The sequence below is a fragment of the Bradyrhizobium sp. F1.4.3 genome (genome assembly GCF_040548375.1).
Classification (GTDB): Bacteria; Pseudomonadota; Alphaproteobacteria; order Rhizobiales; family Xanthobacteraceae; genus Bradyrhizobium.
Window position 1 is genome coordinate 1 of the sequence record NZ_JBEPRN010000024.1, and the last position, 52922, is coordinate 52922.

Below are 52922 nucleotides of genomic sequence, written 5' to 3' on the forward strand. Positions count from 1 at the left end.
AAACGAGAGCTCATCGACGAACTCAGACCCGCCATTTACCGCGACAAGCAGCCCCACTCCGCTCCGAACGAGCAAAAGCGTCACAAGCTCTCAGGGTGACGGTTCGACAGCTTTGCGACAGGCAAAACCGTAAAGGTGTTTTGCCCGACGACACAAGCGATTTTCAATTTCGCGAAAACAACCCCATGCACAGTAGAACGGTCGTTGATTTCAAACACGAAATCGAAAGGGGGGCAAAACGGAGCACGCCCACCTCTTATGCAATCCCGACGAAGACGGTGGGCACGGCGCGTCGCGCCTTCGTCCACCCTTGTACAAGATCAACCCAACCTACGTGTCCGCGCGCACCGCCCTCATCTTGAGGAGACTGCGGAGCAGGCGTCTCGAAGGATGGCCGCCCGTTCGAGCAGGGCCTTCATGGTTCTAGACGCGCTTCGCGCTCCTCACCATGAGGATTTAGCTGCCTACTCCGCCGCGATCTGGCGCGGTGCGGGCGGTGGGCTGGCGAGGTCGGCGGCGAGCTGGGCGTAGCGGGCCTTGGCATCCGCGACCGCCTTCTCCTTCACCGGGCCGTAGCCGCGGATGCGGTCGGGCAGCGACAGCAATTCGACCGCGGTGTCGATCGTGAGCGGCGACAGCAGGCCGAGCACGGTGGCGACGTCCTTCTCGTAGCCGACGATCAGGTCGCGCTCGAGCTTGCGATCGGCGCTGCGGCCGAAGATGTCGAGCGGCGTGCCGCGCAGGAACTTGAATTTCGCCAGCACACGGAACGCCTTCAGCATCCACGGCCCGAAGGTGCGCTTCTTCGGGCGGCCGAGCGCATCGACGCCGCGGCTCAGGATCGGCGGGGCGAGATTGAAGTTGAACTTGAAGTCCCCCTCGAACTGGTCGCGGAGCTGCTGCTCGAAGGCGCCGTCGGTGAAGAGCCGCGCAACCTCGTACTCGTCCTTGTACGCAAGCAGTTTTGCGTAGTTGATCGCGACCGCGCGCGTGAGCGCCTCGTCATAACCGCCCTGCTTGGCGACGTCGCTGACCTGATCGACCAGCTTGCGATAGCGTTTTGCCAGGCGCCCGTTCTGATAGGCGGTGAGATGCTTGGCGCGATGCGCGATGACTTCGTCCAGCGTCATCGCGTCCAAGGTCTTGGGCGCAACCACTTCGTCCGTCCCCTTCAGCATGTCGGCGAGGCGGTTGGGATCGGCGACCGCGAGGCGGCCGAGGCGGAAGGCTTCCTTGTTCATCTTGATCGAGACGCCGTTGACCTCGATCGCCTGCTCGATCGCTTCCGCCGACAGGGGCAAAAGACCCTTCTGATACGCAAAACCCATCATCATCATGTTGGTGGCGATGCTGTCGCCGAGGAGCTGCTCGGCCGGCTTGGTGAAGTCGAAAAACACCGAGTCCTTGTGCAGCGCCGTCTCCAGCAACCCGTTCAGCTTGCGGGTCTGGAAGTTGAAGTCGCGGTTGAGGATGAAATCGGCGGTGGGAATGACGTGACTGTTGATGACACCGTGGGTGCGGCTGGAGTCGCAGAGCGTGATGGTGTCCTTGGCGACGGCGACCACCTCGTCGGCGGCAAGCACCAGATCCGCCGTGCCGGTGACGATGCGCGAGCAGGTCACCTCGGCGGGATGATCCGAGAGGCGGACGTGACTCAGCACCGCCCCGCCCTTTTGCGCGAGGCCTGACATGTCGAGGATCATCGACGCCTTGCCCTCGATATGCGCGGCCATGCCGAGCAGCGCGCCGATGGTGAGCACGCCGGTGCCGCCGACGCCGCCGACCGCGATGTTGTAGGGTTTTTCAAGTGTCGGCCGCGAAGCGGGCTCGGAAATAGCACCGATGTCACCGAGATCGGCCGGCGCGCGATGGCGCGGCTTGCCGCCGTCCACGGTGACGAAGGACGGGCAAAAACCCTTCACGCAGGAATAGTCCTTGTTGCAGGACGACTGGTTGATGGCACGCTTGCGGCCGAACTCGGTCTCCAGCGGTTCGACCGAGATGCAGTTCGACTGCACCGAGCAGTCGCCGCAGCCCTCGCAGACCGCGGGGTTGATCATGACGCGGCGCGCCGGGTCCTCCATCAGGCCGCGCTTGCGGCGGCGGCGCTTTTCGGCCGCGCAGGTCTGCACGAAGACGATGGCGGACGTGCCCTTGTACTCGCGGCACATCTTCATGACATTGTCGAGTTCGTCGCGGTGATACTTCTTCACGCCGGGCGCGATGGTGTCGGCCGGATAGGTGTCGGGGGCCTCCGAGACCAGGTAGATCTCGCGGATGCCCTCGGCGTGGAGCTGGAAGGTGATCTGCTGCGGCGAGAGATCGCCGTCATGGCGCTGGCCGCCGGTCATGGCCACCGCGTCGTTGTAGAGGATCTTGTAGGTGATGTTGGTTTTGGAGGCGACCGCCTGCCGGATCGCCAGAAGACCGGAGTGGAAGTAAGTGCCGTCGCCGAGATTGGCGAAGATGTGGTTCTCATTGGTGAAGGGCGCGATCCCGACCCACGGCACGCCCTCGCCGCCCATATGCGTGAATGTTTCGGTCGAGCGGTCCATCCACAGCGCCATGAAGTGACAGCCGATGCCGGCAAGCGCGCGGCTGCCTTCGGGGACTTTTGTGGATGTGTTGTGGGGACAGCCGGAGCAGAAATATGGGGTTCGGGAGACAGGCGCTGTCGCCTGCATTTGCGTGGCCTGGCGGCCGTTGAACCAGTCGGCCTTGACGCGGAGCATCTCCGCGATCTCGGGGTTGAGATTAAGTCGGAGAAGTCGCTCGGTGAGCGAGGTCGCCAGCGAGGCGACACTGAGCTCGGCGGAGAAGGTCAGGAAGCGCTTGTCGTGCTCGTCCATCTTGCCGACGATGCGCGGGCGAACGTCGTCGCGCCAGTTGAACAGCTCCTGCTTGACCTGGTTCTCGACGATCTCGCGACGTTCCTCGACGATGAATATCTCTTCGAGGCCGACCGCGAACTGACGCACGCCTTCCGGCTCCAACGGCCAGGGCATGCCGATCTTGTAAAGGCGGAGACCGATCTTGGCGGCCACCTCCTCGGTAACTCCGAGCTCGCGTAGCGCCTGGCGGACGTCCTCATAGCTCTTGCCCGACGCCATGATGCCGAAGCGTGCGTTCGGCGAATCCATGGTGATGCGGTTGACCTTGTTGGCGCGGGCAAAGGCGATCGCGGCAAAGCCCTTGTAGTCCTGGAGGCGGCGGTCCTGCTCAAAGCGGTCGTCGGGCCAGCGTAAATTGAGCCCGCCGGGCGGCAGCTCGAAATCGGTCGGGATGATGAAGGGCTTCATCTCGTCGGTCAGGTCGATCTCGGCGGTGGTCTCCACCGTCTCCGTGATCACCTTCATGCCGACCCAGCAGCCCGAGTAGCGCGACATCGCGATGCCGAGTAGGCCCATCTCGATCATTTCATGGATGCTGGACGGATAGAGATAGGGCATCAGCGCGGAGATGAAGGCGTGGTCGGACTGATGCGGAACGGTCGAGGATTTTGCGCCGTGGTCGTCGCCGGCCAGACACAGCACGCCGCCGTTCTTGGCGGAGCCGGCTGCATTGCCGTGGCGGAACACGTCGCCGCAGCGGTCGACGCCGGGGCCCTTGCCGTACCAGATGCCGACCACACCGTCGTATTTGGCGCCGGGCGAGAGGTTGAGCTGCTGCGAGCCCCAGACGGCGGTCGCCGCCAAATCCTCGTTCACGCCGGGCTGGAACTTGATGTTGTATTGCTCGAGATGCTTTCGGGCGGCGAAAAGCTGCTGGTCGTAGCCGCCGAGCGGCGAGCCGCGGTAGCCGGAGATGAAGCCCGCGGTGTTCAGCCCCGCGGCACGGTCGCGGCGAATCTGGGCCATGGGCAGGCGGACCAGCGCCTGAATGCCGGTCGTGAAAATATGGCCGGTGTCCTGGGTGTATTTTTGATCGAGACTGATCGGACCCTGGTTGATGCCCATTATGTCCTCTTCCGCCCTTTTGAGCGTTTGGCTGCTTAAGCCGTTGCCTGCCCGTTGTTTTTAGCTAGGGCGCGCCGACCATCTCCGCCACTCTATGTCGGATAATTAACGCTCCGCATCACAAATCTGGGCCTTCCACGGCGACGGGAAAAAAACGCAACTTCGTGGCCGGAAAGGCATCGAGCATTTTCAATTTGTGTCACTTTACCCCCGCTGTCGCGAAACGACGTGACGCCGCTATAATCCGGCTGTCGATCATTGGTCGCAGGAGCAGGCTCTCGATGCGGACGATTCTGGCTGTGGTGCTCTTGTGCAGTGCGGTTGCGGGTGCCGCCATGGCCGCCGAGCCGTCGCCGGAGCTGATCGCCTACGGCAAGTCGCTGGTCGAGGCTGGCGACTGCGCCGGCTGCCACACCGCCGATCCTGCAAAGCCGTTCGCGGGCGGAAAGCGCATCGACACGCCGTTCGGCGCGATCTATGCGCCGAATCTGACGCCGGACCGCGACACCGGCATCGGCGCCTGGACCGACGCCGATTTCACCCGCGCCGTGCGCTACGGCACCGCGCCGGACGGCTCGCTCTATTATCCGGCGTTCCCCTACCCCTACTTCACCCGAATGACCAAGGACGACACGCTGGCGATCCGCGCCTATCTCGGCACGGTCGCGCCGGTCGTGAGCCGCAACAAGCCGCCGGAGCTGCGCTGGCCGCTCGGCTATCGCGGCCTGATGCGGGCCTGGAACTATCTGTTCTTCAAACCCGGCCTGTTCGAGCCGGACCAGGGCAAGAGCGCGGCGTGGAATCGCGGCGGTTATCTCGTCACCGGGCTCGGACATTGCGGCGCCTGCCACACGCCGAAGAACTATTTTGGTGCGGACAAGACCGCGCAGGCGTTCTCCGGCAACGAGATCGGCGGCTGGTTCGCGCCGCGGCTCGATGGCGCCACACGGAGCGGCCTGCAGACGTGGAGCGTCGACGACATCGCCGAGTATCTGCAAAGCGGCCGCAACGCCAAGAGCCACGCCGGCGGGCCGATGGCCGAAATGATCGTCAATTCGACGTCGAAGATGAGCGATGCCGATGTACGCGCCATCGCGGCGTATCTGAAAAACCTGCCGCCGGTGCGGCGCGAGCCGAAGGTGACCCCGCCTGACGATGCCGAAATGAAAGCCGGCCAGGCCGTCTACGCGAAACTCTGCATCGCCTGCCATGAAGCCGACGGCTCCGGTGCACCGCGCATCTATCCACCATTGCCAGCGAACGCGCTGCTGCAATCGATCAACCCATCCTCCACCCTGCGGATCATCCTCGACGGCGCCCACACCGTGACGACGCCGCGCGCGCCCAACACCGGCGAGATGCCGGCCTATGCCAGGCAATTGTCGGACGAGCAGGTCGCGGCGGTGACGAACTACATCCGCAACTCCTGGGGCAATGCAGCGCCCTTGGTGACGCCGGCGCAGGTGGCGAAGGCGCGGAAGCAAGGATCCTAGCTCGGGGGCCCCGGGCGCTCATCGCCGGTGAAGTCGAATTTTGGCATTTCCCATTTGTAGTGTACCGCGAGCAGGCGAAGGCTGATACCGAGCACGAAGGTCAAAATGGTCCAGACTTGGGCGTTGATCTGAAGGCCGAACGCGGTCGCATAGAACAGGCCGGTCACAACCGAGACGGTGGCGTAGAGCTCTGAACGAAACAGCAGCGGCACAACGTTGCAGAGCACGTCACGCAAGACACCCCCGGCGCAGCCCGTCACCATGCCAGAGACGATGACGATCGGCAGCGAGGCATCCATCTGCCAGGCGACGTCGCAGCCCGTCATCGTGAACACGACAAGGCCGATCGCGTCGAGAACGATGAACGCGACCCTGAGCCGGTACACGAGGCGCGCGAAGATGATGGTGAGAAACGCCGCTCCGCCGCTCAGCACGAGGTAGATCGGCTTCTCAACCCAGACCAGCGGATAGTGCCCGAGCAGGAGGTCGCGCAGCGTGCCGCCGCCGAGCGCGGTGATGCAGCCGAGGAAGCAGACGCCGAGCCAGTCCATGTTGCGCCGGCCCGCGGCAAGGGCCGCCGACATCCCCTGCGCTGCAAGCGCAATGAGAGAGAGGTAATACAGCGCGCTATCGCTCGGCAGACTCCACATCGGCTTGGTTCCGTTCGTCCGCCAGCGGAACCTACGCCCGCAGTTCCCCGCTGAACAGGTTCCCGATTCCCGGCGCGAGGGCAACATGCGACGAAAGCATAAAGGAGGCGGAACAGAATCTCGCATCTCCGGGTTGTCTCATCGCAATAATCGAGGAGATCAAATCGATGGCAGACGACCGTTTTCCGAACGATCCGTATCGCCCGAATCTCGCCGACGATGAGTACCTTCGCGCGGCGCGGCGGGATGCCGACCTTCAGGCCGATCCCGAGCTTGGCGAGGGCCCGGCCTCCAGCGGCAAAATCGCGCTGTTTGCCGTGGCCGTCGCCCTGGTGCTGGGCGCCGTGTTCTATGGCTTGAACAATACGAGTACCAGTAACCAGGCGAGCAACGCGCCGGCAAATCAGACCGCACAGCAGACGCCGCCAACCAACCCGGCCGCGCCTCCCGGCATGCGTGACGTGACCCCGCGCAACAACACCGGGCCCGGCGTGACCACGGGTGCGGCGCCGAGCAAGCCGGCCCCGGATACGCAGGCACCGTCTGACGGCGCCAAGTAACAGCAATCAACGATACGCGAGAGCGGCGGGATATTTGTCTCGCCGCTTTTCGTATGCTCCTATTGTTTGAGCACGATCCTTCCGGAAAACCGCTGCACAGTTTTCCGGATCATGCTTTAGCTGAACATCTTGTTGAGTTCGCCACCGGGATAGCCGGTCGCGAGCTCGGCAAACGTCCCCTTCTCCGCCATCTCTTTCGCGGCGCGCATAAAGCCTCCCCATGCTGCGCGCGCGAGCGAGCCGCCGACGCTGATCCGGCGCACGCCGAGATCGGCGGCTTCCTGCAACGACAGCCCGGAACCACCGATCAGAAGATTGAACGATTTTGGATGCACCGCCTTCACCACCGCCGCGATGTCCTCGCGTGTCTTCAGGCCCGGCGCGTAAAGACAATCAGCGCCAGCGTCCGCGTAGGCCGTGAGGCGGTCGATGACGAGCTTGAGATCGGTCACGCCCCACAAAAACGCCTCGCAGCGGCCGACCAGCAGCGTGCCGCTGTCGCCGATCGCCTTGCGCGAGGCCTTGATGCGCTCGACCGCGAGCGCGCGGTCGTAGATCGGCTTGTCCTTGTCGCCGGTGGAATCCTCGATCGAGAGGCCGGCGACGCCTGTGCGCACGCCACGCTCGACATTTTCCGCGACCTTGTCCGGCTCGACGGCAAAACCACCCTCGAAATCGGCGTTCACGGGAATGTCGACGGCCGAGCTCAATGCTGCCAGATGCTGACAGACGTCGTCGACCGTGACGCGGTTGTCGGCCTTGCCGATGGTCCAGGCAAAGCCGGCACTGGATGACGCAAGTGCCTTGAAACCGAGATGCTGCAACGCCTTGGCGCTGCCGATGTCGACCGGATTGGGCAAGATGAAGCAGCCGCTCTCGTGCATCTTCTTGAAGGTCGCGCGCTTGTCCGCGGTGGTGACCTGCATGTTTCTCTCCCTGATGTTGGTGGCGCAGACATAGGCACGCTCCTGGGGCAGCGCCAGTGCGCGCCCGAGCGCGCTAGCGCGCGTCGTGCACGGCGCGGCTGTCCTTCGGTGCCTGCTCGCGATCGTTCATGCCGTAGTCGCGGATGACGCTGGCAATGCGCAGATGGTAGTCGGCAAAAATGTTGGCCCGGCCCTTGGCCTGGGTGTGCCGGTGCTCCATCGTGTTGCGCCAGGCCGCAACGGCCGCCTCGTCGCGCCAGAAGGACAACGACAACACCTTGCCCTTCTCGGTCAGGCTTTCAAAGCGCTCGACCGAGATGAAGCCGTCGATGGTTTGCAGGATCGGCCTCAGATCGGCCGCGAGGTCGAAATAATCCTGGCGGTGTTCCGGCTTGGGCCAGACCTCGAAGATCACGGCGATCATGGGCGTCTCCTGGAGTTGGTGGCCTACAATATCACCTTGCGCAGAAACGTGCGCTCCTCCGCGAGGATGAACTTGTTGTCCTCGGCAAAATGGAAGTTCGCCATTCCTTCCGTATCCTGGCGCAGCCGCGTGCGATAGGCCTCGTAGGCAGCGAGGCTCTCGAAGGTGATCAGCGCAAACGCGATGTTGTTGGTGCCCTCATGCGGCATGAAATAGCCGATCAGGTCGCCGCCGCATTTCGGGATGATGGTGAGCCAGCGTTTCGAATATTCCTCGAACTGCGCGCGCTTGAACGGATCGAGCTGGTAGCGGATGAAGACGGTGACGGACATGATGGGCTCCTGATTTTTCTCGCTGCGACAAGCGAAGCAACACCGTCGCCGCGGAAGCACTCTGGATTGCTTCGCTTCGCTCGCAATGACGTGTTTGTGGCAAGAGCCTACACGCTTGCCCGGCCGCAATGCTTCGGCTATCATCGAAGCATGAAATCAGGACCCGACATCGCCATGATCGCTTCGCTGGTCGGCGACCCCGCCCGCGCCAACATGCTCACGGCACTGATGAACGGCCGCGCGCTCACCGCAAGTGAGCTCGCGCAGGAGGCCGGCATCACGCCGCAGACCGCGAGCTCGCATCTCTCCAAGCTCGAGGCCGGCGGACTGGTCGAGCCGGAGAAGCAGGGCCGCCACCGCTACTACCGCCTCACCGACGATGACGTCGCCGGTGTTCTCGAAGGCCTTGCGGGCCTCGCAGCGCGCACCGGCCACATGCGCGTGCGCACCGGGCCGAAGGATCCGGCGCTGCGGCGCGCGCGGATCTGCTACGACCATCTCGCCGGCGATCTCGGTGTGCAGATGCTCGATAGCTTGCGCGAACGGCGCCTGGTCAAGCAGAAGAAGCAGGAAATCGAGCTGACGCCGGAGGGCGAGCGTTTTCTTGCCAAGCATTTGCAGATTTCGTCGGACATGCTCGCCCATCCGCGCCGCCCCGTTTGCAAGGCGTGCCTCGACTGGAGCGAGCGGCGCCACCATCTCGCCGGCACGCTGGGTGCAGCCATGATGCAACGCTTTGCCGAGCTCAAATGGGCCGCGCGCGACGCCACCCCCGGCAGCCGCGTGGTGAATTTTACCCGCACCGGCGAAAAGCAGTTTGCCGCGCTGTTCGGCAACGGGCAGGACTAAACACAACTGCGTGTGAATGACGACACTGGTCATGGCCGGGCTTGACCCGGCCATCCACGTCTTTAATGCGGCTCGCACGTGGATGCCCGGGACATCTGCGCGAAGACGCGCTTCGCGCTTTTGCCCGGGCATGACGGAGATGGAGATTGTGTCTCCCGATATCACTCCAACGAGAGCCTTCAATGATCCGCATCTTCCCGGCAATGCTTGCTGCCGCCCTCCTCGCCGCCCCGCTCACCTCTACCCGCGCCGCCGAGACCGCGCCGCGCGAACCCTACGGCATCGCGCTCGAAGGCTTTGCCTATCCCTATCCCGTACACCTGCTGCCGGTCGTCAATGACGGCGAGCAGCTCAGCATGGCCTATATGGACGTGGCACCAGTTCAGCCGAACGGCCGCACCGTGGTGCTGCTGCACGGGCGCAATTTCCCGTCGAGCTACTGGGCGCCGGTGATCAAGATGCTGAGCGAAGCCGGTTTTCGCGTCGTGGTGCCGGACCAGATCGGCTTCGGCAAATCCTCCAAGCCGACTGGCGAATTGCACTTCGACACGCTGGCGCGCAACACCGTCGCGCTGCTCGATCACTTAGAGATCAACAAGGCCGAGATCGTCGCGCATTCGCTCGGCGGCATGTTGGGGGTGCGCATTGCCCGCGCCTATCCGGATCGCGTCGCCCATCTCGTGCTGACCGCGCCGATCGGGCTCGAGGACTACCGCCTCTATGTGCCGCCGACGCCGACCGAGAAGATCATCGAGACCGAGGACAAGCTGACGGCCGACGGCTACCGCAAGCAGCTCCAGACCAACTACGCGATCAAGCTGCCGCCGGATCAGATCACGCCGTTCATCGATGCCCGCTTCAACATCAAGGGCAGCCCGGACTATCCGCGCTGGCTGCGCGCCTTCGTCAGCTCCGGCCAGATGATCTACCGCGAGCCGGTGGCGCACGAGGTTGTGCTGATCACCGAGCCGACGCTGTTCATCATGGGTGCCGACGACCACAACGCGCCGGGCCGGCCGAACGCGCCGGAAGCTCTGCGCGCAAAAATGGGGCAGAACGCCGAGCTCGCGAAGCAGCTTGCCGCGAAGATGCCGAATGCGCGGGCGGAGGTTATTCCGGACACCGGGCACCTCGTCTTCCTGGAGGCGCCGGCGAAGTACAGGGAGCTGGTGCTGGGCTTTCTCGGCCGCTAGCGCCATCGCTGTCGCCTGAAGCCGGATGCAGGCAGCGTTCATGCCGTATTCAGGTCATGATTGGCAGGTTTGGGTCGCGACGTGTCGGCACGTGTCTTCCCCAAATTTAACGTGTCGAATCGTGTCTTTTGATTCATTGTGCGCCGCAAGCGCCCTGCCCCGAAGACCTGCCCCCAAGACCTGCCCCCAAGGACGAGAAGGAAGACCATAATGAAATATCTGTTCGCAGCTGTCGTGCTCGCCAGCACGGTCGTCGGCTTCAGCGAGATGGCCAGCGCCGCTGGCGGCTGTGGCCCCGGCTGGTACCGCGGCCCGTATGGCGGCTGCCGCCGCGGCGCCGTCGTCGTGGCCCCCGGCCCGGTCGTGGTTGCCCCGGCGCCGGTCGTCGTCGTGCCGCGCGCCCGTGTTTGCCCGTATGGCTTCCGCTGGTGGGGTGGCCGCTGCCGCCCGGTCTGATCTTTTTGCACTGCAAAGTGGCCGCGCAGCATCAGCCTGCGCGGCCATTTTCTTTCTCGGCGTGAGACGGCAAAAAAAGGGGATCGCAATTGCGATCCCCTTTTTCGTTGCGAACGCTGTTACCAGCGGCGCCAGTGCCGGCGGTGCCAATGCCGATGGTGCCAGCCCCAATGGCGGTGATGCCAGCCGCGGTGCCAGCGGACTTGTTCCGGCTTCATCGCGGCGATTTCCTCGCTGCTGGCGACCGCCGGACGGATATCGGCGTTGACGCCGGGCACACCATCGATCGGCTGCGGCGATAGCGGCGCGGCCTGCGCGGCGGCGGTGAACGCGGCCGCGCCGGCTGCGGCACCGATGGCGAGTCTCAGAAAATTGCGGCGTTCCATGACATCTTCCTCTTGGGCAGGCATTGCATGATGCGGAGCGAAGTGTCGCGGTCACGACATGAACTGCGGCTGAATCGCACGTTCAGGTTCATTGCAACGGTGACAGGGAGAGCGCGTAGCCCGGCTACTTGGCAAATTCCTGCGCCAGCACCAGCGTCTCGCGCGTGCGCTTCACCTCGGGCCAGTCGCGGTTGAAATCGGCGACGAGCTGCTTCAGTGCATCGCCCTTCAGCATCGCCGCGAGCTTGGCCTCGTCATCAAACTGATACATCGCCTGATGCAGCGAGGGATCGTCCTGGCTCCAGAACCGCCAGGCTTTGCTCACGCCGAACGCCTTCACCGCGTCGGGCACGTGTTCGGTCTCGTACCATTTGTCGAAGGCGGCGCGCTTGCCGGGATCTGACACGGTGGCGCGGACGACGAAGAAGGCAGCGGGCATTGGGTGTCCTCCTGTTGTTTGGCGCCAACATAGCCGGTTATAGTGCCGGCAACAAAAACCAGCGCGACGGAACATCCGGATCGCGAGAGATCAGGGAAGGAACGGCCATGCGCAGGATCATCACGGGCCTCATTGCGATCGCCTCGCTGTGGCCCCTCGCCTTGCGCGCCGAGATCGTCCGCTTCGACATTCTGGAGCGCGTGCCGGCCTTCGCCGGCCGCAGCTTTGGCAATGTCGGCAGCTATGAGCGCATCACCGCGCGCGCGACTATCGCGCTCAACCCGTCCGACGACCGCAACGCCGTCATCACCGATCTCGCGCTCGCGCCGCGCAACGCCGATGGCAAGGTCGAGGCCACCGCCGACGTCGTGATCCTGCGACCCACCGATCCCAGTCACGGCAACGGCACGTTGCTGCTGGAGGTGCCCAATCGCGGCAGAAAACTCGCGCCGCAACTGTTCGACGATTCCGCCCAGCCCGGCGCCAACAATGCGCAGACAGCCGAGGACGCCGGCATCGGTTTCCTGCACCGCCAGGGTTTTACGATGGCGTGGGTCGGCTGGCAGGGCGACATCCCCTCCAAGCCGGGACAGCTCGCGATGACGGCGCCGGTGCTGAAGGGCGTCACTGGACCGGCGCGCGAAGAATTCGTCTTTGACAACACCACAAACCCCGCGCGCGCGACGCTGAGCTGGCCCGCTGCGGACGCCGCCAATCTCAACATCACCGTGCGCGCCGCCTGGGCCGATGCGCGGCAGACGCCGTCCGGCCTCTCGGCAAAACTCGTCGATCCCACGACGGTGGAGATCACCCGGCCCGACGGCCTTGACGCCGGCGCGCTCTACGAGATCACCTACACCGCGCGCGATCCGGTGCCGCTGGGCATGGGCTATGCGGCCGTGCGCGATGTCGTCAGCTTCCTCCGCCACGATGAGACGCAAGCGAACCCGTTGCTCAGCGGCCTGCATCCACAGGTCAGCCGCGCCATCGGCTTCGGCGTCTCGCAATCCGGCCGCTTCCTGCGCGACTACCTCTATCTCGGCTTCAACGAAGACCTCTCGGGCCGCATGGTGTTCGACGGCCTGATGCCGCATGTCGCCGGCACGCGTCGGATGGCGACCAATGTCCGCTTCGGTCAGCCCGGCCGCAACCCGCGCCATCCGCAGGATCCGGCGTGGCAGGCCGATCTTTTCCCCTTCACCTATGCAACGCTCAGCGATCCCTTCTCCGGCAAGACCGACGGCCTGTTGCGGCGCTGTTCGCTCTCGGTCACCTGCCCCAAGGTGATGCAGACCGATAGCGAGCACGAATGGTGGGCCTCGCACGCCTCACTGCTGGTGACCGATCTTGCCGGCAACCATCTCGACCTCCCCGATAACGTCCGTGCCTACATGATCGCGGGCACGCCGCATTTCGCGGAAGCCGCCGACGTCATGCGCAAGGGCGTGCCCGCGATGTCGCTGCCGCAGAACCCGATGCATGCCGGCGGGCCTATGCGCGCGCTGCTCACCGACCTCAACGCCTGGATCAGCGACGGCACAAAGCCACCCGCAAGCCGCGTCCCCATGCGTGCCCACGGCACGCTGGTCGCAGCACAAGGTGCCGTGCCGACCGATATCCCCGGCCTGCCCTACGCCGGCATCCACACGCTCGCCGCCTTCTCCGACCAGAGCATACTGCCGCCCAAGGAGATCGGCCGCTATCCCGTGTTCGTGCCGAAGGCGGACGACGACGGCATGGCCATTGCGGGCATTCGCCAGCTCGCGCTCGCCGTGCCGCGCGCAACGTACACGGCATGGAATCCCCGCGCACAGGGATTTGGGCCGACGGCGCTCTATCCGCTGCAAGGCGCGGTGGTGCCATTCGCCCCGACTGAGGCCGCGCGGAAGGAAGTGCACGACCCGCGGCTGTCGATCGCGGAGCGATATGCGGACGATGGAGCGTATGTGGCCGCGGTGCGGCGTGAGGCGGCGCGGCAGGTGGCGGAGCGGATTTTGCTGCCGGAGGATGCGGAGCGCGCGGTTGAGGCGGCGAAGCAAGGCAAGCTTGCAAAACTGGGACAGTGACGAAAAACTTCTCTGCACTGTCGGAACGCGCGCCCTTCGCTCGTCCTTTGCTCTGGACAGAGACATGGAGAGACCGGATGGGCGACCTCACGCTGACCACCTTCGATTGGGTTCCCGAGATGCCGCGAGGTTTCGTCCGCGACCTTCGCGTGCGCTGGGCCCTCGAAGAGGCCGCCCTGCCCTATCGCGTCGCGAGCGCGCCGTTCGGCGAGCGCGGCGCCGCACATTTCGCGCACCAGCCGTTTGGACAGGTGCCGTGGCTAACCGACGGCGACATCTCGATCTTCGAGAGCGGCGCGATCCTGCTTCATCTCGGCGAACGCAGCGATAGACTGATGCCGTCCGATCCGCGCGGCCGCAGCGAGGCGACGGAGTGGGTGTTCGCCGCGCTCAATTCGGTGGAGATGCCCGCCTTGCCCTGGACGATGTTCAAGTTCACCGGCAGTGACGATGGCTCACCTGCCGCGAAGTTCGTCAACGATTTCCTCAAGCTCCGCCTCAAGCACATGGAGACGGTGCTGGCGGCGCGCGAATGGCTGGCGGGATCCTTTTCCGTCGCCGACATCCTGATGTCGGACGTGCTGCGCGTCGTCGATCGCTTCGACGGGCTGTCGGACAGTCCGGCCTGCCGCGCCTATGTCGCGCGCGCCACGGCCCGCCCGGCCTTCGTCAAGGCCCGCGCGGACCAGATGGCGCATTTCGCTGCGGCGGACCGGGCGCGCTGACGCGGCCTCGGCGCAGGGCGTGAACAGCCGCACATAATCAACGTGGTGATCGCCATAGGGTCACCGCCATAGGAACGAAGCAATTTGCGTCAAATCATCCCGGCGGAAGGTGGCACATGGCCCGCATCGCATATCTCAGAGAGCAGCTAGCCCGCGCCGTGCGGCTGGCGAAGGCAATCCTAGATCAGCAAACTGCGCAGCGACTTCAAGCCTTCGCAACTGAATGCCGCACGGAGTTGCAGGTCCTGACGCAAAAGGCTGCGGCGTGAGGTGTCTCGGCGCCCACCACGCGGTGCGTCAGACCAGCTTCATCGGCGCATCCGCGACCACGCGAAGCTCGATCCTGCTGATCAGTTGAGCCCGAAGCGCCTCCGCAGCGCCGATGGCGCTTTCGGTTTGCCGCAACGTACTGACATTCGAGCCGAGCGACACGATCCCACCGAGCACCAGGGCAATTGAACCGAGCGCGGCGGTCTGACCGATCCCGAACAGGCCGAGGATCGTAATCAACAGCAGCGCGGCACCCGTGCCTATGGCGATCTTGGACGCCAGGATGTACTTCCGGCATCGCTCGGCGATCTCGGCCAGCGCCTCGATCCGGGCTTCGATGTCTGAAATCTCGTCGGTCGGATCGTCTTCGGTCATTGGATTCTAGATTGGCGGTTCTTGCTCACGAACGAAACCTAGCGTCGGGACGACTGTAGGGCGCAACCAACCTAGCGTATAGCAAACCAAGCTGAATGCATTGCCTCCAGAAAAGCCATCGTAATCTGCACGCCGGAGGCGTCTCCAATCACGCTGTCGATTCCGCAGTTGGGGCAGAGGGCTGTAGAGTCCTCATCAACCCATTCGACAATCTGATCCGAACCAAACGTCGTTCTGCAATAGAGGCAACCGCAAAGCTGACTGCGCTCGATGTCTGCGCGGTGCTGCACTTCTTGTGTGCAACACGCAGCGGATGGTCCTCGGACAAGTCGAAAACACTCGTCGTGTGAGGCTCGTCTTCGGCTGCCTGGTTCCCTTGCATTTGGCGGGTTACGCTTCGCCTACCCGCCCTACGCTTCATTCACAACGGCAAATTGTCGTGCTTCTTCGCCGGCGTCTCCACCTTCTTGTCCTTCAGCATCGACAGCGCCCGCGCGATCCGCTTGCGGGTCGAGTGCGGCATGATGACGTCGTCGATGTAGCCGCGTTCGGCGGCAATGAACGGCGACAGGAAGCGATCTTCGTATTCCTTGGTTCTTGCTGCGATCTTGTCGGGGTCGCCGATGTCACTGCGGAAGATGATCTCGACCGCGCCCTTGGCGCCCATCACGGCGATCTGGGCGGTCGGCCAGGCGTAGTTCATGTCGGCGCCGATCTCCTTGGAGGCCATGACGTCGAAGGCTCCGCCATAGGCCTTGCGGGTGATGATGGTCACCAGCGGCACGGTGCATTGCGAGTAAGCAAACAGCAGCTTGGCGCCGTGCTTGATCAGGCCGCCATATTCCTGCGCCGTGCCCGGCAGGAAGCCCGGCACGTCGACGAAGGTGACGATCGGAATGTTGAAGGCGTCGCAGAAACGAACGAAGCGCGCGGCCTTGCGCGAGGCGTCAGAGTCGAGCACGCCGGCCAGCACCATCGGCTGGTTGGCGACGAAGCCGACGGTGCGGCCCGCGATACGGCCGAAGCCGGTGACGATGTTCTTGGCAAAAGAGTCCGAGATCTCGAAGAAGTCGCCCTCGTCCACGACCTTCAGGATCAGTTCCTTCATGTCGTAGGGCTTGTTCGGATTGTCGGGGATCAGCGTGTCGAGCGACATGTCGACGCGGCCGATGTCGTCGAAGCTCGGCCATTCCGGCACGCCGTCAGTGTTGTTGGACGGCAGGAAGTCGATCAGGCGCCGCATCTGGAGCAGCGTCTCGACGTCGTTCTCGAAGGCGCCATCGGCGATCGAGGAGCGCGTCGCGTGCACGGAGGCGCCGCCGAGCTCTTCGGCGGTGACGACCTCGTTGGTGACAGTCTTCACCACGTCGGGGCCGGTGACGAACATGTAGCTGGTGTTCTTCACCATGAAGATGAAGTCGGTCATGGCCGGCGAGTAGACGTCGCCGCCGGCGCAGGGGCCCATGATGACGGAGATCTGCGGGATCACGCCCGAGGCGAGCACGTTGCGGCGGAACACGTAGGAGTAGCCGGCCAAGGCAGCTACGCCTTCCTGGATGCGCGCGCCACCCGCGTCATAGAGGCCGATGATGGGCGCCCTCGCCTTCATCGCCATGTCCTGGAGCTTGGTGATCTTCAGCGCGTGGGTCTCGGACAGCGAGCCGCCGAACACGGTGAAGTCCTTGGCGAACACAAAAGTCTTGCGGCCGTTGACGGTGCCCCAGCCGGTGACGACGCCGTCGCCGGGGATCTTGTTCTTCTCCATGCCGAACTCGGTGGAGCGGTGCTCGACGAACATGTCGAATTCCTCGAACGATCCCTTGTCGAGCAGCAGCTCGATGCGCTCGCGCGCGGTCAGCTTGCCGCGGGCGTGCTGCGCCACGATGCGCTTCTCCCCGCCGCCGAGCTTTGCGCCGGCACGACGGTCTTCAAGGGCGTCCAGGATATTCTTCATTTGCTCCCGCCAGTTCTTAAGCCTTAAGTGCTGGGCGTTCTAACATGGCATTTTGCGGGCCGGGAAGCGCCTTTCGGCCTCGCAGGGCTGCCCTGCCCGCGCGGAAAACCGTGAGGGATTACAAAGTTTTGCCTGGGAGGCGGATCATGAATGAGGCCAGGGACGAGACGGGTGCTGCGACCGGCGGCGTCAAGCTCCTGCTCCGGCTGGAGGGGCTGACCCTGTTCATCGGCATGACGATGCTCTACGCGGCCTGGGGCGGCTCGTGGACGGTCTATCTCCTGCTCTTCCTGGTCCCCGATCTGAGCTTTCTGGCCTATCTGTCGGACGCACGGTTCGGGGCGATCGTCTACAACACCGCCCACAGCTACATGGCACCGGTGACGCTGATGACGCTGGGCTTCGGCTTCGCCTCGCCCTTGACCTTGTCCATCGCCTTGATCTGGCTCGCCCATATCGGCATCGACCGGGCGCTCGGCTATGGCCTGAAATATTCGGCGGGCTTCGGCTTCACCCATCTCGGGCGGATCGGGCGGCAGACGGACGGCTGAGCCTTGCGCGCTTTGGCGGCGGGATGGCGGCCATTTTGTCGGCTCTCGCCGGTTGACCGGGCCAGCCGATTCAGGCTTGCTTCCCTCTCGATCTGGCGCCGAATGTTGCGTGAGCTCAGTCGGTACGGCGGCGGTCATCACGTCTGGCTGCAAGCATCACACATGTCCGCCACGGTCGTCCCCCTGCCGCCGAACTCATCGTCCGAGACCACCGACTTCCTGCGGCGCATGGCCAGCATGGTGTCGGGGCGCAACGGCGAGATGCTGCTGCGTGCAGCAAGCCTGATCGTGTCGCTGACACAGCGGGCGATGACGGCCGAGCGGCTCTATCATCAGCAGCAGGAAGAGAACACGCGCCATGTCGCGCTGCGCGAGGCTGCCAAGCTCGCCTCCGACGCCATGGTCAGCCAGATCGAGGCGCTGCGGGCGCAGCTTGCGGACGTGACCGCGGCCGCCGTAGCCGAGCGCGCAGCATTCGACACCGAACGCAGCAAGCTGCTCGGCCTCATGCGGGATGCGGAAAGCCATATCGGCAAGCTCACCACCGAGCTCGAGACGCTGCGCGCCTCCGTCGACAGTTTTAACGAGACCGCGGCTCGGTGCCGATCGAAGTGCTGCGGCTGGCGCGGACGCAGTTCGACTATCTCGCGAATGGCTTTGCGGGGAAAGGCGACGTGATCTCGCAGGCGATGAGCGAGATCGGCGGCTTTGCGATCGACCAGGCGATGACGGCGAAGAAGGCGGCCGACAAGGCCTGAGGCGCCCTATGGTTCGCCGGGCTTGAACGGCTCCTGCTTGTCCGGCGGCGTGGTCTCCTCGGCCATGGCGAGCAGCATCGCGACCATGACGTAGTTGCCAGAGACCGCCGTGAGATCGACGATCTGCTGATCGCTGAACACCTTCTTGGCGCGCGCGTAGGTCTCGTCCGAAACCTTCTTGGTCGTGGTCAACTCGGTGACGAAGTCGTAGACCACGGCCTCGTCCTCGGCCATGTTCGACGGCCGCTTGTTGGCCTTGAGCTCTGCGATGATGTCAGGCGACAGGCCGGCCTTCGCCGCGAGCGGCGCATGGGCGAACCATTCCACCTGCGAGCGCCACTGCCGCCCGATGATCAGAATCGCGAATTCGTTGAGCTTGGTTGGAACGGACGTTTCCCAGCGCAGATAGTAGAACAGATCAAACAGGCGCTGGCCGAGCACGGGACTGCGGATCATCGGATTATAGGGTCCGCCGATGCCGACGCTCGACACTTTCATGATCTGCTCGCCGAGCGGCTTCTGCTTGGCATCGAGCTGATCCATGGTGAGCTGCGGAAAGCGCGGCTCCTTGCTGGTGGCTGGTGCTGCAAACACCGTCGCGACGAGCCAGCCGCCCGCGGCGGCAAGCGTGAGCGACGACAGCCAGAGCGGCGTTGAATTCATTGCTTCCTCCCGACCTTTTTTCTTGCTTGGTCGGGACGATGCTAGTCGAGCGGCGACGCGCGCGCCAGCATGGTTGGGTCAGATCGCGCCGATATCGCCAAGGCAGGCTTGCGTCAGCGGCATGCGCTCGCCGACGAGGCGCGGCTCGCTGCAGTCCATGTTGAGCGCAAACACCGTGTGCGCCTCACCCTTCTCGGCCCAGCCGACCATCCAGCCGAGCGACGGCGCGCCGCGCTCGGCGCCCAGCAGCCCGGACTTGGCGCGGATGATGCTATCGCCGACCTTGGTCACCGGCAGGATGTCGGCCACGAGATCCTGGCTGCGCCTGGAAATCGGCAGCGCGCGGCGGCGCAGCCGGTCGACGAAATCGATCTGCTCGATCGGATCGATGCGCAAGGCGCCGGTGAGCCAGAACTGGTCGATGCCGCCGCCGATGTCGCGATTGCCGTAGTCGAACAGGTCGACGAACTTTTGCATGCGCTCTTGGCCGATCCGGCGCGCAATCTCCTGATAGACCGGCACCGCGCTCACGAGAATCGCACTGCGCAGCGTGTGGTCCTTGTTCCAGGCCTCGAGGGGGCGCTTCACCCCGTCCCAGGGAAATACATCCTTGTCAGGATCGGAGACCACGCCGGTCTCCAGCGCAATCAGCGAGTTCGGGATCTTGAACGTCGAGGCCGGAAGCTTGCCCTCGCCGGAGCGATCCCTGTCGCTCGCGACGATCAAATAATCCTCGACCTTGTAGCCGACGAATGTACCGGCCGTTCCAAGATCGGTGAAGCGCTTCGCCAGGCTGTCGCGGATTTCATTGCGCGGCGGCGCGACATTGGCGAGCGCGCGCTGTGGCAGAGCGGCGGCTGCGGCAAGAAGGCCGAGGGTGGAACGGCGGGTTAACAAGAGCGGCATCCGTTGGGGATTGGAGACGGCGCGACCATGCAGCCGCTATCGTGGTGAAACGATGACAGTGCGCGCTAGCGCACTCGGCCCGACAGTCGCAGCACGAACACCAGCACTTCGGCGACGGCCTTGTAGAGATCCGGCGGGATCTCCTCGCCGAGCTCGATCTTGGAGAGCGCGCCGGCCAACACCTCGTTCTCCTCGATCGGGATGTCGTGGGCCTGGGCGATCTCGACAATCTTTGCGCCGATCGTGCCCTTGCCCTTGGCGACCACTACGGGAGCGCCGCTGCCCTTCTCGTAATGCAGCGCGATCGCGAGCTTGGACTCGTCGCTCATGTGGCGCGATCCAGGAAATGTCCGGCACGGGCCGGTGCGGGCTGCGGCGGGGTGCCGTCGCGGACCACGATGTCGCCGGGCTTGAGCTCAGCCCTGGTCAGGGCCTGGCTGAGCTCGCCGATGCCGGCGCGGAGCTGTTGCGCCGTCGTCGGCCGCTCGGCCCACATCCGCACAAAGGTCTTGTCGCCGTTGAGCGTGATCAGCGCATGCACGGGTCCGGTCGGCTCGACATTGAGCGAGAAGCGCGCGCGCCAGGCGCGCTTGGCGGGATCGGCGGACTCGCCAGCGCCATCGCGCGAGATCTCGAACTGCGCCATCGCGGTGCCCTGCGGGGTCGCGAACGGAATTTCGAAATTCCACTGCGGCACGGTCGGGTCGATGCGGTGGCCGCTGGCGTCGACGCGGTCAGGGAGCGAAGCGACCTGCAACAGGGTCTGCCGCGCGATCGCGGCATTGGTGTCGTCGAGCAGGCGATGCACGGCCGCAGCCAGCGGCGTATCTGGCGCAAGCGATGGCGAGGCGACGGATTGCGGCGACGGCAGCGCGCCGCGGAACGGCGGTGGCGTTGTCGTGCGCGCCGCCGCGTCGAAGACGTGGCCATCCGGCACGGCCTTGTTGGAGCCCGGTACGTTGCCCATCATGCGCGGCAGGTTTTGCGTGACTTCTTGCAACAGGCCGGCGGCAAGGCCTGCGGTCATCGTCCGCGGGATCACCGCCTGTGGGGCGTCGCCTGCCAGGTCGGCCAACACCGCGGCTGCAACGGTTGCTCCGCGCAACAGCTGCGGCGATTGGGTTCCGTCGGCTTCGGCCAACGGCAGTGCTGTCTGGGCGGCCTCACCCGCAACCTGAGCCAGCGAAGCTGTGGCCTGTGGTGGAGTTGTGGCGCTTGTTGAAAGCGTGGCGCCTTGCGTCGGCGCTTGCGGCGCGCCGATCTCGAGCGTGCCGGTGGTCGCCGCCAGCGTCTGGCGCAGCACGAGCAATGCTGCCTTCAGGTCCGGCACCGCGCCCGACGACGGCGTCGCACCAGCGGCCAGCGAGGCTTCGAGAAACAGCCCGGATTTCTGGAAGGCGGATTCGATGTCGGCGCCGTCGAGCCCGGTGTTGAGCGGCGTCTGCTGCGCCAGCACGTTCAGCACCGCCTGCTTTAGTCCGGCCGGCAGGTCGCTGCCGGTCACGACCGAGGCCAGATTGGCGAACAGCGGCGCTTGGCTGCCTTGCCTGGTCACGGCTTCGGCCGAGGCGACAGTGACGGCGATCTGCTCCGCGGGCGTCAGTGGGTTGCGTGCCGTGGGCGCGGACGGCACAAGCGGCGGGCTGTCCACCAGCGAGGCAGCAGCCGGAGTCAGCGTGATCTGATCGGACGTCGCCTCGCCTGCCCCGTTGACGACAGCAAGCCGGATGGTGCCATCGTTCTGCGACACAGCAAGCTGAAGATTCTGCCCCGGCGACAGCGCTACCTCCGACATCACGTCCATCGAAAGATTGGCGATCGCGATCCGCACCAGATTGTCGGCGAGCACGCTGACCACTTTGGCATCGACGACGCTGCCGGCCTGAAGCACGAGATCAGGCGTCGCTGCATCAGCTACAGAGCTGGCAGCACTGACGGGAACAATCGAGCTTATCGGCGTTGGCATCGCGGGGCCCAGGAAGCGCGGACCACCCTAACGCCTGCGTCGTAAACCTCTCCTTAAGGACCTTTGGCCGCGGGCGGCTTTACCGCCGCCAGAACCGTAACGGCGGCCTGAAAATCCCTCAGGCGGGCGGCGCGGCGGCCGGCCGCCTCCTCGTCCACGCCCCATTTACCGGCATTCCAGTCCTCATCGACGTAGGCTGCCGCCCAGACCTGGTTGGCATCGCGGACGCCATGGGACAGGGCCAGCGCCAATAGGGCCGAGCCGGTCATCGTCGTGATGACGTGAAGCGCCGCGACCGACCACGGATCGTTCGGCAGCGCCGCGCGCGCGGCCTGAATGGCCTCGTCCGGCTGCTTCACATACATGATGCCCTCGGACAGGATGAAATGCGCCCCCAGCGTCTCCGCGGCCCAGAACAGCACGGGATCCCAATGCGCGGCCTCGCGGGCGACCAGCCCCTCGGGGTGACCGGCGCGATAGAACAGCAGGTCGGACTGGAAGTATTTTGCGAGGTCGTCGCTGACGAGCTCGACACGGTCGACGACGCCCTCGACCACGCTGTTGGCGATCCGAGTCAGCGGCATGCCCAGGGGGTTGATCGTCTCCCGTTGCGCCGCCCATTCCGCGGCCACCACATCGGCCAACGCGCGCGAAGGGATCACCACCTGGCGGCCCGACGGCGTGCGGATCGGCTTGCCGTCGAGCGTGATGGCAAAACCACCCTCGGCCTCGGCCACGCCCGCCTCCTTGTAGAAGCGCTTGCGCTGCGGCGTGCGCGCCGCCTGGCGGACCGCCTCTTGCGGATCGAGCGGGGACTTCCCCGCCATCTCGTCGAACAATTCGCGCATCTTGAGTTTTCGGTCTCCGCCGCTGAATGCTAGGCTTTTAGAATAAGACCGGCGGCCGATAAAGCGAGCAGCGGGCATGAGGGAACTTGCGGGCATTGTGGCCCTGTTCGCCGGGCTTTGGCTGGCCGCGGCGCAGGCCGGCTTCCGCACCCCGGAATCGCTGGTGCGCAACATCTACGCCTATTACGGCGAGGGCGCGCCCGAGCTGTCCAAAGGCCTGCCGCGGGACGCCGCAACCGCCCGGCAGTTCTTCGACCCCAGCCTGCGCAAGGTGTGGTCCGCGCCGCGGGCCGAACCCTATGATTTCCTGGTGCAGAGCCCGAGCTGGAAGCTCGGTCCGGTCGCGATCGCCGTGGTACGCAAGCAATACGACAAGACCTATGTCGCGGCGAATTTCGACAATCGCGGCCGGCGGGTGACGCTGAACTTCATCCTGGTCAATGGACCGGAGGGCTGGCTGATCACCGACGTCGAAAGCCCGCACGACAGCTTGCGGATGTTTCTGGAGCAGTTTCGGAATTGAGGGGGATTGTAGGCCCAACTGCCGACCAAATATCTGGTGTCGTCCTCGCGAAGGCCAGGACCCATACCGCGTGATCTCTCGAGAGAACACCGCGGTTGGTACCGACCAGCTCACCCAATCCAGGGGTAATGGGTCCTGGCTTTCGCCAGGACGACATCGGGGAAGCCGCCTGTTGCGGCTCAACTACTCCTCAGGCGCGTTCTCGATCGGATCAAATCGGCTTGCATCCAGCCCAAGCAGATTCCACGACTGCTGCATGTGTTGCGGCAAGGGCGCGGTGGCATCGATCACGCCGCCACGCGGATGCGGGATCACGATGCGGCGTGCGAGTAGATGCAGCCGGTTTTGCAGGCCGCCCGGCAGTTGCCAATTCTCGATGTTGAAATATTTGGGATCACCGACGATGGGATGGCCGATATGCTCCATGTGCGCGCGGAGCTGGTGGGTACGGCCCGTCACCGGTTTCAACGACACCCAGGTCAGCTTGTTGCCGGCAGTCTCGACCACCGCGTAATAGGTCACCGCGTGGCTGGCGCCCTCGTCGCCATGCGCGGCGATGCGCATGATGGTGTCGTCCTCGCTCTCCTCTTTTGCGAGGAACGTCGAGATACGGCCCTGCTTCGGCTTCGGCAGGCCCGGCACCAGCGCCCAATAGGTTTTTCGCGCCGACCGCGAGCGGAACGCGCCGGTCAGATGGCTTGCGGCGAAGCGCGTCTTGGCGACCAGGAGGCAACCCGACGTCTCCCTGTCGATCCGGTGCACCAGGCGAGGCTTCTGTCCCTTGGCGTCGCGCATCACCTCGAGCATCTGGTCGATGTGGCGTGTCATGCCCGAGCCACCCTGCACGGCAAGGCCGGCGGGCTTGTTCAGGACGAGGACGTCGTCGTCCTCGTAGATCGTCATCTCCTTCAGCGCGGCAAGCGTCTTCTGGGCGGCCTCCGACGGGGAGCCGACCGCCGCCTTCGGGGCGTCCAGCTTCAGCGGCGGAATGCGGACGCTCTGCCCCTCCTCCAGGCGATCCTTGCTGTCGACGCGCTTGCCGTCGACACGCAGCTCGCCTTTGCGCACGACGCGCTGGATATGGGAGAACGACAGGCCGGGAAAACGCGCTTCGAGGAAGCGATCGACGCGCATGTTGTTCTCGTCCGCCGTCACGGTGACGGTCTGCACCTTGGTCGGCAGCAGCGCCTCGACGGGCTTTGCCGGCGCGGGCGTTTCTAGCGGAGGTTTAGGCGCGCGCCGCTCGGTGCGCTCTGAGGCAAACCGCGGCGGCTTCGCGCCAGGCTTGCCGCCCGGCCGGGGCCCAGCCTTCGCGCTACGCGCCTTGAACGGACGCGAATCGTCGCGCTCGTCACGCGAACGGGGCTTGGGATTCATTCTCTTGATGCGGCGGCTCATGGCTGCCTGCCTAGCCCAAAAGTGGCCTCGCGTCACGGCGAAATGGCGATTCTAGCCTTAGCCGCCCCGCTCCTTCCGCAGCTTCGCCCAATAATCCAGCCGCTTCCGGATTTCTCGCTCAAAACCGCGCTCGGGCGGGTCGTAGAAGGTCTGGCGGCCCAGGGCTTCCGGAAAATAGTCCTGCCCCGAAAAGGCGTCGGGCGTGTCGTGGTCGTATTCGTAAGCTGCGCCGTAGCCTTCGGACTTCATCAGCTTGGTCGGCGAGTTGAGGATATGCTTCGGCGGCAGCAGCGAGCCGGCCTGCTTCGCGGTCTGCATCGCCGCACCGAAGGCGGTGTAGACGGCGTTCGATTTCGGCGCGGTGGCGAGATAGACCACCGCTTGCGCGATGGCGAGCTCGCCTTCGGGCGACCCCAGAAAATCGAAGGCGTCCTTGGCCGCGTTGGCGATGACGAGCGCCTGCGGATCGGCAAGGCCGATGTCCTCGACCGCCATGCGCACGACGCGGCGGGCCAGGAACAGCGGATCCTCCCCGGCATCGAGCATGCGCGCGAGATAATACAGTGCCGCATCAGGATCAGAGCCGCGCACGGATTTATGCAGGGCCGAGATCAGGTTGTAGTGGCCGTCGGCGGATTTGTCGTAGATCGGCGCGCGGCGTTGCAGGATGTCCTGCAATTGCGCAGCATTGAAAATCTCGTCCTTGCGGGCAGCGCGCCAAACCTCTTCGACGAGCGTGAGCGAGGCACGGCCATCGCCGTCGGCCATGCGCACCAGCACTGCGCGCGCCTCGGCATCGAGCGGCAGCTTCCGGCCCTCCACCGCTTCGGCATGCACGAACAGCTTCTCGATGGCAGCGGCGTCGAGCGAATGAAACACCAGCACACGCGCGCGCGACAGAAGCGCCGCGTTGAGCTCGAAGGACGGGTTTTCGGTGGTGGCACCGACCATCACCACCGTGCCGTCTTCCATCACCGGCAGAAACGAGTCCTGCTGGGCGCGATTGAAACGATGCACCTCGTCGACGAACAGCAGCGTGCCCTTGCCCATCTCGCGACGGGCGCGCGCGGCTTCAAAGGCCTTCTTGAGGTCGGCGACACCGGAGAACACCGCCGAGATCTGCTCGAAATGCAGGTCGGTCGCGTCAGCCAGCAGCCGCGCCACCGTGGTCTTGCCGGTGCCGGGTGGGCCCCAGAACACCAGCGAGCCAAGCGTGCGGGTCTCCAGCATGCGCGTCAGCGCGCCGTCGGGGCCGAGGATGTGGTCCTGGCCGACGACCTCCGACAATGCGCGCGGCCGCAGGCGATCCGGCAGCGGATGCGGAGCCTCGTGATCGAGCCCCGCCGCGGCAAAGAGAGTTGGCGTCTCCTGTGGTCGCTTCGGACTCATCCGCCGAGCGTGACGTTGATCTGCTGGCCGCCGCGCACCAGCGTGATGCGCCAGAGCCGCTGACGATCGCCTGCCGCCTTCTCCAGGTCGCCGGTCTTGCCGATCTTCTGGTTGTTGACGGCGAGGATGATGTCGCCTTTCTGGAAGCCGACATTGGCGGCCGGCGAGTCGTCGCCAAGCTCGGTGATGACAACGCCCTCGGTGTCGGCATCGAGATGCAACTCGTCGGCGACCGCCGGGGTGATGGTCGAGATCTTCGCGCCCTGGAACGGTGAGCGCGCGGTGATGACGAGCTCGTTGCGGCCCGAATCCGGCGCGGTCTCCAGCGCCACCGTCAGCTTCACCGGCTTGCCGCCGCGCTGTACGTCGATCTGCGCCGTGCCGCCGAGCGGCCGGGTGGCAAAGCGATAGTCGAAGGCGTTGGGGTCGTCGACGGCTTGGCCGTCGATCGCAACGATCAGGTCGGAGGATTTCAGGCCGGCCTTGGCGGCTGGTCCGCTCGGAACGACGCTTGCGACCAGCGCGCCGGACGGCGAGCGCAGGCCGAGACTTTCGGCGATCTCGGGCGTCACCGCCTGCAACTTTGCGCCGAGCCATGGCCGCTTCACCGCCTTGCCGCCGCCCTTGGCGGAGGCCACGACGACGCGCACCATGTTGGCAGGAATCGCAAAGCCGATGCCTTGCGAGCCGCCCGACCGCGAATAGATCGCGGTGTTGATGCCGGCGAGCTTGCCACTCATGTCGACCAGCGCACCGCCGGAATTGCCGGGATTGATCGCCGCGTCGGTCTGGATGAAGAATTGATAGTCGGTGATGCCGACCTGCGTGCGCGCGAGCGCCGAAATGATGCCGTGGGTCACGGTCTGGCCGACGCCGAAGGGATTGCCGATCGCGAGCACGACGTCGCCGACCATCAGCTCATCCGAATTGGTGAAGTCGAGCGTCGGAAACTTCTCCTTGGTGTCCTTCAGGCGCAGCACGGCGAGATCGCTGCGGGGATCCTTCAGGACGATATCGGCCTCGAACTCCCGCTTGTCCGACAGCGACACCTTGACCTGATCGGCACCCTCGATGACGTGGACGTTGGTCACGACCAGACCGGACGCATCGACGATGACGCCGGAGCCGAGCGAGCGCTGCATCTGCTCGGGCTGCTGGCCCGGAACGCCGAAGAAGCGGCGGAAGATCGGGTCGTCCAGGAGCGGGTTGCGGTTCTGCACCATCTTGGCCGCATAGACGTTGACGACCGCCGGCTGCACCCGCTGCACGATCGGGGCATAGGACAGCCGTAGCTCGGCCGCAGACGACGGGACGCGGCGGTCCTGCGCCGAGGCCGGATTGAAGTGGGCCGAAAAGGCTATGCACAATGCGATGAAGACGGCGGCACGGATCGGTCGAAACATTCCTACCTCACGGAAAAGACGTCGGAATATAGGCGCGTTCGCCCCTCAATAGAAGGGCGCCGGGCGGCAATATTCAGCCCCCTTCCGGTGTCTCCCAAATGCAAGCCCAGCGTGCGAAATGGTAATTTGCCTGGGGCGGTGGATTGGCATGATGCGCGTCATCTTGCATTCTGGGTGATGGCGGATTCGGTTGCGGCGAATTTACATCAGTAGGAACCGCGCAACCGGAGCGCGCCGTCGCGGGACGGTCATCGATCATTCTTAGGCTCTCCCGTTGCGACTTGGGGAAGTTGGTCTAACCGATGGAGTGGTGACGTGAGCAGGACAAGAATTGCAGCCGCGGCGATTGGTCTCGCCGGCGCGCTGGCGGCCTCGCAAGCCCAGGCACAATCAGCAAGCAATAGTGATCAGGAGATCGCACTGCTGAAACAGCAGTTGAAGATGTTGGAGCAGAAGCTCGACAAGCTCCAAAGCCAGACCGCGGCAAACACGGCGGCGACAGCGAAGACCAAGGCCGAAGCGAAGGCCGAAGCGCGCTCGGAGGCGAAGGCGGTCGTCGCCAATGCCAACGCGGCCATTCCGGTCAAGGGACCGGTCGCGCCGTCCGGCGTCGTGGTGACGATGCCGAACAACCGGCCGACGATCTGCACCGCGGACGAGCAGAACTGCGTCGCCATCACGAGCCGCGTACACTGGGATGTCGGCGGTTACAATTATCGTCCCAACACGGCCGCGACGACGCCGCAACAGCTCGACAGCGGCGAGAACGTCCGCCGTGCGCGTATCGGCATCGTCGGCAAGTTCTTCGGCGACTGGAATTACTCCCTGATCTACGACTTCGGCGGCACCTCTGACGGCTTCGGCGGCACCGGCGCGGCCGGCGCCACCGCTGTCGGCTTCCTGCCGGGCGGGGGGACGTCGGGCATCGAAAATGCCTATCTCAGCTACACCGGTCTCAAGCCGTTCGGCGGCAAGATGGCGATCGAAGCCGGCGTCATGGACATCCCCTGGACGCTCGACGAGTCCACCAGCTCCAACGACATCATGTTCATGGAGCGCGCCTCGGCCGGCATCATCGCGCAGAACATCGCGGCCGGCGACTTCCGTTCGGCCATCGGCACTCGTTGGTGGAATGACCAGCTCTGGATGGGCGCCTATGTCACCGGACCGACCACGGGCCAGATCCACTCTGCGTCCAGCGTCTCTCCGCCCGGCACCAGCGAGCAATATGGCGCGGTCGTTCGCGTCGCCGGTAACCCGATCAACGGCAACGGCTACTCGGTGCATATCGGTGCCGATGCGGAGTGGCTGATCCAGCCGCCGCGTAATCTGGTGACGCAAGCGCAGACGCTCACGCTTAGTGACCGGCCCGAGCTGCGGATCGATCCGACGACGCTGATCTCGACCGGTGGGATCGCCAACGTATCAGGGGCACAGGTCTACGGCGTCGAGGCGGCTGCGACCTATGGCTCGTTCATCGCGCAGGGCGAGTACTATTGGTTCAATGTCGACCGCACTGCCAATACAGGCCTGCCGCCGCTCGGCGCGTCGAGCCTGAAATTCGATGGCGGCTACGCGCAGGTCGGCTACGTGCTGACCGGCGAGACGCGTGCCTACAATGCGGCGAGCGCCTCGTACGGCGGTGTCAAGCCCGCGAATCCCTTCTCAATCGCCGGCGGCGGCTGGGGCGCCTGGGAAATCGCCGGACGCGTGAGCACGATGAACCTGAACGATCAGCTCGCGACCGCAGCCGGCATCGCGGGTGGACGACAAACCATCTACACCGCCGCGCTGAACTGGTACGTGAACAACAACGTCCGCTTCATGCTGGACTATTTGCATGGCGACGTCTCGAAGCAGGCGAGCTCCATCTCTGCGGTGAATACGGGCTCGAAGTTCGATGCGGTCGCCATGCGCACTCAGGTTGCTTTCTGACCTGAAGTCGCGTTCAGTCAAAGAGGCTCAAGAGCCGGGAGCAGCGCGCCGCTCCCGGATTCACGCTGCGCGCTTCGGTTTCCTGACCGGCTCAGCCTTGGGCGCCGGCGCACAGGACAGCCCCTGTTGATGGCTCTGGCCCCAGGCCTTGAGAATATCGATCACCGGCCGCAGACTCTCGCCGAGCTCGGACAAGCAATACTCGACGCGCGGCGGCACCTCGGCATAGACCTTGCGGATGATGAGCCTGTCTTCCTCCAGCGCGCGAAGCTGCTTGGTCAGCATGCGCTGGGTGATGCCCGGCATCAGGCGGCGCAATTCGCCGAAGCGCTGGGTACCGCTCTGAAGGTGGTAGAGGATCACGCCCTTCCACTTGCCGTCGATCAGGTCCAGCGTCGCTTCGACCGCGCAGCCGGGCCGGTGGGCAAAATTGCGTCGTTTCATGCGCGTTTTCCCAATAGTATCCAAACAGGGACTATATCCCCGAATTTACAGTACTTGCAAAATGGAAGCTACCCCGACAGGTAACAAGTCAGGCGATCAAGCCATCTGATGGAGACAACAGGCATGAAGGCCGTCGGCTATAAAAAATCGCTTCCGATCGAGGATGCGGATTCACTGATCGATTTCGAGACCGCAAAACCCGAGCCAAAAGGGCGCGACGTCCGCGTCACGGTGAAGGCGATCTCGGCCAATCCGGTCGACTACAAGGTGCGCAAACGCGCCGCCCCGCCCGAGGGCGAGGTGAAGATTCTCGGCTATGACGCGGCCGGCGTGGTCGATGCCGTCGGGCCCGAGGTGACGCTGTTCAAGCCGGGCGACGAGGTGTTCTACGCGGGCTCGATCCTGCGGCAGGGTACCAACTCCGAATTTCATCTGGTTGACGAACGCATCGTCGGCAACAAACCCAAGTCGCTCTCGTTTGCGCAGGCAGCCGCCCTACCCCTCACCTCGATCACAGCGTGGGAGCTGCTGTTCGACCGGCTCGGTGCGGTGCCGGGCAAGAGCGTCGATCCGCGCACGCTCTTGATCACCGGTGGCGCCGGTGGTGTCGGTTCGATCCTGATCCAGCTTGCGCGCCGCCTCACCGGCTTGACGGTGCTGACCACCGCGACGCGGCCGGAGTCGCAAAAATGGTGCCTCGAACTTGGCGCGCATGCGGTGATCGACCACGGCAAGCCAATGAAAGAGCAGATCGAGAAATTGAAGCTGCCGCCGGTCGCGCTGGTGGCGAGCCTCACCTTCACCGACCAACACTACAAGGCGATCGCCGAATTCATGGCGCCGCAGGGTAAGTTCGGCCTGATCGACGATCCCCCGGAATTCACCATGAGCGCGTTTAAGGGCAAGGCGATTTCGGTGCATTGGGAGTCGATGTTCACGCGCTCCTCGTTCCAGACGCCGGACATGATCGCGCAGCATCATCTGCTGGGCGACGTCTCCGACCTCATCGACAAGGGTGTGCTTCGCACCACGCTCGACCAGACGTTTGGCACGATCAATGCAGCCAACCTCAAGCGCGCCCATGCGTTGCTCGAGAGCGGCAAGTCGCGCGGCAAGATCGTGCTGGAAGGGTGGTAAGCTTCAGTGCGAGGCGGGCGGCGGCTTCGCCTCAGGTGCAACCGTCGCCCGCTCGACAAAACCCTTGGCGAGCGCGTGGTAGATGCCTTCCTCGCAGATCAGGCGCGAGGTCGCGTGCGCGACCAGCGCGGCAGCCATCAAAGGCACGACCATGCCGTGATTGTCGGTCATCTCGGTCACGATCACGAACGCTGTGATCGGCGCCTGCACCACACCGGCAAAATAGGAGACCATGCCGAGCAGCATGATCGCGCCGAGCGGCGCGTCGTGGAAGAGAGATGCGATATTGCTGCCGAGGCCGGCGCCGACGGCAAGCGACGGCGAAAAGATGCCGCCCGGTATGCCGCTGATCGCCGCAAAGGTGGTGGCGAGAAGCTTGAGGATGCCGAAATCCTGAGGCAGCGGCGCGCCATGCTCAAGGGCCGTCTTCACCTGATCATACCCCGTGCCGTAGATCGTATCGCCGGAGACAAGGCCGCAGACCGCGACTGCCAATCCGCACGCGAGCGCGAACCACAGAGGATAGCGCTTGACTGCGCGCCCGAGCGGATGGGCGAAGCCGCGCGCCATGGCGATGACGATACGGCTGAAGATGCCGCCGGCCAGGCCGCCGACGACGCCGCAAACCGGAACCGCCAGCCAGTCGGTGCCGCGGGCAAGCGACGCCGCGCTGCTGCCGAAATACGCATAATTGCCCATCAACGCGAGCGAGGTCAGGCCGGCCGCTATCACCGCCCCGATGATGAGGCTGCTGGTGCGGGTTTCGAAGGCGCGGCTCATCTCCTCGATGCCGAAGACGATGCCCGCAAGCGGCGTGTTGAAGGCCGCCGCGACCCCTGCGGCCGCGCCGGCCAGGATCAATCCGGGCTGACGGCGCGGCGAGACCCGCCCGAGCGCGAACATGATGGACGCGCCGACCTGAACGGTCGGCCCTTCCCGGCCCACGGAGCCGCCGCACAACAGGCCGAACAGGGTGAGGATGATCTTGCCGATCGCGATCCGGATCGAGACCAGACGTTCCCGCGCCGTCTGATCAGTCAAATGGCGCGCGGCGATCGCCTGCGGAATGCCGCTCCCCTGCGCGTTCGGAAACAGGCGAATGGTCAGATAGGCCGACAGCATGAAGCCCAGCGGGGTCACGGCCAGGACCGCATAGCGCGACTTTGTCAACAGCAGCGCAAAGGCATGCTGCGCCAGGTCGGCAAGCTGCGCCAACGCGACGGCGGCTCCTCCGACCACGATGCCGCCGAGCAGAAAGATCGCACGCCGCTGCCATCGCGCGGATATCAGCCTGACGCGTCGTTTGTTGCGGGTCGACAGGGTCCAATTCATGAAGCGGATGTTTTAGCCGATTGTGGCCCAAATTGAACCCGCGGCCGGGCAGACCAGCTAGGCGGGGATCACGCCCTCGACGAACAACAGTCGCCGCTCCAGCGCCGTCTGCCGCAGCTTCAGTGCCTCGGCATATTCGGCCGAGGCGTACCATTCGCGCGCCCGCGCCATCGACGGAAACTCCACGATGACGATGGTCTTGGGCGGCGGGCCGCCCTCCACCACTTCAGTTGCGCCGCCGCGCACGAGGTAGCGGCCACCATATTGCCCGATGGTTGTTGCTGCGAGCGTGCGATAGGCCTCCATCGCGGCCTGATCGCGCGCCTCGACCTCCGAGATCACATAGGCCGGCATGCGCGCGGCCTCAGGCAATGGTATTGACGATGCCGCCCTCGGCCCGCAGCGCCGCTCCGTTGGTCGCGGATGCTTCCTTGGAGGCGACGTAAACCACCATGTTGGCGATCTCATCGACGCTGGCGAAACGTTGGATCAGCGAGCTCGGGCGATGCTGCCTGACGAAATTCGCAGCCGCCTCGTCCACCGACTGGCCGTTCTGCTTGGCCAGATCCTTCACAAAGGTCTCGACGCCCTCCGACATGGTCGGGCCCGGCAGCACGGAATTGACGGTGACGCTGGTGCCCCGGGTGAGCTGCGCCAGCCCGCGCGCGACGGAGAGCTGCGCCGTCTTGGTCATGCCGTAATGGATCATCTCGACGGGAATGTTGAGCCCGGACTCCGAGGAGATGAAGACGATGCGGCCCCAGTTGCGCTTGAGCATGCCCTTGAGGTAGGCGCGTGACAGCCGCACGCCGCTCATGACGTTGACCTCGAAGAAGCGGCTCCAGTCCTCGTCCGGAATCTCGAAAAAATCCTTCGGCTCGAAGATGCCGGCGTTGTTGACGAGGATGTCGACCTCGGGCAGTGCCGCCACAAGCGCCTTGCAGCCCGAAGCGGTCGAGACGTCGCAGGCGATACCGCGCACCTTGCCGCCCGCTGCCTCCAGCTTGCGTACGGCGGCATCGACCTTGTCCTGGCCGCGCCCGTTGATCACGACGCTCGCGCCCGAGGCCGCAAGGCCCTTGGCAATGGCGTGGCCGATCCCGGCGGTCGAGCCGGTCACGAGCGCGGTCTTTCCGGAAAGATCGATGTTCATGCGTCATCTCCATTGATGTTGGTGGGAGATATCGTGCGCTGCACAAGCAGCTTCAATCACCCCTCACCGACGCGTGAGGATCTACTGGCGCGCCGGCCGCGACCGGACAAACCCAACGATGGCGTCGAGATCCTGCGGCGTCATGGTGGCGTGGCCGGCATAGGCCATCGGCGGCTTGAGCTTATGGCCGGTCGCGGGCGATGCCTTGGGTGATGACGCGCTTGATCTCGTCGTCGAAGACGAACATGCGCGGCATGAGATATCGCCGCGACATACAAAAAAGCGGCGCCCAGGGGCGCCGCTTTCTCAAAATCAGTGCCGCCCGGCTTACGCCGCCTCGGCTTCCTTCGCCTGCACCGGGCCGGAGTCCTGGCCCTTGGCATCGACGTCGCGATCGACGAACTCGATCACGGCCATCGGCGCGTTGTCGCCGTAGCGGAAGCCAGCCTTGATGATGCGGGTGTAGCCGCCCTGGCGGTCCTTGTAGCGGGTCGCGATCGTGTCGAAGAGCTTCCTGACCTGATCCTTGTCGCGCATCTCGGAGATGGCCTGGCGGCGCATGGCCAGCCCGCCTTTCTTGCCGAGAGTGACCAGCTTCTCCACGATCGGGCGCAATTCCTTCGCCTTCGGGAGCGTGGTGACGATCTGCTCGTGCTTGATCAGCGAGGCGCACATGTTGGCGAACATCGCGCGGCGATGCTCGGCGGTGCGGTTGAGCTTGCGATGAACCTTGCCGTGACGCATTTTTCTATTCCTTGAATTCCATTCGTCGCGACGGTTCGTCGGACATGTTGCTCAGGTGGGCTGCCTGCGTTCGCCCAGATAGCGAGTAGCGAGTAGCGAGTTGTCATTCGCTATTCGCCACTCCCCATTTGCCTAACTCAGTAGTGATCCTCGAAGCGCTTGGCGAGCTCGTCGATGTTCTCCGGCGGCCAGCCCGGCACTTCCATGCCGAGGTGCAGACCCATCTGGGCCAGCACTTCCTTGATCTCGTTCAGCGACTTGCGGCCGAAGTTCGGGGTGCGGAGCATTTCCGCTTCGCTCTTCTGCACGAGGTCGCCGATGTAGACGATGTTGTCGTTCTTCAAGCAGTTGGCCGAACGCACCGACAACTCGAGCTCGTCCACCTTCTTGAGGAAGGCCGGGTTGAAGGCGAGGTCCGGGATGATCTCCTGGGCGACTTCCTTGCGCGGCTCTTCGAAGTTGACGAACACGTTGAGCTGATCCTGGAGGATGCGCGCCGCGTAAGCCACGGAATCATCCGGCGAGATCGCGCCGTTGGTCTCGATCGTCATGGTCAGCTTGTCGTAGTCGAGGATCTGGCCCTCGCGGGTGTTCTCGACCTTGTAGGAGACCTTGCGGACCGGCGAGAACAGGCTGTCGACCGGGATCAGGCCGATCGGCGCGTCCTCGGGACGGTTGCGCTCGGCGGGCACGTAGCCCTTGCCGGTCGCGACCGTGAACTCCATGCGGATCTCGGCGCCCTCGTCCAGCGTGCAGATCTGGAGGTCCGGATTGAGCACCACGACGTCGCCGACGGTCTGGATGTCGCCGGCGGTGACGACGCCCGGGCCCTGCTTCTTCACGACCATGCGCTTGGGGCCTTCGCCCTGCATCTTGATCGAGATGTCCTTGATGTTGAGCACGATGTCGGTGACGTCCTCACGGACGCCAGCGATCGAGGAGAACTCGTGCAGCACGCCGTCAATATGCACCGACTGCACCGCCGAGCCCTGGAGCGAGGAGAGAAGGATGCGGCGCAGCGCGTTGCCGAGGGTCTGACCGAAGCCGCGCTCGAGCGGCTCGGCGACGATGGTCGCAAAACGGGCCGGATCGCTGCCGGGAGACACCTGGAGCTTGTTCGGCCGAATCAGTTCTTGCCAATTTTTCTGGATCGTCACTGTTTCACCCATACGGGCCAGTCGAACTGCCGTTGCAGACACTGGCGTTGGAGAAAGGCCGCAGGTCGCACCCGCGGCTTCTTAAAAAGTCATCGCGGACGACAATGGCGTCCGCGATCTCGTATCAAACGCGCCGACGCTTGCGGGGACGGCAACCGTTGTGCGGGATCGTGGTCACGTCGCGGATCGAGGTGACGGTGAAGCCTGCGGCCTGGAGCGCGCGGAGCGCCGACTCGCGGCCCGAACCGGGACCGGCGACTTCGACTTCCAGCGTACGCATGCCGTGTTCCTGCGCTTTCTTGGACACGTCTTCGGCTGCGACCTGCGCGGCATAGGGGGTCGACTTGCGCGAGCCCTTGAAGCCCATCGTGCCGGCGGAGGACCAGGCAATGGTATTGCCCTGTGCGTCGGTGATGGTGATGGTCGTGTTGTTGAACGACGAGTTCACATGCGCAACGCCGGAGGCGATGTTCTTGCGCTCACGACGGCGAACGCGGGTGGCTTCCTTGCCCATAGAGTACCTTTCCTGGAGATCTCAAACGCCGCCGTAATGCCAGCGGCTACACCTGTGGAACGAATGGCGCGTGGCGAACGGGTCATCCCCTTCCGCCACACGCCGCGATTGGATTCGAAAACTTACTTCTTCTTGCCGGCGATGGCCTTGGCCGGGCCCTTGCGCGTACGCGCATTGGTGTGGGTACGCTGACCGCGCACCGGCAGACCGCGACGATGACGCAGGCCGCGATAGCAGCCGAGGTCCATCAGACGCTTGATGTTGATGCCGACCTCACGACGCAGGTCACCCTCGACCAGATAGTCGCGGTCGATCACTTCGCGGATCTGAAGCACTTCGGCGTCACTGAGCTGATTGACGCGACGATCCGCGGGGATCTTGACCTTTTCCATGATCTCGCCGGCGATCTTCTCGCCGATGCCATGGATGTACTGGAGCGCGATCAGCACGCGCTTGTTGGTGGGAATGTTCACGCCGGCAATACGGGCCACGGCCTTCTCTCCTGTCGCCGATCCCTCGTCAGGAATCCGGCTTTAAGTTCTTGTGTTCTCGGGCAGGTGTTCACAAACGCGAACACGACGCCCACCCCCGGTCTTCCTGGGGCCCGGCATCGTCTGAAACTATCCGACTTGGATGCGGGGCTTATTAAGGGATTCAGGGGGCTTTCGTCAACCGCTGCTAGCGCTTAGCTCGCTTTTTCGTGACCTTTTTTGCGGCCTTTTTGGCACCTTTTTTTAAGGCCTTCTTTGGGGCCTTTTTGGCCGCCTTCTTGGCACCCTTCACGGCCTTCTTGGCTGCCTTTTTAGCGGATTTGGCCGCCTTTTTTGCCGTTTTCGCCGGCTTTTTGGCTGATTTGGCCTTCTTGGCCCCCTTCTTGGCGGGTGCCGCCTTGGCCACGCTCCTGGCGTGCGTCCTGGGCTCGATCGCCCCCAACGCCAGCAGGAGGCGGTGGATGGCGCGGGTCACCTCATCAATGGCCATCATGCCGTCGATGGTCGAAAGCTTCCGCCGCTCGGAATAGTAGTGAATCAGGGGTTCCGTCTGGCTGCGGTAGCTGGCGAGTCGCTTGGTCAGCACCTCCGGGGTGTCGTCGACCCGGACGTCCTCGCCCCGCTCCCGCATCTGGGCCACGCGTGTCTCGACACGGCTCAAAAGCGCACTCTCGTTGACGCGAAGCTCGATCACCGCATCGAGCTTCATGTGTTTGTGCTTGAGCAACTCGTCCAGCGCCTCGGCCTGCGGCACGGTGCGCGGGAAACCGTCGAGGATGAAACCGTGCCTCGCGTCCGGCTGATCGATGCGATCGGAGATGATTCCGACCACGACATCGTCGGGCACGAGGCCGCCGCTCGCCATGATCTCCTTGGCCTTCAGCCCGACCGGCGTTCCGGCCGCAACGGCTGCGCGCAACATCTCTCCGGTCGAGAGCTGGACGATGCCATAGCGCTGCACCAGCAGCTGCGCCTGGGTCCCCTTGCCCGACCCCGGCGGTCCCAGAAGTATAATTCTCATCGGCGTACGCCCCCCCGATATGGTGAGCGATACGTCGCGCACCTGCTGTTTTGAAGATCAAGAACAGTGCAAACCACAATCGGCCCCGCACCGCCACCCATATCATAGGGGTGCGACTGCCCGGACACCAAGAAGGTCTTTGAAATCAGCGATTGCGTCGCAGTGAGAGCAGTTCTGCCGATGCGCCCCAACGGTCGGTCCTGCACCTCGCGGACACCGCGCACCCGCGGGCGTGGCGAATCGGCGATGTCGAGTCGAGGCGCGCGCCGAGAGGACGCCGCGCCTTCAGCGGCGACGGCCGCGCAGCTTCGACTTGCGGATCAGCCCTTCATACTGATGGGCCAGCAGATAACCCTGCACCTGCGCCACCGTGTCCATGGTGACACTGACGACGATCAGCAGCGACGTGCCGCCGAAGTAGAACGGCACCGAGGCGTAGGAGATCAGGATTTCCGGGATCAAGCAGACGATCGCCAGATAGATCGCACCGAGCACGGTGATGCGCGACAGCACGTAGTCGATATATTCCGCGGTGCGCTCGCCGGGGCGGATGCCCGGAATGAAGCCGCCGTGCTTCTTCAGATTGTCCGCGGTCTCGGTCGGGTTGAACACGATCGCGGTGTAGAAGAACGCGAAGAACACGATCAGCGCGAGATAGAGAATCAGGAACAGCGGACGGCCGTGGCCGAGCTGGGTCGTGATCCACTGGAACCACTCCGGCCCACGACCCGCGTTGAAATTCGCAACCGTGGTCGGCAGCAACAGCAGCGAGGACGCGAAGATCGGAGGAATGACGCCCGAGGTGTTGAGCTTGAGCGGCAGATGCGAGGATTGGCCCTCGAACATCTTGTTGCCGACCTGGCGCTTCGGATACTGGATCAGGAGCCGGCGCTGGGCGCGCTCCATGAACACGATGAAGGCGATCACGGCGACCGCCATCACGATCACGACCAGGATCAGGCCGGTCGACATCGCGCCCTGACGACCGAGCTCCAGCATGTTGGCGAGCGCTGCCGGCAGCTCGGCGACGATGCCGGAGAGAATGATCAGCGAGATGCCGTTGCCGATGCCACGCGAGGTGATCTGTTCGCCGAGCCACATCAGGAACATGGTGCCGCCGGTCAGCGTGATCGCGGTGGAGAGGCGGAAGAACATCCCGGGGTCGCTGACAACGTTGCCGGCGCCTTCGAGACCGACTGCGATGCCATAGGACTGGAACGCGGCCAGGATCACGGTGAGATAGCGGGTGTACTGGTTCAGCAGCTTGCGGCCAGACTCGCCCTCCTTCTTCAGCGCCTCGAGCTGCGGCGAGACGGTGGTCAGGAGCTGGATGATGATCGACGCCGAAATGTACGGCATGATGTTCAGCGCGAAGATCGCCATGCGGTGGATGCCGCCGCCGGCAAACATGTTGAACATGCCGAGAATGCCGCCCGCCTGGGAACGGAACACCTGCTCCCAGATATTGGGATCGATGCCGGGCAGCGGGATGTAGGTGCCGAGCCGATAAACGAGCAGCGCACCCAGGGTGAACCAAATGCGCTTCTTCAGCTCGTCGGCCTTGGCGAACGCGCCGAAATTGAGGTTGGCTGCCAGTTGTTCCGCTGCTGAGGCCATATTGGACTTTCTCCCGCCGCCTTTTACGCCGTCATACCCGCGGCCGGGCACTTTAGCGGACGCCGGACATTATCTGGTACTCGGCTTCGATAAGTCCATCGTCCCGCATGCGTAAAGGCCCGCGAGACGCGGGCCAATGACGCAGTTGTTACGCCGCCTCGCCTTCTTCCTTGGCAGGCGCGAGGATCTTCACCGAGCCGCCGGCCTTCTCAACCGCCGCAATCGCGGTCTTCGAGGCGCCGTGGACTTCGAGGTTGAGCTTGGCCTTGAGCTCGCCGCGGCCAAGCAGCCGCAGGCCGGCCTTGGCGCGGCGCAACACGCCGGCCTTCACCAGTGTCTCGACGTTCACGACGCTGCCGGCGTCGACCTTCTTGGCATCGACCGCTTCCTGGAGCCGGTCGAGATTGATCTCGACGAACTCGACGCGGAAGATGTTGTTGAAACCGCGCTTGGGCAGACGGCGATGCATCGGCATCTGGCCGCCTTCGAAACCCTTGATGCGCACGCCCGAACGCGCGGTCTGGCCCTTGCCGCCGCGGCCGGACTGCTTGCCTTTGCCGGAACCGATGCCACGGCCGACGCGCATACGCTTCTTGCGCGAGCCGGCGTTGTCGGCGATATCGCTGAGCTTCATCGCCCTTCTCCTTGTTTCTTACTTCTCGTCGACGATGCGGACGAGATGGTGAACTTTCTCGATCATGCCGCGGACGGCCGGGGTGTCCGGCAATTCGCTGACGCGGCCGATCTTGTTGAGCTTGAGCCCGATCAGCGTCGAGCGCTGCGAGTGATGGCGGCGGATCGCGCTGCCGGTCTGCTCAAGCTTGATCGTCTTTGCGGCCTTGGCCATCATGGTCTACTCCGAAAAGCTTCCGTTAGTCGGCAGCCACCTCGGCATCGCCGCCGATGCGGCGAGCCTGCAGGGTGGACACCTTGATATTGCGGCGGGCTGCGACCGAACGCGGCGAATCCTGGTGCTTCAGCGCATCGAAGGTCGCGCGCACCATGTTGTAGGGGTTCGACGAGCCGATCGACTTCGCCACCACGTCCTGGACGCCGAGCGTCTCGAACACGGCGCGCATCGGACCGCCGGCGATGATGCCGGTACCGGCCGGAGCTGCACGCAGGTAGACACGGCCCGCGCCATGACGGCCGGCGATGTCGTGATGCAGCGTGCGGCCTTCGCGCAGCGACACCCGGGTCAGGTTGCGCTTGGCGGATTCGGTGGCTTTCCGGATCGCCTCAGGCACTTCGCGCGCCTTGCCGTGACCGAAGCCGGCGCGGCCCTTCTGATCGCCGATCACGACCAGCGCTGCGAAACCGAAGCGCTTGCCGCCCTTGACGACCTTGGCCACGCGGTTGATGTGGACGAGCTTGTCGACGAACTCGCTGTCGCGCTCTTCGCGCTGCTGGCGGTCACGTCCGCCGCGTTGATCGCGTCCACCACGTTGTTCGCGTTCTGCCATTTTTCCAATCCTTCAGAGGCTTGCGCCTCAATCCTCAAATTCTGTTAGAAGCTCAGCCCGCTCTCACGCGCCGCGTCGGCCAGTGCCTTGACGCGCCCGTGATAGAGATAGCTGCCGCGATCGAACACGACTTCCTTGACGCCCTTCTCGGCGGCGCGCTCGGCCAGCAGCTTGCCAACCGCCTTCGCCGCATCGATATCGGCACCGGTCTTGCCGCCGTCGCGCATCGACTTCTCGAGCGAGGAGGCAGAGGCCAGCGTCTCGCCCTTCAGGTCGTCGATGACCTGGGCGTAGATGTGCTTCGACGAGCGGAACACGGACAGGCGCGGACGGCCGCCACCGGAGCGGCGCAGCTTCAGCCGCACACTCCGCTTGCGCCGGGCATTCGTAACCTTGGCTTTCGACATGACCGGCTCCGTTACTTCTTCTTGCCTTCCTTGCGGAAGATGAATTCGCCAACATACTTCACGCCCTTGCCCTTGTAGGGCTCCGGCGGGCGATAGGAGCGAATCTCGGCGGCGACCTGGCCGACGCGCTGGATGTCGCTGCCCGTCACCGTGATCTCGGTCGGCTTCGGCACGGTGATCGTGATCCCTTCCGGGATCGCGTAGACCACGTCGTGGCTGTAGCCGAGCGCGAGCTGCAGGTTCTTGCCCTGCATCGCGGCGCGGTAACCGACGCCGGTGATTTCGAGCTTCTTCTCGAAGCCCTTGGTGACGCCTTCGACCAGATTCGCGACCTGGGCGCGAGCGGTACCGTACAGCGCCCGCGCGCGGTTGGTCTCGACCCGCGGGTTCACCTTGACCTGGCCGTTCTCGAGCTTCACTTCGACGTCGTCATGGACAACGAATTGAAGCTGGCCCTTCGGCCCCTTCATCTTGACGGTCTGCCCGTCGACGGTCGCGGTCACACCCGACGGCACCGCTACCGGCCTTTTGCCAACTCGTGACATGGATCAAAAATCCTTCTCAGAACACCGTGAAGAGGACTTCACCGCCCACGTTCGCTTCACGCGCACTGTGGTCGGCCATGATCCCCTTCGGCGTCGACAACACCGAAATACCGAGTCCGTTATTGACCCGCGGCAGGTTCTTCACCGAGGCGTAAACGCGACGCCCGGGCTTGGAGACACGTTCGATCTCGCGGATGACGGGCTCGCCGTCGAAATACTTCAGCTCGATCTCGATCTCGCTGCGGCCCGAGGAATGCTCGAGCGTGGCGTAACCGCGGATGTAGCCCTCGCTCTTCAGCACTTCGAGGACGTTCTCGCGCATCTTGGAGCCAGGCGTGGAGACCTTGGACTTGGCGCGCATCTGCGCGTTGCGGATACGGGTGATCAGATCGCTGATTGGATCGTGCGTAGACATCTAAACGACCCTCCTTACCAGCTCGACTTCACGAGGCCCGGGACCATGCCCTTGGAGCCAAGTTCGCGCAGCGCGATACGGGACAACTTGTTCTTGCGGTAGTTCGAGCGCGGACGGCCCGACAGCTCGCAACGCAGACGGATGCGGGTCGCCGACGAATTGCGCGGCATTTCCGCAAGCTTCAGGGTCGCGGCGAACCGCTCTTCCATCGGCAGCGTCTTGTCGGCGATGATCGCTTTCAACCGCGCGCGCTTCGGAGCGGCGTTCTTCGTCATCCGCTTGCGCCGGTTATTCTTCTCGATTGAACTCTTCTTTGCCATGCTTGGCTCCTGGGTATCCGCGTTTGAGAGGCTTTAGGTCAGCGTCTCACTGCCGGAACGGGAAATTGAAAGCGGTCAACAAGGCCCTCGCCTCTTCGTCGGTCTTGGCCGTGGTGCAGACAGTGATGTCCATACCGCGGGCTTCCGTAACCTTGTCGAAGTCGATCTCGGGGAAAATGATGTGCTCCTTGATGCCGAGCGAGTAGTTGCCGCGACCGTCGAAGCTCTTCGGGTTCAGGCCGCGGAAGTCGCGGACGCGCGGCAGCGCGACCGTCACCAGGCGATCGATGAACTCGTACATGCGGGCCTTGCGCAGCGTGACCTTGCAGCCGATCGGCTGATTCTCACGCAGCTTGAAGGTCGCGATCGCGATACGCGAATAGGTCACGATCGCCTTCTGGCCGGCGATCTGGGTCAGCTCGGCGGCGGCGTTCTCGGCCTTCTTGCGGTCGTTGACGGAATCGCCAACGCCCATGTTCAGCACGACCTTGTCCAGGCGCGGAACCTGCATGACGTTCTCGTAACCGAACTTCTCGGTCATCGCCGTGCGGATCTTCGCGTCGTATTCCGCGCGCAAGCGCGGGGTGTAAGCGGTCTCAGCCATCGATCTCAGCTCCCGAGCTCTTGGCGATGCGAACCTTCTTGCCGTCCGCCAGAATCTTGAATCCGACGCGGGTCGGCTTCCCGTCCTTGCCGACATACGCGATGTTGGACAGTTGGATCGGCGCCTCTTTCGAGATGATGCCGCCCTCCTGGGCCTGCGTCTGCTTCTGGTGACGCTTGACCATGTTGACGCCGCGCACGAGCGCCGTGCCGGCGTCGGGGCGCACTTCGAAAACTTCGCCGGTGCGGCCCTTGTCGCGGCCGGTCAGCACGACGACCTTGTCGCCTTTGCGGATCTTCGCAGCCATCACAACACCTCCGGCGCGAGCGAGATGATCTTCATGTGGTTCTTGGCGCGCAGCTCGCGCGGCACGGGCCCGAAGATACGGGTGCCGACCGGCTCGGCCTGGTTGTTGATCAGGACGGCAGCGTTGCGGTCGAAGCGGATGACCGAACCGTCGGCGCGGCGGATGTCCTTGCGGACACGCACCACGACGGCCTTCATCACGTCGCCCTTCTTCACCTTGCCACGCGGAATCGCTTCCTTGATCGAGACGACGATGATGTCGCCGATCGTGGCGTAGCGGCGCTTGGAGCCCCCGAGCACCTTGATACACATGACACGGCGTGCGCCAGAATTATCGGCCACGTCGAGGTTGGTCTGCATCTGAATCATTGATGCACCTCGTCCTCTTCTCTTTGCGCCAGCCTAGCCGGCGCTCAACATTTCCCTGAAGTCAGTCGGCCAAGGCCAACAGATCAGGCGCTTTTCTTGTGTTCGCCCCGGATCACGATCCAGCGCTTCAACTTCGAAATCGGCTTCGATTCCTCGATCCACACCATGTCGCCCGGCTTGAACTGGTTGTCCTCGTCGTGCGCGTGGTAATTCTTGGAACGGCGGATCGTCTTCTTGTAGATCGGGTGCGTGAAGCGGCGATCGACGCGCACAACGACCGTCTTGGCTGTCTTGTCGCTGACGACCACGCCCTGCAAAGTACGTTTTGGCATCTTCGTAAGCCTCTTACTTCTTCTTCGCGCGCTGCTGCGCGGCGATGGTCTTGATCCGGGCGATGTCACGGCGGGCCTCGCGCAGGCGCGAGGTGTTCTCGAGCTGCCCGGTGGCACGCTGGAAGCGCAGGTTAAAGCGCTCCTTCTTCAGGTTCAGGACGGCGTCATCCTGCTGGTCGGGGCTCAACGCGCGGATGTCTTCGATTTTCATCTGGGCCATGGCCATTACTCCGCAATGCGCTCGACGAAGCGCGTCTTGATCGGCAGCTTGGCGGCGGCAAGCGTCAGCGCTTCCTTCGCGGTCTGCACCGTGACACCGTCGATCTCGAACAGCACCCGGCCCGGCTTGACCCGCGCCACCCACAGCTCCGGCGCACCCTTGCCGGAGCCCATGCGGACTTCGGCCGGCTTCTTCGACACCGGAACGTCGGGGAACACGCGGATCCAGACCCGACCGGCACGCTTCATGTGGCGGGTCAGCGCGCGGCGGGCGGCTTCGATCTGGCGCGCGGTGACGCGCTCAGGTTCGGTCGCCTTCAGGCCGAACTGGCCGAACGCCAACGTCGCGCCCGAAGACGCAACGCCGTGGATGCGGCCCTTATGCGCCTTCCGGAACTTCGTTTTCTTAGGTTGCATCATGGCTTCAAGCCCTCAAATTCTCTGTGCTGGCGTCAGGCCGCGTCACGGCGCTGACGGCCGCCGCGATCGCCACCGCCGCCGGTCTCGCCTTCGGCCATTCTCTTGTCCTGGGCCATCGGATCGTGCTCGAGGATCTCGCCCTTGAAGATCCAGACCTTGACGCCGCAGGTGCCGAAGGTCGTGAACGCGGTCGCAACGCCGTAGTCGATGTCCGCGCGCAGCGTGTGCAGCGGCACACGGCCTTCGCGATACCACTCCATGCGCGCGATTTCCGCACCGCCCAGACGACCCGAGCAGTTGATGCGGATGCCTTCCGCGCCGAGACGCATCGCCGACTGCACGGCGCGCTTCATGGCACGGCGGAACGCGACGCGGCGCTCGAGCTGCTGCGCGATCGATTCGGCTACCAGCGTCGCATCGAGCTCCGGCTTGCGGATCTCGACGATGTTGATGACGACGTCGGACGAGGTGATGTCCGCGACCTTCTTGCGCAGCTTGTCGATGTCGGCGCCCTTCTTGCCGATCACCACGCCCGGACGGGCCGAGTGGATGGTGACGCGGCACTTCTTGTGCGGACGCTCGATCACGATGCGGGCGACGGCCGCCTGCTTGAGCTCCTTGTGCAGGATCTCGCGGATCTTGACGTCCTCGTGCAGCAGCTTGCCGTATTCCTGCTTACCGGCGAACCAGCGGGAATCCCAGGTCCGGTTGATGCCGAGACGCAGACCGATCGGATTGATCTTTTGACCCATCGTGTTCTCCTGCGTCCCTTAAGCCGCTGCTTCGGCTTCGACCTGACGAACAATGATCGTCAGTTGCGAAAATGGTTTGTAGACGCGGCCCGAACGACCGCGACCGCGCGCTGCGAAGCGCTTCATCACGAGGCCGTTGCCGACGAAAGCCTGGGTCACGACGAGATCGTCGACGTCCAGGTCGTGGTTGTTCTCGGCGTTGGCGATCGCCGATTCCAGGCACTTCTTGACGTCGACCGCGATCCGCTTGCGCGAGAACTGCAGGTCGGCAAGTGCCGCAGACGCCTTCCGGCCGCGAATGAGCTGGGCGACCAGGTTGAGCTTCTGCGGGCTCACCCGCAGCATCCGGGCGACCGCCTTGGCCTCATTCTCGGCGAGGCTCCGTTCGCGCTTAGGTTTGCTCATCGTTTAATCCTCAAGCCTTCTTGGCTTTCTTGTCACCGGAGTGGCCATGGAAGGTCCGGGTCGGCGAGAACTCGCCGAACTTGTGACCGACCATTTCCTCGTTGACCGCCACCGGCACGTGCTTCTGACCGTTGTAGACACCGAAGGTCAGACCGACGAACTGCGGCAGGATCGTCGAGCGACGGCTCCAGATCTTGATGACGTCGTGACGGCCGGACGCGCGCGCGGCATCTGCCTTCTTGAGCAGAGAGCCTTCGACGAACGGGCCTTTCCAGACTGAACGAACCATGTCCGGCGTTCCTTACTTCTTCCGCTTGTGGCGGCTTAGGAGAATGAATTTGTTGGTCGACTTGTTGCTGCGGGTCTTCTTGCCCTTGGTCGGCTTGCCCCACGGGGTCACCGGGTGGCGACCGCCCGAGGTACGACCTTCACCACCGCCGTGCGGATGGTCGATCGGGTTCATCGAGACGCCGCGGTTGTGCGGGCGACGGCCCATCCAACGCGTGCGACCGGCCTTGCCGATCGAAGTGTTCATGTGGTCCGGGTTCGACACCGCACCGATCGTGCCGCGGCAACGGCCGTGCACCAGGCGCTGCTCGCCCGAGTTCAGGCGGATGATCACGTAGTCATGGTCGCGACCGACGAGCTGGGCATAGGTGCCGGCCGAACGGGCGAGCTGGCCGCCCTTCCCGATCTTGGTCTCGATGTTGTGGATGATCGTGCCGACCGGCATGTTGCCGAGCGGCATGACGTTGCCCGGCTTCACGTCGACATAGTTGCCGGCGATGATGGTGTCACCCACGGCCAGGCGCTGCGGCGCCAGGATGTAGGCCTGCTCGCCGTCCTCGTACTTGATCAGCGCGATGAAGCCGGTGCGGTTCGGATCGTATTCCAGCCGCTCAACGGTCGCGGGAACGTCGATCTTCTCACGCTTGAAGTCGACGGTACGCAGCGTCTTCTTGTGACCGCCGCCGCGGAAGCGCACGGTGATGCGGCCGGTGTTGTTGCGGCCGCCCGAGGAGTGCTTGCCCTCGGTGAGCGCCTTGACCGGCTTGCCCTTGTAGAGCGCCGAACGATCGACCATGACCAGCTGGCGCTGGCCCGGCGTCGTGGGATTGAATGTCTTCAGTGCCATCGTCGTACGACCTTACAGACCGGTGGTGACGTCGATCCGATGGCCCTCTTCGAGGGTCACGATCGCGCGCTTGGTGTTCGACTGCGAGCCGAGATTGCCGCGGAAGACCTTGGTCTTGCCCTTGCGGACCAGCGTGTTGACGCTCTTGACCTTGACGTCGAACAGCTTCTCGATCGCTTCCTTGATCTGCGGCTTGGTCGCCTTCGCGGCCACCTTGAACAGGACCTTGTTGTGCTCGGACGCCAGCGTCGCCTTTTCGGTCACGACCGGAGCGACGATCACGTCGTAATGGCGAGCCTCGATGTTCTTCGTCATTTGAAGCGCGCCTCCAGCGCATCGATGGCGGCCTTGGTCAGAACAAGCTTCTGACGGCGCAGGATGTCATAGACGTTGATGCCCTGGATCGGCAGCACATCCATGTTCGGGATGTTGCGGGCTGCGGCGGCGAAGCCGTTGTTGAGCTCGGCGCCGTCGATGATCAGCGCGTTGGTGAGCCCCAGGCCCGAGAAGTGACCGAGCAGCGCCTTGGTCTTGGCGGCTTCCAGCGCGGCCTTGTCGATCACGAGCAGATCGCCGTCCTTGGCCTTGGCCGACAGCGCATGCTTGAGAGCAAGCGCGCGGACCTTCTTCGGCAGGTCGGTGGCGTGCGAACGCACCACCGGACCGAAGGCACGACCGCCGCCGCGGAACTGCGGCACGCGGGCCGAGCCGTGACGAGCACCGCCGGTGCCCTTCTGCTTGTACATCTTCTTGCCGGTGCGCCAGATCTCGGCGCGGCCCTTGGCCTTGTGGGTACCGGCCTGACGCTTGTTCAGCTGCCACTGCACGCAACGCGCAATGATGTCCTGGCGCGGCTCGAGGCCGAAAATGGCGTCGGAAAGCTGGACCGAACCGGCTTCCTTACCTTCGAGGGTGGTGACTTTCAATTCCATCTCACGCACCCTCCTGCTGGGCCGCAGCCTCGGCTTCGCCACCCGCAACCTTGAACTTGCCGGGCTTCGGAGCTTCCTTCGGCAGCGGCTTCTTGACGGCGTCGCGCACGCGGATCCAGCCGCCCTTGGAGCCGGGAACGGCGCCTTCGACGAGGATCAGACCGCGCTCGACATCGGTCTGGACGACGCGAAGGTTGAGCGTGGTGATGCGGTCGACACCCATGTGGCCGGGCATCTTCTTGTTCTTCCAGGTCTTGCCGGGGTCCTGACGACCACCGGTCGAACCGATCGAGCGGTGCGAGACCGACACGCCGTGAGTGGCGCGCAGACCGCCGAAGTTCCAGCGCTTCATGCCGCCGGCAAAGCCCTTACCGACCGATGTGCCGGTGACGTCGACGAACTGGCCGACCACGAAGTGGTCGGCGAGGATCTCGGCGCCGACGGGGATCATCTGATCCGCGGAGACGCGGAATTCCTCGACCTGCCGCTTCGGCTCGACCTTGGCGACCGCGAACTGGCCGCGCTCCGCCTTGGGCATGTACACGGTCTTGCGGCTGCCAGAACCAAGCTGGAGCGCGACGTAACCGTTCTTCTCTTCAGTGCGGTGGCCTACGACCTGGCAATTGCCGAGCTTCAGCACGGTCACGGGGATATGTTCGCCGGCCTCTGTAAAGACCCGCGTCATCCCGACCTTTTGTGCGATCACTCCGGAGCGCATCGGCGTGCTTCCTGTTCTTTCTGTCCGCAAGTGGCGAACGTGATCCAAAAATCTTAGAGCTTGATCTCGACGTCGACACCGGCCGCCAGGTCGAGCTTCATCAAAGCATCGACGGTCTGCGGGGTCGGATCGACGATGTCGAGCAGGCGCTTGTGAGTGCGCATCTCGAACTGTTCGCGGCTCTTCTTGTCGACGTGGGGCGAACGGTTGACGGTGAACTTCTCGATGCGGGTGGGCAGCGGAATGGGTCCGCGGACCTGCGCGCCGGTGCGCTTCGCCGTGTTCACGATCTCGCGGGTCGACGTATCGAGGATACGATGGTCGAACGCCTTGAGACGGATACGAATATTTTGGCCGTTCATTGCCGTGTCTTTCTTAGTGAGTGGCGAGTAGCGAATAGCGAATGGATTTCATCCACTCGCCACTCGCCATTCCCTATTCGCGTGATTACTCGATGATCGAGGCGACGACGCCGGCGCCGACGGTACGGCCGCCTTCGCGGATCGCGAAGCGGAGCTTCTCTTCCATCGCGATCGGCACGATCAGGTGCACTTCCATCGCGATGTTGTCGCCCGGCATCACCATCTCGGTGCCTTCCGGCAGGTGCACGACGCCGGTCACGTCGGTGGTGCGGAAGTAGAACTGCGGACGGTAGTTGGTGAAGAACGGTGTGTGGCGACCGCCCTCTTCCTTGGTGAGGATGTAGGCCTCAGCCTTGAACTTGGTGTGCGGCTTGACCGAACCCGGCTTCGCCAGCACCTGGCCACGCTCGACGTCCTCGCGCTTGGTACCGCGGAGCAGCGCACCGATGTTGTCGCCGGCCTGGCCCTGATCGAGCAGCTTGCGGAACATTTCGACGCCGGTGACCGTGGTCTTCTGGGTCGCACGCAGACCGACGATCTCGATTTCCTCGCCGACCTTGACGATGCCGCGCTCGACACGGCCGGTCACGACGGTGCCGCGGCCCGAGATCGAGAACACGTCTTCAACCGGCATCAGGAACGGCTGGTCGATCGGACGCTCCGGCTGCGGGATGTATTCGTCGACGTTCTTCATCAGCTCGAGGATGGCGTCGTGGCCGAGCTTCTTGTCGGAATCTTCGAGGGCGGCGAGCGCCGAACCCTTGATGATCGGGATCTTGTCGCCCGGGAACTCGTACTTCGAGAGCAGTTCGCGGACTTCGAGCTCGACGAGCTCGAGCAGCTCCGGATCGTCGACCATGTCGCACTTGTTGAGGAACACGACGAGCGCGGGCACGCCGACCTGGCGGGCGAGCAGGATGTGCTCGCGGGTCTGCGGCATCGGGCCGTCAGCAGCCGACACGACCAGGATCGCGCCGTCCATCTGGGCAGCGCCGGTGATCATGTTCTTCACGTAGTCGGCGTGGCCGGGGCAGTCGACGTGGGCGTAGTGGCGGTTCTTGGTCTCATACTCGACATGCGCGGTCGAGATGGTGATGCCGCGCGCCTTCTCTTCCGGCGCCTTGTCGATCTGGTCGTACGCCGTGAACGTCGCACCGCCGGTCTCGGCGAGGATCTTGGTGATCGCAGCCGTCAACGACGTCTTGCCATGGTCGACGTGACCGATGGTGCCGATGTTGCAGTGCGGTTTGTTACGTTCAAACTTTGCTTTGGCCATTTGACTCTCCGTTCAATCGTCAGCTTGAGACCGACGATAATCAGGCAAACTTCTTCTGGACTTCTGCCGACACGTTCGCCGGCGCTTCTGCGTAGTGGTCGAACTGCATGGTGAAGGTCGCGCGACCCTGGCTCATCGAGCGCAGATTATTCACGTACCCAAACATGTTCATGAGCGGCACCATCGCGTTGATGACGTTGGCGTTGCCGCGCATGTCTTGACCCTGGATCTGACCGCGCCGGGAATTCAGGTCTCCGATGACCGAGCCGGTGTAGTCTTCCGGGGTCACCACTTCGACCTTCATGATCGGCTCGAGCAGGACGGACTTGCCCTTCTGCAAGGCCTCGCGGAATGCAGCACGCGAAGCGATTTCGAAGGCGAGCGCCGACGAGTCGACGTCGTGATACTTGCCGTCAACGAGCTGCACCTTGACGTCGACCACCGGGAAGCCCGCGACCACGCCGGAGCTCATCACGCTGTTGAGGCCCTTTTCGACGCCGGGGATGTATTCCTTCGGCACCGCGCCGCCGACGATCTTCGATTCGAACTCGTAGCCCTTGCCGGGCTCGTTCGGCTCGACGACGATTGACACTTCGGCGAACTGACCGGTACCACCGGTCTGCTTCTTGTGCGTGTACTTGACTTCGGCCTTCTTGGTGACGCGCTCACGGAACGCCACCTGCGGCGCGCCGATGTTGGCATCGACCTTGTAGGTGCGGCGGAGGATGTCGACCTTGATGTCGAGATGGAGTTCGCCCATGCCCTTGAGGATGGTCTGGCCGGACTCCTGGTCGGTCGACACGCGGAAGGACGGATCCTCCGCAGCGAGCTTCGCCAGCGCCACGCCCAGCTTTTCCTGGTCGGCCTTGGACTTCGGCTCGATCGCGATCTCGATGACCGGCTCGGGGAATTCCATCTTTTCGAGGATCACCGCCTTGTCGGGATCGCACAGCGTGTCACCGGTGCGCGCTTCCTTCAGGCCTGCCAGCGCAACGATGTCGCCGGCATAGGCTTCCTTGATGTCTTCGCGGTTGTTCGCATGCATCAGCAACATGCGGCCGATGCGCTCCTTGCGGTCGCGCGTCGAATTGATGACGCCGGTACCCGACAGCAGCGTGCCGGAATAGATACGGCAGAAGGTGATGGTGCCGACGAACGGATCGTCCATGATCTTGAACGCCAACAGAGCCAGCGGCTCCTTGTCGTCCGGCAAACGAACGATCTCGTTGCCGTCTTCATCGACACCCTTGATGGCGGGCACGTCGACCGGCGAAGGCAGATAATCCACGACCGCGTCGAGCAAAGGCTGCACACCCTTGTTCTTGAACGCCGAGCCGCACAATACCGGGAAGAACGCGCCAGTCAGCACGGCCTTGCGGATCAAGCGCTTCAACGTCGCCTCATCGGGCTCCTTGCCGTCGAGGTAAGCGGCAAGAACTTCGTCGTCGAGTTCGACGGCGGCTTCCAACAGTTTCTCGCGATATTCCTTGGCCTTCTCGACCATGTCCTCGGGAATATCGATGTCGACGAACTTGGCGTCGAGCTTCTCTTCTTCCCAGACCACGCCCTTCATACGGACGAGATCGACCAGACCCTTGAAGTTGTTCTCGGAGCCGATCGGAAGCTGGATCGCGATCGGCTTTGCGCCGAGGCGATCGATAATATCCTGCATGCACTTGTAGAAGTCGGCGCCGGTCTTATCCATCTTGTTGGCGAAGACGATGCGCGGAACCTTGTACTTGTCGCCCTGGCGCCAGACGGTCTCGGTCTGGGGCTCGACGCCCTGGTTGGAGTCGAGCACGCACACGGCGCCGTCGAGCACGCGCAAGCTGCGCTCGACCTCGATGGTGAAGTCGACGTGGCCGGGAGTGTCGATGATGTTGAGACGCTTGCCTTCCCAGAACGCGGTGGTCGCGGCCGACGTAATCGTAATGCCGCGCTCCTGCTCCTGCTCCATCCAGTCCATCGTCGCGGCACCTTCGTGCACTTCGCCGATCTTGTGGCTCTTGCCGGTGTAATAGAGGATGCGCTCGGTGGTCGTGGTCTTGCCGGCATCGATATGCGCCATGATACCGAAGTTGCGGTAATTCTCTATGGCATGAACGCGGGGCATGGAGTGTTCCTTAGATTCCGTGTGTCGCCGTTACCAGCGATAGTGCGAGAAGGCGCGGTTGGCTTCCGCCATCCGGTGCACGTCTTCGCGCTTCTTGACGGCGTTACCCCGGCTATTCGATGCGTCCAGGAGTTCCGCGGAGAGCCTCTCGGTCATCGTCTTCTCGTTGCGCTCGCGCGCAGCCGAAATCAGCCAGCGAATGCCCAGCGCCTGCCGGCGCACCGAGCGAACCTCAACCGGAACCTGATAGGTCGCGCCACCGACGCGGCGGGAGCGCACTTCGATCGTCGGCATGACGTTCTCGAGTGCCTGCTCGAACACGCCGAGCGGGTTCTGCTTGGTCTTGGATTCGATGAGGCCAAGCGCACCGTAGACGATGCCTTCGGCAACCGACTTCTTGCCGGCATACATCACCGAGTTCATGAACTTCGTGATGATGATGTTCCCGAACTTGGGATCCGGCAGAACTTCGCGCTTTTCCGCTGAGTGACGACGAGACATGGACCTGGTTCCCGCTTACTTCGGACGCTTGGCGCCGTACTTCGAACGGCGCTGCTTACGGTTCTTGACGCCCTGGGTATCCAGAACGCCGCGGAGGATGTGGTAGCGCACGCCGGGCAAATCCTTGACGCGGCCGCCGCGGATCATGACCACCGAATGCTCCTGGAGGTTATGGCCCTCGCCGGGGATGTAGCCGATCACCTCGAAGCCGTTGGTCAGGCGCACCTTGGCGACCTTACGAAGCGCCGAGTTCGGCTTCTTCGGAGTCGTGGTGTAGACGCGCGTGCAAACGCCGCGCTTCTGCGGCGACTGCTGCAACGCTGG

65 protein-coding genes (1 of these 65 running past the window's edge) are annotated in these 52922 nt (G+C 64.0%); 13 read left to right on the forward strand and 52 right to left on the reverse strand.

Features of this window, described 5'->3' with window-relative positions; all coding sequences use genetic code 11:
- Positions 1–464 precede the first annotated feature (464 nt).
- Positions 465–3956 carry an indolepyruvate ferredoxin oxidoreductase family protein gene (locus ABIB73_RS34640; protein WP_354231646.1) on the reverse strand — a complete coding sequence of 1164 codons (3492 nt, stop codon included), beginning with the start codon at positions 3954–3956 and terminating at the stop codon, positions 465–467.
- A gap of 281 nt (positions 3957–4237) precedes the next feature.
- Between ABIB73_RS34640 and ABIB73_RS34645 the strand changes: the two genes are divergently transcribed.
- Positions 4238–5449, forward strand: a complete 1212-nt coding sequence (locus ABIB73_RS34645; protein ID WP_354231648.1) for a c-type cytochrome — start codon at positions 4238–4240, stop codon at positions 5447–5449.
- Here the strand turns inward: ABIB73_RS34645 and ABIB73_RS34650 are convergent.
- Positions 5446–6099 carry a trimeric intracellular cation channel family protein gene (locus ABIB73_RS34650; RefSeq protein ID WP_354231650.1) on the reverse strand — a complete coding sequence of 218 codons (654 nt, stop codon included), beginning with the start codon at positions 6097–6099 and terminating at the stop codon, positions 5446–5448. The two genes, ABIB73_RS34645 and ABIB73_RS34650, sit on opposite strands and share 4 nt — an antisense overlap.
- Positions 6100–6266: 167 nt before the next feature.
- On the opposite strand from ABIB73_RS34650, the gene ABIB73_RS34655 reads away from it, so the two are divergent.
- Positions 6267–6659 carry a hypothetical protein gene (locus tag ABIB73_RS34655; protein ID WP_354231652.1) on the forward strand — a complete coding sequence of 131 codons (393 nt, stop codon included), beginning with the start codon at positions 6267–6269 and terminating at the stop codon, positions 6657–6659.
- Between the two features lie 116 nt (positions 6660–6775).
- Here the strand turns inward: ABIB73_RS34655 and ABIB73_RS34660 are convergent, their stop codons facing one another.
- The 3 genes from ABIB73_RS34660 to ABIB73_RS34670 form a co-directional block, all read right to left on the reverse strand.
- Positions 6776–7585 carry an isocitrate lyase/PEP mutase family protein gene (locus ABIB73_RS34660; RefSeq protein ID WP_354231654.1) on the reverse strand — a complete coding sequence of 270 codons (810 nt, stop codon included), beginning with the start codon at positions 7583–7585 and terminating at the stop codon, positions 6776–6778.
- Between the two features lie 73 nt (positions 7586–7658).
- Positions 7659–8009 carry an antibiotic biosynthesis monooxygenase family protein gene (locus ABIB73_RS34665; RefSeq protein ID WP_354231656.1) on the reverse strand — a complete coding sequence of 117 codons (351 nt, stop codon included), beginning with the start codon at positions 8007–8009 and terminating at the stop codon, positions 7659–7661.
- Positions 8010–8032: 23 nt separating this feature from the next.
- Positions 8033–8341, reverse strand: coding sequence for an NIPSNAP family protein (locus ABIB73_RS34670; protein WP_354231658.1), 309 nt, complete (start codon positions 8339–8341; stop codon positions 8033–8035).
- A 150-nt stretch (positions 8342–8491) separates the two neighbouring features.
- Between ABIB73_RS34670 and ABIB73_RS34675 the strand changes: the two genes are divergently transcribed.
- From ABIB73_RS34675 to ABIB73_RS34685, 3 genes are all read left to right on the forward strand, one after another.
- Positions 8492–9190, forward strand: coding sequence for a metalloregulator ArsR/SmtB family transcription factor (locus ABIB73_RS34675; RefSeq protein ID WP_354231660.1), 699 nt, complete (start codon positions 8492–8494; stop codon positions 9188–9190).
- A gap of 182 nt (positions 9191–9372) precedes the next feature.
- Positions 9373–10383, forward strand: a complete 1011-nt coding sequence (locus ABIB73_RS34680; protein ID WP_354231662.1) for an alpha/beta fold hydrolase — start codon at positions 9373–9375, stop codon at positions 10381–10383.
- A gap of 210 nt (positions 10384–10593) precedes the next feature.
- Positions 10594–10839: a GCG_CRPN prefix-to-repeats domain-containing protein gene (locus ABIB73_RS34685; RefSeq protein WP_354231663.1), complete on the forward strand. Its 246-nt coding sequence runs from the start codon at positions 10594–10596 to the stop codon at positions 10837–10839.
- 119 nt (positions 10840–10958) lie between these two features.
- Here ABIB73_RS34685 and ABIB73_RS34690 read toward each other — a convergent pair whose 3' ends face one another.
- Both ABIB73_RS34690 and ABIB73_RS34695 read right to left on the reverse strand, forming a co-directional pair.
- Positions 10959–11225, reverse strand: a complete 267-nt coding sequence (locus tag ABIB73_RS34690; protein WP_354231667.1) for a twin-arginine translocation signal domain-containing protein — start codon at positions 11223–11225, stop codon at positions 10959–10961.
- Positions 11226–11349: 124 nt separating this feature from the next.
- Positions 11350–11664 (reverse strand): hypothetical protein, encoded by a 315-nt coding sequence (locus ABIB73_RS34695; RefSeq protein ID WP_354231669.1) that lies wholly within the window; start codon positions 11662–11664, stop codon positions 11350–11352.
- A 107-nt stretch (positions 11665–11771) separates the two neighbouring features.
- Between ABIB73_RS34695 and ABIB73_RS34700 the strand changes: the two genes are divergently transcribed.
- The 3 genes from ABIB73_RS34700 to ABIB73_RS34710 all read left to right on the forward strand — a co-directional run bounded on the left by ABIB73_RS34700 (position 11772) and on the right by ABIB73_RS34710 (position 14724).
- Positions 11772–13730, forward strand: a complete 1959-nt coding sequence (locus ABIB73_RS34700) for an alpha/beta hydrolase domain-containing protein (RefSeq protein ID WP_354231671.1) — start codon at positions 11772–11774, stop codon at positions 13728–13730.
- A gap of 77 nt (positions 13731–13807) precedes the next feature.
- Positions 13808–14455 carry a glutathione S-transferase family protein gene (locus ABIB73_RS34705; protein ID WP_354231672.1) on the forward strand — a complete coding sequence of 216 codons (648 nt, stop codon included), beginning with the start codon at positions 13808–13810 and terminating at the stop codon, positions 14453–14455.
- Positions 14456–14571: 116 nt separating this feature from the next.
- The gene (locus ABIB73_RS34710; protein WP_354231673.1) at positions 14572–14724 is read left to right on the forward strand and encodes a hypothetical protein; all 153 of its coding nucleotides are present in this window, start codon (positions 14572–14574) and stop codon (positions 14722–14724) included.
- A 28-nt stretch (positions 14725–14752) separates the two neighbouring features.
- Here the strand turns inward: ABIB73_RS34710 and ABIB73_RS34715 are convergent, their stop codons facing one another.
- Positions 14753–15100, reverse strand: coding sequence for a hypothetical protein (locus tag ABIB73_RS34715; protein ID WP_354231674.1), 348 nt, complete (start codon positions 15098–15100; stop codon positions 14753–14755).
- A gap of 421 nt (positions 15101–15521) precedes the next feature.
- Complete coding sequence (locus tag ABIB73_RS34720; protein ID WP_354231675.1) at positions 15522–17054, reverse strand: acyl-CoA carboxylase subunit beta; 1533 nt, start codon at positions 17052–17054, stop codon at positions 15522–15524.
- Between the two features lie 146 nt (positions 17055–17200).
- Here ABIB73_RS34720 and ABIB73_RS34725 point away from each other — a divergent pair, with 146 nt between their 5' ends.
- Together ABIB73_RS34725 and ABIB73_RS34730 are read left to right on the forward strand one after the other, a co-directional pair.
- Positions 17201–17605 (forward strand): DUF4260 domain-containing protein, encoded by a 405-nt coding sequence (locus ABIB73_RS34725; protein WP_354231676.1) that lies wholly within the window; start codon positions 17201–17203, stop codon positions 17603–17605.
- Positions 17606–17767: 162 nt separating this feature from the next.
- Positions 17768–18283 carry a hypothetical protein gene (locus tag ABIB73_RS34730; protein ID WP_354231677.1) on the forward strand — a complete coding sequence of 172 codons (516 nt, stop codon included), beginning with the start codon at positions 17768–17770 and terminating at the stop codon, positions 18281–18283.
- An 86-nt stretch (positions 18284–18369) separates the two neighbouring features.
- On the opposite strand, the gene ABIB73_RS34735 is transcribed toward ABIB73_RS34730, so the two are convergent.
- From ABIB73_RS34735 to ABIB73_RS34755, 5 genes are all read right to left on the reverse strand, one after another.
- Positions 18370–19026, reverse strand: coding sequence for a carboxymuconolactone decarboxylase family protein (locus tag ABIB73_RS34735; protein WP_354231679.1), 657 nt, complete (start codon positions 19024–19026; stop codon positions 18370–18372).
- Positions 19027–19104: 78 nt separating this feature from the next.
- The gene (locus tag ABIB73_RS34740) at positions 19105–19923 is read right to left on the reverse strand and encodes a penicillin-binding transpeptidase domain-containing protein (protein WP_502918479.1); all 819 of its coding nucleotides are present in this window, start codon (positions 19921–19923) and stop codon (positions 19105–19107) included.
- A 74-nt stretch (positions 19924–19997) separates the two neighbouring features.
- Positions 19998–20261, reverse strand: coding sequence for an EscU/YscU/HrcU family type III secretion system export apparatus switch protein (locus ABIB73_RS34745; RefSeq protein WP_354231683.1), 264 nt, complete (start codon positions 20259–20261; stop codon positions 19998–20000).
- Positions 20258–21898 carry a flagellar hook-length control protein FliK gene (fliK, locus tag ABIB73_RS34750; RefSeq protein ID WP_354231684.1) on the reverse strand — a complete coding sequence of 547 codons (1641 nt, stop codon included), beginning with the start codon at positions 21896–21898 and terminating at the stop codon, positions 20258–20260. Before fliK ends, ABIB73_RS34745 begins: the two co-directional genes overlap by 4 nt.
- 53 nt (positions 21899–21951) lie before the next feature.
- A complete protein-coding gene (locus tag ABIB73_RS34755; RefSeq protein ID WP_354231686.1) occupies positions 21952–22746 on the reverse strand; it encodes an ATP12 family chaperone protein in 795 nt (264 codons plus the stop codon).
- A gap of 76 nt (positions 22747–22822) precedes the next feature.
- Between ABIB73_RS34755 and ABIB73_RS34760 the strand changes: the two genes are divergently transcribed.
- Positions 22823–23269: a hypothetical protein gene (locus ABIB73_RS34760; protein WP_354231687.1), complete on the forward strand. Its 447-nt coding sequence runs from the start codon at positions 22823–22825 to the stop codon at positions 23267–23269.
- A gap of 183 nt (positions 23270–23452) precedes the next feature.
- On the opposite strand, the gene ABIB73_RS34765 is transcribed toward ABIB73_RS34760, so the two are convergent.
- From ABIB73_RS34765 to ABIB73_RS34775, 3 genes are read right to left on the reverse strand one after another with little or no spacing between them, the layout of a single operon-like run.
- The gene (locus ABIB73_RS34765; protein ID WP_354231688.1) at positions 23453–24667 is read right to left on the reverse strand and encodes an RluA family pseudouridine synthase; all 1215 of its coding nucleotides are present in this window, start codon (positions 24665–24667) and stop codon (positions 23453–23455) included.
- A gap of 57 nt (positions 24668–24724) precedes the next feature.
- Complete coding sequence (locus tag ABIB73_RS34770; protein WP_354231690.1) at positions 24725–26056, reverse strand: replication-associated recombination protein A; 1332 nt, start codon at positions 26054–26056, stop codon at positions 24725–24727.
- Complete coding sequence (locus ABIB73_RS34775; RefSeq protein WP_354231692.1) at positions 26053–27459, reverse strand: DegQ family serine endoprotease; 1407 nt, start codon at positions 27457–27459, stop codon at positions 26053–26055. The genes ABIB73_RS34770 and ABIB73_RS34775 overlap by 4 nt, the downstream gene beginning before the upstream one ends.
- A gap of 315 nt (positions 27460–27774) precedes the next feature.
- On the opposite strand from ABIB73_RS34775, the gene ABIB73_RS34780 reads away from it, so the two are divergent.
- Complete coding sequence (locus ABIB73_RS34780; protein WP_354231694.1) at positions 27775–29394, forward strand: OprO/OprP family phosphate-selective porin; 1620 nt, start codon at positions 27775–27777, stop codon at positions 29392–29394.
- Between the two features lie 60 nt (positions 29395–29454).
- On the opposite strand, the gene ABIB73_RS34785 is transcribed toward ABIB73_RS34780, so the two are convergent.
- Complete coding sequence (locus ABIB73_RS34785) at positions 29455–29838, reverse strand: winged helix-turn-helix transcriptional regulator (protein WP_354231696.1); 384 nt, start codon at positions 29836–29838, stop codon at positions 29455–29457.
- 123 nt (positions 29839–29961) lie between these two features.
- Here ABIB73_RS34785 and ABIB73_RS34790 point away from each other — a divergent pair, with 123 nt between their 5' ends.
- A complete protein-coding gene (locus tag ABIB73_RS34790) occupies positions 29962–30975 on the forward strand; it encodes a zinc-binding alcohol dehydrogenase family protein (protein WP_354231697.1) in 1014 nt (337 codons plus the stop codon).
- 3 nt (positions 30976–30978) lie between these two features.
- On the opposite strand, the gene ABIB73_RS34795 is transcribed toward ABIB73_RS34790, so the two are convergent.
- From ABIB73_RS34795 to rpsL, 34 genes are all read right to left on the reverse strand, one after another.
- Entirely contained in the window at positions 30979–32307 is a 1329-nt protein-coding gene (locus ABIB73_RS34795) for a chloride channel protein (protein WP_354231699.1), read from the reverse strand.
- Positions 32308–32364: 57 nt separating this feature from the next.
- Entirely contained in the window at positions 32365–32661 is a 297-nt protein-coding gene (locus ABIB73_RS34800) for a DUF1330 domain-containing protein (protein WP_354231701.1), read from the reverse strand.
- A gap of 10 nt (positions 32662–32671) precedes the next feature.
- Positions 32672–33460 carry an SDR family NAD(P)-dependent oxidoreductase gene (locus ABIB73_RS34805; protein ID WP_354231703.1) on the reverse strand — a complete coding sequence of 263 codons (789 nt, stop codon included), beginning with the start codon at positions 33458–33460 and terminating at the stop codon, positions 32672–32674.
- Between the two features lie 327 nt (positions 33461–33787).
- The gene (gene rplQ / locus ABIB73_RS34810; RefSeq protein ID WP_354231705.1) at positions 33788–34204 is read right to left on the reverse strand and encodes a 50S ribosomal protein L17; all 417 of its coding nucleotides are present in this window, start codon (positions 34202–34204) and stop codon (positions 33788–33790) included.
- 137 nt (positions 34205–34341) lie between these two features.
- Positions 34342–35373, reverse strand: a complete 1032-nt coding sequence (locus ABIB73_RS34815; RefSeq protein WP_354231707.1) for a DNA-directed RNA polymerase subunit alpha — start codon at positions 35371–35373, stop codon at positions 34342–34344.
- A 112-nt stretch (positions 35374–35485) separates the two neighbouring features.
- Positions 35486–35875 carry a 30S ribosomal protein S11 gene (gene rpsK / locus ABIB73_RS34820; RefSeq protein ID WP_007603045.1) on the reverse strand — a complete coding sequence of 130 codons (390 nt, stop codon included), beginning with the start codon at positions 35873–35875 and terminating at the stop codon, positions 35486–35488.
- A gap of 122 nt (positions 35876–35997) precedes the next feature.
- The gene (rpsM, locus tag ABIB73_RS34825; protein ID WP_354231709.1) at positions 35998–36366 is read right to left on the reverse strand and encodes a 30S ribosomal protein S13; all 369 of its coding nucleotides are present in this window, start codon (positions 36364–36366) and stop codon (positions 35998–36000) included.
- A gap of 187 nt (positions 36367–36553) precedes the next feature.
- Positions 36554–37387 (reverse strand): adenylate kinase, encoded by an 834-nt coding sequence (locus tag ABIB73_RS34830; RefSeq protein WP_354231781.1) that lies wholly within the window; start codon positions 37385–37387, stop codon positions 36554–36556.
- Between the two features lie 285 nt (positions 37388–37672).
- A complete protein-coding gene (gene secY, locus ABIB73_RS34835) occupies positions 37673–39004 on the reverse strand; it encodes a preprotein translocase subunit SecY (protein WP_354231711.1) in 1332 nt (443 codons plus the stop codon).
- 148 nt (positions 39005–39152) lie between these two features.
- Positions 39153–39638 (reverse strand): 50S ribosomal protein L15, encoded by a 486-nt coding sequence (rplO, locus tag ABIB73_RS34840; RefSeq protein WP_354231713.1) that lies wholly within the window; start codon positions 39636–39638, stop codon positions 39153–39155.
- Positions 39639–39656: 18 nt separating this feature from the next.
- Positions 39657–39851 (reverse strand): 50S ribosomal protein L30, encoded by a 195-nt coding sequence (rpmD, locus tag ABIB73_RS34845; RefSeq protein WP_063682061.1) that lies wholly within the window; start codon positions 39849–39851, stop codon positions 39657–39659.
- Positions 39852–39876: 25 nt separating this feature from the next.
- Positions 39877–40467 (reverse strand): 30S ribosomal protein S5, encoded by a 591-nt coding sequence (rpsE, locus tag ABIB73_RS34850; RefSeq protein ID WP_211386649.1) that lies wholly within the window; start codon positions 40465–40467, stop codon positions 39877–39879.
- A gap of 44 nt (positions 40468–40511) precedes the next feature.
- A complete protein-coding gene (gene rplR, locus ABIB73_RS34855; protein ID WP_007603036.1) occupies positions 40512–40874 on the reverse strand; it encodes a 50S ribosomal protein L18 in 363 nt (120 codons plus the stop codon).
- An 11-nt stretch (positions 40875–40885) separates the two neighbouring features.
- A complete protein-coding gene (rplF, locus tag ABIB73_RS34860; RefSeq protein WP_027549201.1) occupies positions 40886–41419 on the reverse strand; it encodes a 50S ribosomal protein L6 in 534 nt (177 codons plus the stop codon).
- Positions 41420–41435: 16 nt separating this feature from the next.
- Complete coding sequence (gene rpsH / locus ABIB73_RS34865) at positions 41436–41834, reverse strand: 30S ribosomal protein S8 (protein ID WP_027535303.1); 399 nt, start codon at positions 41832–41834, stop codon at positions 41436–41438.
- A gap of 14 nt (positions 41835–41848) precedes the next feature.
- Positions 41849–42154 carry a 30S ribosomal protein S14 gene (gene rpsN / locus ABIB73_RS34870; RefSeq protein WP_354231716.1) on the reverse strand — a complete coding sequence of 102 codons (306 nt, stop codon included), beginning with the start codon at positions 42152–42154 and terminating at the stop codon, positions 41849–41851.
- A gap of 46 nt (positions 42155–42200) precedes the next feature.
- Positions 42201–42758 carry a 50S ribosomal protein L5 gene (gene rplE / locus ABIB73_RS34875; RefSeq protein ID WP_354231718.1) on the reverse strand — a complete coding sequence of 186 codons (558 nt, stop codon included), beginning with the start codon at positions 42756–42758 and terminating at the stop codon, positions 42201–42203.
- The gene (gene rplX, locus ABIB73_RS34880) at positions 42751–43065 is read right to left on the reverse strand and encodes a 50S ribosomal protein L24 (protein ID WP_018647249.1); all 315 of its coding nucleotides are present in this window, start codon (positions 43063–43065) and stop codon (positions 42751–42753) included. The genes rplE and rplX overlap by 8 nt, the downstream gene beginning before the upstream one ends.
- Positions 43065–43433 carry a 50S ribosomal protein L14 gene (rplN, locus tag ABIB73_RS34885; protein ID WP_008549246.1) on the reverse strand — a complete coding sequence of 123 codons (369 nt, stop codon included), beginning with the start codon at positions 43431–43433 and terminating at the stop codon, positions 43065–43067. Before rplN ends, rplX begins: the two co-directional genes overlap by 1 nt.
- Before the next feature lie 83 nt (positions 43434–43516).
- Positions 43517–43765 carry a 30S ribosomal protein S17 gene (rpsQ, locus tag ABIB73_RS34890; protein WP_071912842.1) on the reverse strand — a complete coding sequence of 83 codons (249 nt, stop codon included), beginning with the start codon at positions 43763–43765 and terminating at the stop codon, positions 43517–43519.
- 13 nt (positions 43766–43778) lie between these two features.
- Positions 43779–43985, reverse strand: coding sequence for a 50S ribosomal protein L29 (gene rpmC, locus ABIB73_RS34895; protein ID WP_247984064.1), 207 nt, complete (start codon positions 43983–43985; stop codon positions 43779–43781).
- A gap of 5 nt (positions 43986–43990) precedes the next feature.
- On the reverse strand, positions 43991–44404 hold the full coding sequence (gene rplP, locus ABIB73_RS34900; RefSeq protein ID WP_354078117.1) for a 50S ribosomal protein L16: 414 nt from the start codon (positions 44402–44404) through the stop codon (positions 43991–43993).
- Between the two features lie 32 nt (positions 44405–44436).
- Positions 44437–45156 (reverse strand): 30S ribosomal protein S3, encoded by a 720-nt coding sequence (gene rpsC / locus ABIB73_RS34905; protein WP_027535295.1) that lies wholly within the window; start codon positions 45154–45156, stop codon positions 44437–44439.
- Between the two features lie 18 nt (positions 45157–45174).
- Positions 45175–45561: a 50S ribosomal protein L22 gene (gene rplV, locus ABIB73_RS34910; RefSeq protein ID WP_354231721.1), complete on the reverse strand. Its 387-nt coding sequence runs from the start codon at positions 45559–45561 to the stop codon at positions 45175–45177.
- Positions 45562–45571: 10 nt separating this feature from the next.
- Entirely contained in the window at positions 45572–45850 is a 279-nt protein-coding gene (rpsS, locus tag ABIB73_RS34915) for a 30S ribosomal protein S19 (protein ID WP_008136357.1), read from the reverse strand.
- A gap of 12 nt (positions 45851–45862) precedes the next feature.
- Positions 45863–46696: a 50S ribosomal protein L2 gene (gene rplB / locus ABIB73_RS34920; protein ID WP_354231723.1), complete on the reverse strand. Its 834-nt coding sequence runs from the start codon at positions 46694–46696 to the stop codon at positions 45863–45865.
- A gap of 12 nt (positions 46697–46708) precedes the next feature.
- The gene (locus ABIB73_RS34925) at positions 46709–47011 is read right to left on the reverse strand and encodes a 50S ribosomal protein L23 (RefSeq protein ID WP_027535292.1); all 303 of its coding nucleotides are present in this window, start codon (positions 47009–47011) and stop codon (positions 46709–46711) included.
- Positions 47008–47628, reverse strand: coding sequence for a 50S ribosomal protein L4 (gene rplD / locus ABIB73_RS34930; protein WP_011088150.1), 621 nt, complete (start codon positions 47626–47628; stop codon positions 47008–47010). Before rplD ends, ABIB73_RS34925 begins: the two co-directional genes overlap by 4 nt.
- A gap of 1 nt (position 47629) precedes the next feature.
- Positions 47630–48346 (reverse strand): 50S ribosomal protein L3, encoded by a 717-nt coding sequence (rplC, locus tag ABIB73_RS34935; RefSeq protein WP_354231725.1) that lies wholly within the window; start codon positions 48344–48346, stop codon positions 47630–47632.
- Positions 48347–48399: 53 nt separating this feature from the next.
- The gene (gene rpsJ / locus ABIB73_RS34940; protein ID WP_002712302.1) at positions 48400–48708 is read right to left on the reverse strand and encodes a 30S ribosomal protein S10; all 309 of its coding nucleotides are present in this window, start codon (positions 48706–48708) and stop codon (positions 48400–48402) included.
- Between the two features lie 85 nt (positions 48709–48793).
- Positions 48794–49984, reverse strand: a complete 1191-nt coding sequence (tuf, locus tag ABIB73_RS34945; RefSeq protein ID WP_129268061.1) for an elongation factor Tu — start codon at positions 49982–49984, stop codon at positions 48794–48796.
- Positions 49985–50024: 40 nt separating this feature from the next.
- Complete coding sequence (gene fusA, locus ABIB73_RS34950) at positions 50025–52097, reverse strand: elongation factor G (protein WP_354231727.1); 2073 nt, start codon at positions 52095–52097, stop codon at positions 50025–50027.
- A 30-nt stretch (positions 52098–52127) separates the two neighbouring features.
- Entirely contained in the window at positions 52128–52598 is a 471-nt protein-coding gene (gene rpsG, locus ABIB73_RS34955; protein WP_045008219.1) for a 30S ribosomal protein S7, read from the reverse strand.
- A 15-nt stretch (positions 52599–52613) separates the two neighbouring features.
- On the reverse strand, positions 52614–52922 hold the 3' portion of the coding sequence (rpsL, locus tag ABIB73_RS34960) for a 30S ribosomal protein S12 (RefSeq protein ID WP_007603006.1). It continues 63 nt past the right edge of the window; the window shows 309 of its 372 coding nt (coding positions 64–372); its start codon lies beyond the right edge, outside the window; it ends in the stop codon at positions 52614–52616.

Excerpts from the sequence above, each read along its gene's own strand:
- ABIB73_RS34640 (WP_354231646.1), bottom strand. The coding sequence starts at position 3,956 with ATGGGCATCAACCAGGGTCCGATCAGTCTCGATCAAAAATACACCCAG.
- ABIB73_RS34645 (WP_354231648.1), top strand. The coding sequence starts at position 4,238 with ATGCGGACGATTCTGGCTGTGGTGCTCTTGTGCAGTGCGGTTGCGGGT.
- ABIB73_RS34650 (WP_354231650.1), bottom strand. The coding sequence starts at position 6,099 with ATGTGGAGTCTGCCGAGCGATAGCGCGCTGTATTACCTCTCTCTCATT.
- ABIB73_RS34655 (WP_354231652.1), top strand. The coding sequence starts at position 6,267 with ATGGCAGACGACCGTTTTCCGAACGATCCGTATCGCCCGAATCTCGCC.
- ABIB73_RS34660 (WP_354231654.1), bottom strand. The coding sequence starts at position 7,585 with ATGCAGGTCACCACCGCGGACAAGCGCGCGACCTTCAAGAAGATGCAC.
- ABIB73_RS34665 (WP_354231656.1), bottom strand. The coding sequence starts at position 8,009 with ATGATCGCCGTGATCTTCGAGGTCTGGCCCAAGCCGGAACACCGCCAG.
- ABIB73_RS34670 (WP_354231658.1), bottom strand. The coding sequence starts at position 8,341 with ATGTCCGTCACCGTCTTCATCCGCTACCAGCTCGATCCGTTCAAGCGC.
- ABIB73_RS34675 (WP_354231660.1), top strand. The coding sequence starts at position 8,492 with ATGAAATCAGGACCCGACATCGCCATGATCGCTTCGCTGGTCGGCGAC.
- ABIB73_RS34680 (WP_354231662.1), top strand. The coding sequence starts at position 9,373 with ATGATCCGCATCTTCCCGGCAATGCTTGCTGCCGCCCTCCTCGCCGCC.
- ABIB73_RS34685 (WP_354231663.1), top strand. The coding sequence starts at position 10,594 with ATGAAATATCTGTTCGCAGCTGTCGTGCTCGCCAGCACGGTCGTCGGC.
- ABIB73_RS34690 (WP_354231667.1), bottom strand. The coding sequence starts at position 11,225 with ATGGAACGCCGCAATTTTCTGAGACTCGCCATCGGTGCCGCAGCCGGC.
- ABIB73_RS34695 (WP_354231669.1), bottom strand. The coding sequence starts at position 11,664 with ATGCCCGCTGCCTTCTTCGTCGTCCGCGCCACCGTGTCAGATCCCGGC.
- ABIB73_RS34700 (WP_354231671.1), top strand. The coding sequence starts at position 11,772 with ATGCGCAGGATCATCACGGGCCTCATTGCGATCGCCTCGCTGTGGCCC.
- ABIB73_RS34705 (WP_354231672.1), top strand. The coding sequence starts at position 13,808 with ATGGGCGACCTCACGCTGACCACCTTCGATTGGGTTCCCGAGATGCCG.
- ABIB73_RS34710 (WP_354231673.1), top strand. The coding sequence starts at position 14,572 with ATGGCCCGCATCGCATATCTCAGAGAGCAGCTAGCCCGCGCCGTGCGG.
- ABIB73_RS34715 (WP_354231674.1), bottom strand. The coding sequence starts at position 15,100 with ATGACCGAAGACGATCCGACCGACGAGATTTCAGACATCGAAGCCCGG.
- ABIB73_RS34720 (WP_354231675.1), bottom strand. The coding sequence starts at position 17,054 with ATGAAGAATATCCTGGACGCCCTTGAAGACCGTCGTGCCGGCGCAAAG.
- ABIB73_RS34725 (WP_354231676.1), top strand. The coding sequence starts at position 17,201 with ATGAATGAGGCCAGGGACGAGACGGGTGCTGCGACCGGCGGCGTCAAG.
- ABIB73_RS34730 (WP_354231677.1), top strand. The coding sequence starts at position 17,768 with ATGTCCGCCACGGTCGTCCCCCTGCCGCCGAACTCATCGTCCGAGACC.
- ABIB73_RS34735 (WP_354231679.1), bottom strand. The coding sequence starts at position 19,026 with ATGAATTCAACGCCGCTCTGGCTGTCGTCGCTCACGCTTGCCGCCGCG.
- ABIB73_RS34745 (WP_354231683.1), bottom strand. The coding sequence starts at position 20,261 with ATGAGCGACGAGTCCAAGCTCGCGATCGCGCTGCATTACGAGAAGGGC.
- fliK (WP_354231684.1), bottom strand. The coding sequence starts at position 21,898 with ATGCCAACGCCGATAAGCTCGATTGTTCCCGTCAGTGCTGCCAGCTCT.
- ABIB73_RS34755 (WP_354231686.1), bottom strand. The coding sequence starts at position 22,746 with ATGCGCGAATTGTTCGACGAGATGGCGGGGAAGTCCCCGCTCGATCCG.
- ABIB73_RS34760 (WP_354231687.1), top strand. The coding sequence starts at position 22,823 with ATGAGGGAACTTGCGGGCATTGTGGCCCTGTTCGCCGGGCTTTGGCTG.
- ABIB73_RS34765 (WP_354231688.1), bottom strand. The coding sequence starts at position 24,667 with ATGAGCCGCCGCATCAAGAGAATGAATCCCAAGCCCCGTTCGCGTGAC.
- ABIB73_RS34770 (WP_354231690.1), bottom strand. The coding sequence starts at position 26,056 with ATGAGTCCGAAGCGACCACAGGAGACGCCAACTCTCTTTGCCGCGGCG.
- ABIB73_RS34775 (WP_354231692.1), bottom strand. The coding sequence starts at position 27,459 with ATGTTTCGACCGATCCGTGCCGCCGTCTTCATCGCATTGTGCATAGCC.
- ABIB73_RS34785 (WP_354231696.1), bottom strand. The coding sequence starts at position 29,838 with ATGAAACGACGCAATTTTGCCCACCGGCCCGGCTGCGCGGTCGAAGCG.
- ABIB73_RS34790 (WP_354231697.1), top strand. The coding sequence starts at position 29,962 with ATGAAGGCCGTCGGCTATAAAAAATCGCTTCCGATCGAGGATGCGGAT.
- ABIB73_RS34795 (WP_354231699.1), bottom strand. The coding sequence starts at position 32,307 with ATGAATTGGACCCTGTCGACCCGCAACAAACGACGCGTCAGGCTGATA.
- ABIB73_RS34800 (WP_354231701.1), bottom strand. The coding sequence starts at position 32,661 with ATGCCGGCCTATGTGATCTCGGAGGTCGAGGCGCGCGATCAGGCCGCG.
- ABIB73_RS34805 (WP_354231703.1), bottom strand. The coding sequence starts at position 33,460 with ATGAACATCGATCTTTCCGGAAAGACCGCGCTCGTGACCGGCTCGACC.
- rplQ (WP_354231705.1), bottom strand. The coding sequence starts at position 34,204 with ATGCGTCACGGCAAGGTTCATCGCAAGCTCAACCGCACCGCCGAGCAT.
- ABIB73_RS34815 (WP_354231707.1), bottom strand. The coding sequence starts at position 35,373 with ATGGGTGAAACAGTGACGATCCAGAAAAATTGGCAAGAACTGATTCGG.
- rpsK (WP_007603045.1), bottom strand. The coding sequence starts at position 35,875 with ATGGGCAAGGAAGCCACCCGCGTTCGCCGTCGTGAGCGCAAGAACATC.
- ABIB73_RS34830 (WP_354231781.1), bottom strand. The coding sequence starts at position 37,387 with ATGAGAATTATACTTCTGGGACCGCCGGGGTCGGGCAAGGGGACCCAG.
- secY (WP_354231711.1), bottom strand. The coding sequence starts at position 39,004 with ATGGCCTCAGCAGCGGAACAACTGGCAGCCAACCTCAATTTCGGCGCG.
- rplO (WP_354231713.1), bottom strand. The coding sequence starts at position 39,638 with ATGAAGCTCAGCGATATCGCCGACAACGCCGGCTCGCGCAAGAAGCGT.
- rpmD (WP_063682061.1), bottom strand. The coding sequence starts at position 39,851 with ATGGCCAAGGCCGCAAAGACGATCAAGCTTGAGCAGACCGGCAGCGCG.
- rpsE (WP_211386649.1), bottom strand. The coding sequence starts at position 40,467 with ATGGCAGAACGCGAACAACGTGGTGGACGCGATCAACGCGGCGGACGT.
- rplR (WP_007603036.1), bottom strand. The coding sequence starts at position 40,874 with ATGTCGAAAGCCAAGGTTACGAATGCCCGGCGCAAGCGGAGTGTGCGG.
- rplF (WP_027549201.1), bottom strand. The coding sequence starts at position 41,419 with ATGTCACGAGTTGGCAAAAGGCCGGTAGCGGTGCCGTCGGGTGTGACC.
- rpsH (WP_027535303.1), bottom strand. The coding sequence starts at position 41,834 with ATGTCTACGCACGATCCAATCAGCGATCTGATCACCCGTATCCGCAAC.
- rpsN (WP_354231716.1), bottom strand. The coding sequence starts at position 42,154 with ATGGCAAAGAAGAGTTCAATCGAGAAGAATAACCGGCGCAAGCGGATG.
- rplE (WP_354231718.1), bottom strand. The coding sequence starts at position 42,758 with ATGGCTGAGACCGCTTACACCCCGCGCTTGCGCGCGGAATACGACGCG.
- rplX (WP_018647249.1), bottom strand. The coding sequence starts at position 43,065 with ATGGCTGCGAAGATCCGCAAAGGCGACAAGGTCGTCGTGCTGACCGGC.
- rplN (WP_008549246.1), bottom strand. The coding sequence starts at position 43,433 with ATGATTCAGATGCAGACCAACCTCGACGTGGCCGATAATTCTGGCGCA.
- rpsQ (WP_071912842.1), bottom strand. The coding sequence starts at position 43,765 with ATGCCAAAACGTACTTTGCAGGGCGTGGTCGTCAGCGACAAGACAGCC.
- rpmC (WP_247984064.1), bottom strand. The coding sequence starts at position 43,985 with ATGGCCCAGATGAAAATCGAAGACATCCGCGCGTTGAGCCCCGACCAG.
- rplP (WP_354078117.1), bottom strand. The coding sequence starts at position 44,404 with ATGATGCAACCTAAGAAAACGAAGTTCCGGAAGGCGCATAAGGGCCGC.
- rpsC (WP_027535295.1), bottom strand. The coding sequence starts at position 45,156 with ATGGGTCAAAAGATCAATCCGATCGGTCTGCGTCTCGGCATCAACCGG.
- rplV (WP_354231721.1), bottom strand. The coding sequence starts at position 45,561 with ATGAGCAAACCTAAGCGCGAACGGAGCCTCGCCGAGAATGAGGCCAAG.
- rpsS (WP_008136357.1), bottom strand. The coding sequence starts at position 45,850 with ATGGTTCGTTCAGTCTGGAAAGGCCCGTTCGTCGAAGGCTCTCTGCTC.
- rplB (WP_354231723.1), bottom strand. The coding sequence starts at position 46,696 with ATGGCACTGAAGACATTCAATCCCACGACGCCGGGCCAGCGCCAGCTG.
- ABIB73_RS34925 (WP_027535292.1), bottom strand. The coding sequence starts at position 47,011 with ATGACGAAGAACATCGAGGCTCGCCATTACGACGTGATCGTCGCTCCG.
- rplD (WP_011088150.1), bottom strand. The coding sequence starts at position 47,628 with ATGGAATTGAAAGTCACCACCCTCGAAGGTAAGGAAGCCGGTTCGGTC.
- rplC (WP_354231725.1), bottom strand. The coding sequence starts at position 48,346 with ATGCGCTCCGGAGTGATCGCACAAAAGGTCGGGATGACGCGGGTCTTT.
- rpsJ (WP_002712302.1), bottom strand. The coding sequence starts at position 48,708 with ATGAACGGCCAAAATATTCGTATCCGTCTCAAGGCGTTCGACCATCGT.
- tuf (WP_129268061.1), bottom strand. The coding sequence starts at position 49,984 with ATGGCCAAAGCAAAGTTTGAACGTAACAAACCGCACTGCAACATCGGC.
- fusA (WP_354231727.1), bottom strand. The coding sequence starts at position 52,097 with ATGCCCCGCGTTCATGCCATAGAGAATTACCGCAACTTCGGTATCATG.
- rpsG (WP_045008219.1), bottom strand. The coding sequence starts at position 52,598 with ATGTCTCGTCGTCACTCAGCGGAAAAGCGCGAAGTTCTGCCGGATCCC.